Below are 50,782 nucleotides of genomic sequence, written 5' to 3' on the forward strand. Positions count from 1 at the left end.
CACCTGCGCGCTCGGCCCGGGCACGGTCGCCCGGCGCGAGTACAACGCGCCGGAGGTCGCCGAGCGCCACCGGCATCGGTACGAGGTCAACAACGACTACCGCGACCGGCTCGCCGCCGCCGGCCTGACCCAGGCCCGTCCGTCCGCTGGTCAACCACGGGCCACGGGCGCATACCCGATCGCCGGGGAGTCCGGCCGGGAGCGTCCCGTCTCCGCGGGCGCCGGGTTGCCGGGACTCTCACCGCCCGGCATGCCACCGACGCGCCCCGCGGGCGCCGGGGATGTTCCCCCGCGTCCGACCGGCGCGCATCCCCGGATACCGGCCGCCGATCCGGCGGCGGCCGACGGCCGGCGCGGGCATGGCCAGCCCGATCCGGCCATGCCGGCGCCGTCGCTGGACCGCGGCGCGCCGCCCCGGTACCCGGACGGCACGGCGGTGCCCGCGTCCCGGCCGGTGCCGCCGATCTCCGGGCCGGTCGAGCTCGCGGCCCAGGCCGACCTGGCCGCGGTGCGCGCCGGCGAGGGCTGGCCAGGACAGCGGTATCCGGGCGACGCCGCGGCGCGGACCGGCGGCCCCGACGGCCGGGGGATGGGGCCGGGCGGCAGCAGTGCCGACGCCCCGTTCGCGGGCAACGGCGGCCCGCCCGGATGGCCGGGCCGAGGCGGGGCGGGCGACGGCGCCCGTGCCGCCGAGCGAGCTGGCCCGCCCGCCGGGGCGGCGCCGGTGGGAGGCCGGTCACCGTACTCGCCGTCCCAGGCGGAGCGAGCCGCCGCGGCGCCGGACGATCGACGCGGCGGGCACGACCCGCGGACCGGGGCGGCGCACCCCGGGCGTGGTCCGATCGGGACACATGGTTCCGGCGTCCCGAACGCGCCGCGCCGCGCCGCGGACCAGCGTCCGCCCGGCGGCCCGTCCCACGCTGAGCCGGCGCGCCGCCCGGCGCCGCATCCCGACGACCTCACCATGCCCGCGCAGCCCGCCAACAACGGCCTGTCGCCGGCCGCGGCCCGCATCGAGCAGGGACAGGTCGACGAGGTCACCCAGGCATGGCTGGCACGCCGGGGGTCCGTCCTGGACGGCATCGACGTCATCTGACGCACGATGGGCGGCGCGGGGACGCCAGGAGGTCCCCCCGCCCGCGGCGCGTCGCGGCGGCGGACGGCACCGGGCGCGGTATCCAGGGGCGGCACCGGGTCGCGGGGCCGAGCCGCGGCCACAGGCGTACAGGTTTGAGGCGCCGGGCGATGTGGCAGGTACGCGACGCCGGGCACCTCGCCCGGCGTGAGGACGACATCGGACTATCGAGGTCGTCCCGTTCGATCCCACGGAAGGTGAGGCGTGGCCGGAGCACTGACCGCGCGCTTCGACCTGCCCGCCGACCCCCGCGCCGCCGGCTGGGCCCGCCGCCTGGTCGCCGAACTGCTCGCCGCCTGGAACCGCGCCGAGACCATCGAGGTCGCGCAGCTTCTCGTCAGCGAGGTCGTGACGAACGCCGTGCGCTTCATCGGGGATCGCGGCGCCCTGTGCCTGACCGTCGCCCTGCGGATCGATCGGATCCGCATCACGGTCGACGACGGGAGCTCGCTGCGTCCGGCGCTGAGGCCGGCGGGCGAGGACGACGAGTCCGGGCGGGGCATGCATCTTGTCGCCGCGCTGGCCCTGCAGTGGGGTGTGGACGACGTCCAGGACGACCAGCGCCCGGGCAAACAGGTCTGGTTCGACCTGCCCCGCCAGCCCGACCCGCCGCGGCAGGAGGGCTCGTTGGAGGCGGCATGCGGCTCCTGACCGGCGCGGCGCCCGACCAGGCCGGTCGGCGTGCGGCCGCCCCGGGCCTTGTGACCAGCGATTTGACCGGAACGCAGGTCACGGACGGGCAGCGGACAGCTCGCGACCGCGCCCGCTTCAGGCGTTGTTCAGGCAACTCGCGTACCGTGACACGCGTCTCCTTCTCCATGAGCGTGACCACGGCTGCGGTCCAACGGGGGTTGTCATCGAGATCCTGGTCCTGCTCGACGCGGACAGTCCGCCCGCCCCGGCCATGACGGCCCAGGAGTCCCCGGCAGCACAGGTCCCGCGCTCGGCGGCCCTGCGGGCCGCCCCGGTCATCCCGGGTACCGCGGTCGCCGTCGTCGAGGCCGATCAGCATCACCATGTCTTCGCCGAGCCGCTGGCGGTCGCCGGCGGTCGGGGGCGATCCCGGCGGCGCTCCGCCCTGTTCGCCGTCGCCGTCGCGGCCCTGTTCGTCGTCCTGGTGGTGCGTTTTCGCGGGGACGCCGCCTCCCGCCTGTCCGGCGTGCCCGCGCCGCGCTGGCACTGGCTGGCCGCGTGCGCCGGGTGCACCGTGGTGTTCTACATCGCCAACGGGCTCTCGATGCGGGCGGCGAGCGGGCTGCGCCTGGAGTTGCGGACGGTGACGGGCGTCCAGGTGGCGGCCGCCGCGACGAACCGGATCGTGCCGGCCGGCCTCGGCGCGATCGCCATCCACCTGCGGTACCTGCAGAAACAGGGCATGACCCGGCCGGCGGCGCTGGCGGCGATCGCCTCGATCAAGGGCGCAGGGGCGGTGTCCCACCTGCTCGGCCTGGTGATCGTCGCGGGGACGCTCAGCGGCACCGGGATCGGGGCGGCCGTGATCAGCCCGGTGCGTTCCACCATCCACGACGTCGGCGCGGGGCCGTGCGTGATCGTCTGCGTGATCGTCGCGGCGGCGGTCACCGGCACCGTGGCGCATCCGCGGGTGCGGGCCGTGGCGCGGCCAGCGGTCCGGGTCTTCCGCGGCCACCTGTCGGTGCTCGCGCACTCGCCGGGCCGCGCGACGATGCTGCTGCTGTCCCAGGCGGCCACCCGGCTCACCCAGATCCTGGCACTCGCCTGCACCGTGTGGGCGTTCGGCGGCGATGTCACCTTCATGTCCGTGGCCACCGTCTACCTGGTCGGTTCCATGGTGGCGGGGGCCGCGCCGACCGCCGGCGGAGTCGGCGCGCTGGAGCCGGCGCTGGCCTTCGGGCTGGCGGCGGCGGGCGGTACGGCGGCGGTCATGCTCGCCGCGGTCCTCGTCTACCGGGTGATCACCTTCTGGCTGCCGGTCATCCCCGGCGTGGTCGCCCTCGCGGGTCTGCGCCGGTCCGGCAACCTCTGAGCCTTCGCCCAGCGAGCCCGCCGTCCCGGTGCCCGCCGCCGGCGGGCTCGCTCAGGCCGGCAGGTTGAGGGCCTCGACGACGGGCGTCTCATGCTCGTGGCCGAGGACCGACAGGCCGCCGGCCGCCAGCGTCAGACAGGCACCGGCGCGCGGCGGCAGGCCGAGCCAGCGGGCGATGAGCACCCGCAGCATATGGCCGTGCCCGACCAGCGCCACGTCGGCACCGGCCAGCCGGGGGCGCAGCCGGTCGAGTACCGCGTCGGCGCGCGCCGCGACCTGCTGCGCGGTCTCCCCACCGGGAACCGGGGCGTCCCAGACCGTCCAGCCCGGCACCGACTCACGGATCGTCGCGGTCGTGATCCCCTCGTATTCGCCGTAGTCCCACTCGGCCAGCTCGTCCCAGACGACCCGCTCCCCCACCGTCGGCACGACCAGTCCGGCGAGGTCGGCGGTGCGCCGGGCGCGCACGCGCGGGCTCGTCACCACCAGCGGGAACGACCACGACGCCAGCCGCGCCGCCTGCCCGGCCGCCTGCCGCTCGCCCTCCGGCGTCAGCGGCACGTCGGTGCGGCCGGTGTGCCGGCCGTCGCGGCTCCACGCCGTCTGCCCGTGGCGCAGCAGCACCATCCGTCCGCGCGGGACGTCCGCGCCCGTCAACGCCGCGCGGAGCGGCGCCGCCGGCGGCGTACCCCGCCGGCGAACAGCAGCAGGCCGCCGCCGACCAGCGCCACCCGGTCCCAGCGCACGACCCGCACCACCGCCGCGCCCCCGCCCGGCGCCACCCCAGCGGACCCGTACGCGCCGAGGGGCCCCTCGGCTCCGGCGAGCCCGTCCGCTACGGCTGGCAGGGCCGGGGCCCCGGAACCAGGACCGATGCCCAGCGCCGGGCCGTAGCGCGCGCGCAGCTCCGCGGTGCGCACGCGCAGCTGGTCCTGGGCGCGCTCCGCGATCCGGCGCGGGCTGACAATCTCCGCGATGGCGTCGATCGTGTCGGCCAGCTCGGCGCGGGTCTCCTCGATCTGCCGCTGAATCACGGCCGGGTCCTGCGGCACGGATCTCGCCCTCTCGTCCGGTGCGGATGGCGGCCACGCGGTACGCGACACGACGTCGACCACCTCGACGCCGCGCCGCGGACGCCCCACATCGGGTGCGGCCAGCCTGCTCCGATCGTGCCAGACCGACCACCCCCCGGCGAGGTGAAACGTCGCGCGGATCGCGCGGACATACCTCTCAGGGCCACCCGGATCACCGCCCCGCCCAGCTCACGCCGGCCCCCACCGCGGACGGCGACCAGCTCGGCGCGGCCGGAGCGGGCGGTCGGCGTGCCCGGATCGGGCCGGTCGGCACCACCGTGACGGGCCGGTCGCACCGACGGCGGCGGGACGGCGGACATTACGCTGAGGTCCGTGCATGCCAGCCGGTGGAACCCCGAGCGTCGGGCGGCCGTCGCGCGCGCGGCGCTGGCCGGCGTGGCGTTCGCGATCCCGGCCGTAGGGCTCGCGCTGCTGGCCCACGCACCGTTCGCCGGCCCGGCGCCCTCGGCGCGGGTGCTGGCCGCGGTCACGGCGGCGGCCCTGCTGCTCGCCGCCATCGGCGAGGTCGTCCACCTGTCGCTGACCACCCGTCGCTCGCCGGCCACGAGTCGCCACACGTCACACGCGACCCGCCGGACATCGCACCCGGTCCGCCGGCCGCCGCGCGCGGGTCACCACGCGTCGGCGCCCGCGCCGCGGCGGATCGGCGGTCCGCGGTCGTTCGGCGGGCTGCTGGCCGTGCAGGCCCTGCTGCACGGCGCCCTCGCTCTCAGCGCGAGCGGTGGGACCGGGCCGGCCGGGCTCGCGCGCGGCCGGCCGGGCGCGGGTCTGCTCGCCGACATCCTGCTCTGCCACGACCGCATCCCCGCGCCGGGCATGACGGGTGCCGCCGCGGCGGCCCTGCGCCGCGCGGATGCGCCGGCCGCCCTGTCCGCGCGTTTCGACCTGGGCCTGGCGCGGGTCGATCCGGCGCTGCTGGCCGCCGCTCGCCGGCTCGCCGCCCAGCGGGCCACCGGCTCCGTCGGCGGCCACGGCGCGGCGGCCCTGGCGGCCGGGGCCACGCCGGGACCCATCGCGGGGGCCGTGTCCAGGGATGCGACCGGACCGATGCCAGGGCACGCGCCGGCGTCGGCCGTGGCCCTGGCCGCCGCCATGCCGCTGGCCCACGCCGTGGCCGCAGCTCTCACCCTGTGGTGGGTCCGCCGGGGGGCACGGGTGCTCGACGCGGCCAGCCGGCTGCTGACCTGGCGGCCCCGTGGGGCACGGGTGCCGGGCATCATGCCGGTGCCGGCCGCCGGCGTCGTTCGTCCCCGACGGGCCGACCCGATCGCCCGCCCCCGGCTGGGCCTGCTGCGCCACGCCGTCGCCCGCCGCGGGCCGCCCGCCGGCGCGGCGGTTCCAGCGTCACGTCACCGGGCGCCCTCCAGGCCGCTCGTCGCGGCCTGACCCGTCCCGCCGGCCGATCGCCGGCGCGGCAGCCGGGATCGCCCGCGGCGGCCGAGCGGATCGGGCCCCGGCTCCCGAGGCTTGCGCGCCGAGCGTCTCCTTACCGTCGATCGCGTCCCCTGACCGGTCCGTCCCCGGACCGCAGCGGGTTCGGGCGACGTCCCCGAGGCGGTCGGCGATCTTCGCGCGCACCCGTCGCGCCTGCTCCTGGAGCGTCATGTCCCAGATCACAGGCTGCCGCCAGGCAGCCGCCACCCGGCTCCGCCGGACACCCGCCCGCCGCCCGTCGCCCACGTTCCGCCCGTCGCCCGCGGACCGACCCGATCACTCGCCCCGCCGCGCCGGACGCCGCCTCGGCCTGGTCGGTGTCCTCCTCGCCGTCACGTCCATGCTGGTCGGCGCATGCGCCGGGTCCGGCACCGACGACGGCGTCACCATCGTCGACGGCGGGAACACCGGCGACAACGGGCTGCACGGCGTCGTCCCGGCCGACCGCCAGGCCGAGCCCACCCTCAACACGCTGACCGATGTCAACGGTGCCCCGTTCGACCTGCGCGCCCGCACCAAGGGCAAGATCACCATGCTGTTCTTCGGGTACACGAACTGCCCGGACGTCTGCCCGACGACCATGGCCGACCTCGCGGCCGCGCTCAGCGAGGTCAAACCCGACGTCCGGCGGCAAATCGCGGTCGTGTTCGTGACGACCGATCCGGATCGGGATACCGGACCGGTTCTCACTCGTTGGCTTAGACAGTTCGACGCGAGCTTCATCGGAGTCCGTGGGTCGTTCGACCAGATCCAGGCCGACGCCGAGTCCCTCGGCGTTCCGCTGGAGAAGCCGGAGGTCCAGGCCGACGGCTCGATTCAGGTCGCCCACGGGTCCCAGGTGATCGTTTTCTCCCGCGACGATCGGGTCCGTGTGCTGTACCTGGCGGGCACGAGTGTCCAGAACTACATCGACGACCTGCCCACGCTGACCGCCGAGCGGTCCGGACCGGAACCACGGACATGAACACCCTTGCCTATCGCCTCAGCGCGCCGACACAGCCGGCCAGCCGTGCCGTCTCCACGGCGCTACGGCTCGTGCTCGGCGCCGTCTGGCTGGCCGCCGGGCTACTCAAGATCAATGATCCCGAGGGCATGGTGCGCTCGATACGCGCGTTCCGGATCCTCCCCGAGGCGCTGGTGCAGCCCGTCGCGTACGGCGTGCCGTTCCTGGAGATCGCGCTCGGCGTGCTGCTGGTCGCGGGCCTCGCCGTACGGGTGACGGCCCTGGTCTCAGCGCTGATGTTCGCCCTCTACATCGCGGCGATCGCCTCGGCGGCGGCCCGCGGCCTGCGCATCGACTGCGGCTGCTTCTCCTCCGGCGGCGACCTGTCCGCAGGCGCCTCCACCCACTACACCTCCGAGCTCATCCGCGACAGCCTGCTGCTGGCCGTCGCGGCGGTGCTCGCCTGGCGGCCCGTCGGCTACCTCGCCGTGGACCGCCTCCTCGACAGACCGGTCGACGACCGTTTCGGGAGTGACGACGATGACCTCGAAGACTAGGTCCGGCGGCAGGAACGGCGGCCCCACCCGGGGCTCGGCGGGCCAGGCGCGGGCCGGCGCGGACCAGCCCGACACCGACGGATCGGACGTCCTGCGCAAGCCTGACGCGAGCGGCTCAGGCGGCGGATCCGGGTCGAAGGGCGGCTCCGGCTCCGGTGGCGGGCGGCCGGTCGACAAGCGGCGCAGCAGCGCCGACGAGCGGCGGGCGAAGGCGGCGGCGGCGCGGGCGGCCGAGGCGGCGCGGGAGCGGCGGCGGCGCAACTGGATCGTCGCCGGCGTGGTGGTCCTGGCGCTGCTCGTCGCCGGTGGCATCGGGTTCGCCGTGCAGAACTCGCGGGAGGAGTCCAAGCCCGTCGTCCTGCCGGCCGGGTCGACCGGGACCGACCACGGCATCGTCGTGGGCAAGGCCTCGGCCCCCGTCACCGTCGACATGTACGAGGACTTCCAGTGCCCCGCCTGCGAGGCCCTGGAGAAGCAGACCGGCTCGACCTTCCGCGGCCTGCTCGACGAGGGAAAGATCAAGATTGACTATCACATGATGTCGTTCCTGGGCCCCGAGTCGAAGCGGGCGGCGAACGCCTCGGCCGCGGCCGCGAACGAGGGGAAGTTCCGCCAGCTGCATGACGTCCTGTACGCCAACCAGCCCAAGGAGCACACCGGCGGATTCACCAACGCCACGCTCATCGAGCTCGGCGCCAAGGCCGGCCTGACCTCCCAGGCCTACAAGGACGCGGTGAACAACGGCACGTACGACGGCTACGTCGCCAAGGTCGACAGCGACGCGGGCAAGGCCGGCGTCACCGGCACCCCGACCGTGCTCATCAACGGCAGACAGCTCACCGGCGACCAGCTCACCCCAGACGGCTTCCGCGCCGCCGTCTCCGCCGCGAGCTGAGCCCGCCACACGCTGAGCCCGCCACACGCTGAATCCGCCACACCACAGCTCGAATCCGCCACACCACACCTCGCGGGACGGCGGCCGGGTCTCGACCCGGCGGCGCCGTCCCGCGGGGAGGCGGTTTGCCGGGGCGCGCGCGGCCCGGCTAGCTTGTCGGGCCATGACTGAGACCGCCAGCGCCGCCCGTCTCGCCCCCGGCGACCCCGCCCCCGACTTCACCCTGCCCGACGCCGACGGCAAGGAGGTCGCGCTGTCGTCGTACCGGGGCCGGCGCGTCGTCGTCTACTTCTACCCGGCCGCGTCCACCCCCGGCTGCACGAAGCAGGCCTGCGACTTCCGCGACAACCTGGCCCTGCTCGGCGACGCCGGCATCGACGTGCTCGGGATCTCCCCGGACAAGCCGGCGAAGCTCGCGAAGTTCCGCGACAACCAGGCCCTGACGTTCCCGCTGCTGTCCGACCCGGATCGCGCGGTGCTCCAGGCCTACGGCGCCTTCGGCGAGAAGACGATGTACGGCAAGAAGACCGTCGGGGTCATCCGCTCGACGTTCGTGATCGGCGCCGACGGGGCGATCGAGGTCGCGCAGTACAACGTCCGCGCGACGGGCCACGTCGCCAAGCTGCTGCGCGACCTCGACCTCGCCACCGCCTGACTAGCTCGCCGGGCGCAGGTCCCAGCGCAGGAGCACGTTGTCCGGACGGCCCGGATCGACGAGGACGGGGATGCGCCGGGGCCGGCCCGAGGAGGCGACGGCGGCCTCGGCGAGGTCGACGTCCGGCTCCGGCGCGACCGCGCTGCGGGTCACCGGGTACGGCTCCGCCCCCGGCCGGTCGACGAGCAGCCGCACCTCGGCGACGGCCCGCCCGTTGACCCGGGCACCGGTGTCGCGCAGCGTGTCGACGGTCGCGGTGGTCGCCTGACCGCTGTGGATGAGCGTGAGCGCCGCGTTGCGCTCCAGCAGCGCGCGCTCCGCGGTGCTCTCCGCGTCGCCGCCCGTGTCCGTGGCCGTGGGGGTGTCGGGGACCTCCATGGTCGTCATCTGCGTCGTCTCCCAGTCGTCCTCGCGCGAACCGGCGCACGGCCCACCCTGCCGCCCGGCGCCCCGCCGTGCGGGTCGGCCAGGCGACAGCAGCGCCGTCCCACCTGTCGGCTGGGCGACTGTGGGGCGGCTCTGTGGCCGACGGCACGAACCCTGCTGACGTGCGGTTACGTGTCCAGCGAACCGCCTCACAAACCTCGCCGGCGCAGTCAGAACGCATCCGGACCACCCTGGCCGCGCAGCGTGACACCCGATCGACGCTTCGGAGAACCAGCCCGTCAGTGAACCCTCGACGCTCGCTACTCTGGAGCCACGCGGGAGTGGCGGAATGGCAGACGCAGCAGGTTTAGGTCCTGCCGCCCTAGGGCGTGGGGGTTCAAATCCCCCCTCCCGCACTCAGGCTGTCCAGCAGGTGTCGACGGGGCCGCCGGCGTCGACCACCGCCACCCGCCGGCCACGGCAACAGCGGCACCATCACCCTGCGCGTCTACGCCCACCGCCCCAGCGAAGCCGACCGCCGCGCCGTCGCCAGACCTCGACAGGCCGTGCGTGAGCATCTACCGGCGTCCATCATTGCAGGTGACGGGCTCGGCGACGTCCACCGACATCCGTCCTACAACTGCCGTACGGCACTTCCTGCGCCAGGGGTTACAGGACGTCACAGGGGTGGCGTTGTGGCCAGGCGCACTCTGTCAGGACAGGACCCGTTGGACGGCCTCGAGGCTGGCTCCACCGTCGGAGTTGAACGCGATCTTGGCGGTCGGCACGGCGGCGTGCACGAGGTTGACCACGGCCTCGAAGAACTCCAGCAGTGGCTCGGGCTTGCGGATACCTCCGCCAATGACGACGGCATCCCAGGCCTGGCTGACCAACGCTTTCCTGATCTGGTCCAGCGCTGACTCGTCGAGTGGAACCAGAAGTTGCTCGGCGAGGTAACCAGCCTCCTGGACCCGCCCGAGGCCGTACGCGAGACCGCGTTCAATCGCTTGGACATCCACACCCGGCAGCGCATGTGGGTCAAGACCGACGATCAGGACATGAGTCGTAGGCACCTCAGTATGATAATGGGCTCTGCGGCCTGCGGGTCAGCGGTGCTGCGACACCCACCGGAACTCAAGCCCGCTACGCAAGGCCGAGCCACGGCCGAGCCATTGTAAGGGCCGTAGAGCGGCCACAGTTCGGCCGACGGACGTCGCGCTACTCGCGGGTCGTCAACTTTTCGAGGAGGATTGTGCCATTGCAGCCATGGACGCTCCGGGAGACCCCGTGGCCTGTGGCGCTGATGGCCTGATCCTCTCGCCGCCGGTCAGCCCGCGTACAGCTGGTCGAGGCCAATGAGTCGGACATCCCTCGGACCCTCGGATTCCAGGTCCGGGTGGAATCCCGCACCCGAGTAACAGGTGATGACCGTGTCACGGGTGTCAAAGCCCTTGGCTGTCAGCAGGTCGCGGGCGCGGCGCAGGCGCTCGGTGTGACGCCGGTCCATAACTCGGTCCCACTTCGTTTCCCCGAGGGAGAGGATCCTGCGCGGTTGTCCGTGTTCTGCCGGCGCAAGCACGGCGACATCGATCTGGATCTGAGTCTTCTTGGCGGGGTCGGCCACTACTCCCGCTCCGACCTCGGCTGGCAGGCCGCCAAACACCACCGGGTCGGCCATGATCGCATAGTCCCGGCAGACGGTCTCGAAATGCGGGCCAACGATCTGGGAAAGGAATCGCGGCTGCGCGCTGGGCCAGATCGTCGCCGCGTCGCCGCGCTCCAGCCTTGTCCAGTCCCGACTCATCACCGCGTGATAAAAGCTGATCAGCGGCTCGGCTATCCTGTAGACCGCCCTCCCTGGCCTGAACAGGTCGGGCTCCCTGACCAGCAGCCGGGAGTCCTCCAGAACCCGCAGCGGGTGGGCTATCTCGTTGGCCTTCCTGCCGACATAGCTGGCGATGCCCCCACTGGTCGAGTTCCCCCCGGCGACGGCGGACAGCACGGAGTGATACAGCGATGAGTCGCGGATGTCGGTCTCCTCCGTGAGAAGATAGCGGGCTTCTCGGAACAGAGGGGTCTGCGGGTTCAGCACGGTCCTGATCATCCAGGCGTCGAAGTCGCCCAAGCCCGACGGGGCGTCGTCGCGGACGAATTCGCGACGGTAGGCGGGTGTTCCGCCGACCACGGAGTGCACGAGTACCGCGAGTGCCGGATCCGTGATGCCCCAGAACCGCGCGGCGTCCCGGTAGCCGAAGGGATGGACCAGCAGTTCGAGACCCGCGCGTCCGCGCAGCGGCGCCTGTCCGGACAGCAGTCCTCCCATGACGGACATCGCTGAGCCGCACAGCAGCAGGCGCGCGCTGCTGGCACCGCCGCTGCCGCCTGGCCCGAGCTCACGTTGGATGATCGACGGCAGCTCCGGCGACGCCTTGACCAGAAACGGGAACTCGTCGATCACGACTGGTACGGGGCGGCCGCTCGCGGCACGCAGAAGGAACGGGACGGCGTCCAGCCAGTCCCGGAAAGGTGGGACCGGGGCGCCGGTGAATCTGACGAGTTCATCGGCGAACAGCCGCAGCGAGACCGCCTCGGTCAGTTCCAGGGCGGGGAAGTAGATCCCGCCGGCGGCAGTGGCCAGCGCCTGGAGTAGATAGCTCTTGCCCTGCCGGCGCCGCCCGCTCACCACGCCGAGAGTCGCTCCCGGGCGAGCATCGGCCACGAAGGACGTCAGGCCTCGCCACTCGGCATGCCGATCGAACAGGTGAGTGGGCTTCGCAGGCACAGCCATCGTCCGACCCTTCAGATCGAAGTACGGTTGACCGAACTGTACTTGACCGAATCATGGTTCGTCGAAGTACGTTTCACAAATGGTGCAGCCCAGTCCGTCCAGGGCTCTGTGATCCGAGTGACCCTGCCGCCAGACGGACATTCGATGAACCGTGGTTGACCACCGTCCTCCGCAGCGCAACCGACCGAGCACCCGGCTCGTCCGACGGGGCCGGCGGACGAGGTCAAACGCTCAGTGGACCTGACCGAGCCGGACCAGGCGGGCGGAGCCGGGCGCCACGGGGGCGTGGCAGTGGCCGCAGGTCAGTTCCGGGCGCAGCTCGGCGCCACAGTCATGCTCGAACACCGTCGGCGGCGGGCCCGCGGTGACATACCGGTCCCCCCAGGCCATCAGCGCCAGCAGGATCGGCTGCAGCGCGCGGCCGGCGTCGGTCGCGACGTACTCGTAGCGCGGCGGATGCTCCTGGTAGAGCTCCTTCGCCAGCACACCGTGCTCGACGAGGGTGCGCAGCCGGGCGGCGAGGATGTCCCGGCTCGCCCCGGTGTTGCGGGCGATCTGGTCGAAGCGCCGCTCGCCGAGCATCACCTCGCGCAGCGCGAGCAGGCTCCACCGCTCCCCGACCACGCCCAGCGCTCCCGCGAGCGAGCACTCCCGCCCGCCACCCACCATGCCGATCATCCTTCCGCTCCCCGCCCCACCAGCTCCCGGCCCCCACCAGTGCCCGGCCCCACCAGCGCGGGTCAGTCCGGATATCCAACCTAACCGGTTGACCCAGCCGCCAGGCCACCTCGATAGTCAGTTGGAAATTACAACTGACATCTGGGAGGCACCGTGGACGAACGACCCGACCCGTCCTCGACCCTGCCGGCGCGGCTGCGCGACCATCCGTCCGTCCGGGCCGTACGGGCCAGGCAGGCCGCCGCGCGGGCGGACCAGGGCGGCCAGCCGCCGTCACCGCGGGTGATCGACGCCGAGTGGCTGCGGGAGATCGCGCTGCGGGCGGGTGCCGACGACGTGGCCGCGGTCCCGCTGGACCGCCCGGAGCTCGCCGCCGAGCGGCCGCACGTCGAGCGGGCGCTGCCCGGCACCCGCAGCCTCGTCTCCCTCGTCGTCCGGATGGCCCGGGACAACGTCCGGTCTCCCGAGCGCAGCATCGCCAACCAGGAGTTCCACCGCAGCGGCGAGATCATCAACGAGGCCGCCCGCCGGATCGTCCAGGCCCTGGCGGACGCGGGGTACCGGGCGGTGAACCCGTCCGCGACCTTCCCGATGGAGATGGACCGCTACCCGGGGCGGATCTGGGTCGTCGCGCACAAGACGGTCGCCGTCGCCGCGGGGCTCGGCGCCATCGGCATCCACCGCAACGTCATCCATCCCCGCTTCGGCAACTTCGTCCTGCTCACCACCCTGCTGGTCGACGCGGAGGTGAGCGCCTACGGCTCGCCCATCAACTACAACCCCTGCCTGGAGTGCAAGCTCTGCGTGGCCGCGTGCCCGGTCGGGGCGATCGGCAAGGACGGCTCGTTCGACTTCCACACCTGCTTCACCCACAACTACCGGGAGTTCATGGGCGGCTTCACCGACTGGGCGGAGACGGTCGCGGACAGTACGGACGGCGCGGACTTCCGGACCCGGGTGAGTGACACCGAGAACGCCTCGATGTGGCAGAGCCTGTCGTTCCGCGCGAACTACAAGGCCGCGTACTGCATGGCGGTGTGCCCGGCCGGCGAGGACGTCCTCGAGCCGTACCTGGCGGACCGCCGCGATTTCATGGCCCAGGTGCTGCGGCCGCTGCAGGACAAGGTGGAGACGCTGTACGTGACCGCCGATTCGCCGGCGGCGGAGTACGCGCGCCGGCGCTTCCCGCACAAGGAGATCCGCCAGGTCGGCGACGCCGGCCGCTCCCGGCGACGCGAACCCGGTCACTCGCCGGATTCCGGGCACTGAGCCGCCCGCCGCCGCCGAACCTGCGATAAAAGGGAGGCCGGACGAATCCGGCACCGCGCGCATCGAAGGAGCCGCCTTGACGGACGCGGGTGAGGATCGGCGACCGGTGCGGGAGCGCCGCGGGGGCGCGACCCGGCTGACGTTCCTCGGGCCGGCTCCGGACCCGCCGTTCGAGCGGGTGACGAGCGCCGCGGTGGTGGCCCTCACCGGCGACGGCCGGCTCGTCGTGGCCGAGCTGGACCGCGGGCTGGACATCCCCGGCGGCCACGTCCAGCGCGGGGAGACGAGCATCGACCAGACCGTACGGCGCGAGACGTGGGAGGAGGTCCGGGCCCGGCTCGGCGCCCTGCTGCCCGTCGAGGTCGTCGAGTCGGACTACTTCGGCGCCGACGACCTCAGCTACATGGTGATCCGGGCCGCGCGGGTCACCGAGCTCGCGCTGTGGGAGCCCACCCACGAGTCGGCCGGGCGGCGTCTCGTCACGCCGGAGGAGTTCCTGGCCGGCTATCGCGGCCGTCCGGCGTTCATGCGCCATCTGGTGACCCGTGCCCTCGCGATCCTTGCCGCCGACCGTTACCCTGATGGCGATGAGTGTCACAATCGGTAGCCATCCGAGCGAGGAGATGTGCGTATCCCCCGCCCGGCGAGGCATCCGACGGAGGTGTGCGCATGTTCGGTCTGATGGTGCGGTTCGAGGTTCGCCCCGACACCGCGGACGCGTTCGATGCCCTGGTCGCCAGGACCATCCCCCTCGTCGCCGAGCATGAGCCCGGCACGATCGTCTATGCCGCCCACCGCATCGACGGCGAGCCGAACGCACGGCTGTTCTACGAGCTCTACCGCGACCGCGCCGCCTTCGACGAGCACGCCGACCAGCCGCACATCCACCGCTTCGTGGCGGGTTGGCGGGACCTGCTCGCCGGTCCGCCACGGATGAAGTTCCTCGCCCTCAGCGATGCCAGCGGCGTGCCCGTGCCGGCGGACGTCTGACCGGCGGGCGTCTGACCGGCGGACGCCCGGGGGTCCCGACCGCGCCGACGACACGGGTGCGACAGGATTGTGCCTGTCCGGACGCGCGCCCGCGGACCGGCGGTCAGGAGCGTGCGGCATGAGGGTCGGATTCATCGGTCTGGGTGGGATGGGGGCCGCGATGGCCCGAAATCTGCTCGACGCGGGACACACCGTGCTGGTCTGGAACCGCTCCTCCGAGCCCGTCCGACGGCTCGCCGACGCCGGGGCCATCGCGGCGGGCATCGACGAGGCGTTCGCGACCGGCACCGTGCTGAGCATGCTGTCCGACGACGCGGCCGTCGCCGAGCGGCTGCTCGACCCGGCCGTGCTCGACGCCGCGCCGGCCGGCGCGCTGCACGTGAACATGGCGACGGTCAGCACCGCGCTCGCGCAGCGGGCCGCCCGCGAGCACGCCGAACGCGGCCTGCGCTACCTCGCCGCGCCCGTCTTCGGCCGCACCGACGCGGCCGCCGCAGGCAACCTCACCGTCGTGGCCGGCGGTGACCCCGCGGCGATCGCCGAGGTGGCGCCCCTGTTCGACGTCCTCGGCCGGCGCACCTGGCCGGTCGGGGAGGAGCCGGCGCAGGCGAACCTGGTGAAGATCTTCGGCAACTACCTCATCGCATGTTCCATCGAGGCGATGGCCGAGGCGACGGCGGTGATCGAGGCCGGCGGGCTCGACCCGAGCGCGTTCATCGACGTGCTGACCGACACCCTGTTCACCGGTCCCGTCTTCGCCGGGTACGGCGGCATGATCGGAAAGCGGCGGTACGAGCCGGTGAACTTCCGGCTGCCCCTCGGCTTCAAGGACGTCCAGCTCGCCCTCACCTCCGGACAGGAGCGCAACGTCCCGCTGCCGTTCGGCGGGGTGCTGCGGGACGCCTTCCTCGACGCGCTGGCGCACGGCCAGCAGGAGCAGGACTGGGCGGCGGTCGCCGAGACCGCCCGCCGCCGCGCCGGCCTGGCCTGACGCGAGCCCGCCCGCGGCTGTCGCGCGCTGGCCGCCGGCATTGGCGGGCGGGCAAGCGGAAAGCCGTCGCAGGATGCGGTGCCATGCCGCGCGCCGCCGCACAGTGGATCACATGAGCACGCGACTGCCCCGGCGTCCGGTATCGGCGTCATGACCAGGGCCGTGACCTTCGCCGTCCTGATCGTGACCGTCCTGGTGGCGCACCGGCTCGCCGACCATGTGCTCGGGCAGACCGACGCGCAGGCCCGGCTGAAGACCGAGCCGGGCTGGCTCGGATGGGCGGCGCTGGCGCGCCATCTGGCCGCCTACCACGCGGTCGTGATCGTCATGGCCGCCAGCACGCTGGCCGCGCTGCACCTGACGCTGTCGCCGGTGGGTGTCGCGGTCGGGTTGCTGGTGTCCGCGGGCAGCCACGCGCTGTGGGACCGGCGGCGGGCGGTGCGCTGGCTGCTGGTGCGCACCGGGGGCGGGGAGTTCGCCGAGCTCGCCGAGCATGGCCTGAACGGCATGTACCTCGCCGACCAGTCCCTGCACGGCGCGTCCCTGTGGCTCGCGGTGCTGCTGGCGGTGCTGCTGTGAGCGGTGTGCCGCTCGCTCCTAGTCGGCGGCACCGCCCGGTGACCAGCTCGACTGGCGGGAGCGCGGGCCGCCGACGGCGACGCTCCAGGAGACGTTGTCCGCCGCGCCGGGCAGGTACCAGGGCTCGTCCTCGGCGCTGTCCCCGTCGGACTCGTCGGGCCCGGCGTAGTCCCAGCACGACGACCACTCGTCCGCGGCGGGTTCGGCGGCGAGATCGCCCGGCCACTCCGGCCCGATCCGGGGGGCGTCGGCCAGCCCGTCGGGCGGGGTGTGCGCGGACGCGCCGGGCGCCGCGGCGTCGGCGGGTGCGGTGACCGAGGCGACCATGCGCGGGATCACGAGCCAGGCAGTGATGTTAACCCCCACGACGAAGAGGCTGATGATGGCCAGGATCAGGTAGCCGTTACCGGGTGCCGACGCGACCGCCCCGACGGCGCCTCCCGCGGCCAGGACTCCAAGGCCCGGGACGGCGGCGGCGGACAGTCGTGCCATAGGCATCTTCCTATCGCCATCGCCGCGCCGCCGACCTCGATCGACGCCAACCCGACAAGCGGGGAGGGTGGTTTGTGGACGCTCATGGCGCTTACTCCGCCCATCCCACGCGGCGCCGGCCCCGATCACCCACCGCCTCGTACCACCCGCGTTTGATGACCGACGGGCCGCCGTCGCGACGACGACTTCCGCATCAGGTCATCGTAAGGCCACAGGACGACACCAGGGAACCGCTTGCGGCGGCCGAGCCTGTGCGGATCGCGTCCGTACGCCGAGGGTCGAGGACGCACGCCGTTTCCGCGCGGGACGCGGACCAGCCGGACCGCCTCTGGACGCTCGCTGGCCCGACGGTGCCGGTCGGGACATCCAGCAGGGATGCCCCGACCGGGCGCCGCCGAGACCGAGGAGCGACTGGGCATCGCGGGTCGGGGACGGATGGGATCGACCCGGACACCACAGTCGCATCCTCAACCTACCTGCTCGATAGCGTGTAGTCACTGATCGATTACAGGCAGTTCTAGCCTACACCCCGTTTGCCGGTCCTCAACCCGTATGCCGAGGCCCGCCACGCGCCATTCGTCGGCCGAGGGGGACTCGGGCCGTCCGTCCGAGTTCCCACGACATGACCCGAATTCCGTGCTTTGTCCGCGCCTTCGGCACCCCGCCGCCTGTCTTCCCGGCCACACATCGTCCGCGCGCGGCACACCCCCCGCCGTCCGTGGGTAACAGGAGGCCATGAGACCCGACGAACGCGCCCGCCACGCCGGACAGATCCGCCGGACGGGCGACCTGGGCGTAGTGTCCGACATTGGACAAAGGTTTCGTGATGACAGCCACAGGGTGAGCGCCGGGTTTCCGGCTTAGTCTGATCGCTCATGAGCGGGGCGCCGGTCGGAGTGTTCGACAGCGGGGTGGGCGGTCTCACGGTGGCGCGCGCCATTCTCGACCAGCTTCCGCATGAGCCCCTGCTCTATCTCGGCGACACCGCGCGGGCACCGTACGGACCACGACCGATCGCCGACGTGCGCAGCTATGCGCTGGAATGCCTGGATCGCCTGGTGTCGGAGGGGGTGAAACTGCTTGTCATCGCCTGCAACACCGCCAGCGCCGCCTGCCTGCGCGACGCCCGCGAGCGCTACGACGTCCCGGTGGTCGAAGTGATCATGCCTGCGACCAGGCGGGCGGTCGCCGCCACCCGCAGCGGGCGGGTCGGCGTCATCGGCACGGTGGCCACGATCGGCAGCCGGGCGTACGAGGACGCGTTCACCGCCGCGGCCGGGATGGAGCTCACCAGCGTCGCCTGCCCCGCGTTCGTGGACTTCGTCGAGCGGGGTATCACCTCCGGGCGGCAGCTGCTCGGCCTGACCGAGGCGTACCTCGCACCGCTGCAGGAAGCGGACGTCGACACGGTGATACTCGGATGTACACACTATCCGGTGCTGACCGGCGTGATCGGCCTCGTCATGGGCGAGGGGGTGACGCTGGTGAGCAGCGCCGAGGAGACGGCGAAGGACACCTACCGGGTGCTCGCCCGGGAGGGCCTGTTCCGCGACCCCGACCTGCCGCCCCCGGATCACCGCTTCCTGACCACCGGCGATCCGGCGACCTTCGCCCGGGTGGGGCGCCGGTTCCTTGGCCCCGAGCTCGCCAGGGTCTCGGCGGCGCCGCCGGCGTCGCCACCCGCCAGGACCACGACCCCAGTCGTCTGGCCCGCCCACACCGGGGCGGATCAGGATCCCTCCCAGCGAAGCCCGGTGGTGCCACGGTGAAACTGACGATTCTCGGCTGTTCCGGCACGTACCCCGGCCCGGCCTCCGCCTGCTCGTCCTACCTGGTCGAGTCGGACGGCTTCCGGCTCGTCGTCGACGCGGGCAACGGTTCGATGGGCGAGCTGCAGAAGCACTGTGACCTGCGCGACATCGACGCCGTCCTGCTCAGTCACCTGCACGGGGACCACTGCCTCGACCTGGTCGCCAACTCCTACGCGCGGCGCTACCACCCCGAGGGGATGCCGCCGAAGCTGCCCGTCTACGGGCCGATCAACACCCAGGAACGGCTGTGCGGCGCCTTCGAGAAGTGGCCGGAGGACAGCCTCGCCGACATCTACGACTTCCGCACGATCGGCGCCGGCTGCCTGCACGTCGGCCCGTTCCGCATCGACCTCACCCGGGTGGCCCACCCGATCGAGGCCTACGGCGTGCGCGTCACCGCCGGGGACAAGGTGCTGACCTATTCTGGCGACACCGGCGCGTGCGACCGGCTCGTCCGCCTCGCCCGCGACAGCGACCTGTTCCTGTGCGAGGCGTCCTTCCTCGACGACGAGGACAATCCCCCGGACCTGCACCTGACCGGCCGGGAGGCCGGCGAGCACGCCCGGCGCGCCGACGTCGGCCGGCTCGTGCTGACCCACCTCGTGCCCTGGGGCAACGCCGCGCGCACCGAGGAGGAGGCCGCCGGCGCCTACGAGGGCGAGCTGACCCTCGCCACCCCCGGGGCCGTCTTCGAGCTCTGAGGTCGCCCGCCGGTAGTGTCGCGGGGTGACACGAGTCGATGGCAGAAAGCCGGATGAGCTGCGACCGGTGACGATCCAGCGCGGCTGGCAGGAGCAGGCCGAGGGATCCGCCCTGATCACCGCGGGCCGCACCAGGGTGCTGTGCGCCGCGTCGGTGACGACCGGGGTGCCGCGCTGGCGCAAGGGCAGCGGACTGGGCTGGGTGACCGCCGAGTACGCGATGCTGCCGCGGGCCACGAACACCCGCAACGACCGCGAGTCCGTGCGCGGCCGGGTCGGCGGACGCACCCACGAGATCTCCCGGTTGATCGGGCGCAGCCTGCGGGCCTGCATCGACCTCGCCGCTCTCGGCGAGAACACGATCGCCATCGACTGTGACGTCCTGCTCGCCGACGGCGGCACCCGCACCGCCGCGATCACCGGCGCCTACGTCGCCCTCGTCGACGCGGCCCGCTGGCTCGACCGGCCGAAGGCGATCACGACGAGCATCGCCGCGGTGAGCGTCGGCGTCGTCGGCGGCGAGCCGATGCTCGACCTCGCCTACACCGAGGACTCCACCGCCGACACCGACATGAACGTGGTGTGCACCGGCGCGGACGGCTTCGTCGAGGTCCAGGGCACCGCCGAGGGCGCCCCGTTCGACCGTTCGATGCTCGACAGTCTGCTCGACCTGGCGGTACGCGGCTGCGCCCAGCTCACCGCCATCCAGACCGAAGCCCTGCGCGGCCCGGCCCCCGCCGGCCCCGCCCGCCCCGACGGGACCCGCCCCCGATGACGACGAAGATCGTGTTGGCCAGCCGCAACGAGGCCAAGCTCGTGGAGCTTCGGCGCATCCTGGTCGCGAGCGGCCTCGACGTGGAGCTCATCGGCCTGCCTGACGGCGAGGAGGTCGCCGAGACCGGCACCACCTTCGCCGAGAACGCCCTGATCAAGGCGCGGGCGGCGGCCGAGCTGACCGGCCTGCCCGCCGTGGCCGACGACTCCGGCCTCACCGTCGACGAGCTGTCCGGGATGCCCAGCGTGCGCTCCGCCCGCTGGTCCGGCCGCCGCGACGGCACCCGGGTCGAGCGGGACGAGGCGAACAACGCCCTGCTGCTCGCCCAGCTCGACGACGTCCCGCCAGCGCGGCGCGGCGCCGCGTTCGTCTGCGCCGCCGCCCTGGTCACCCCCGGCGGCGTCGAGCGGGTCGCGCACGGCGAGCTGCGCGGTGTCCTGCTCACCGAGCCCCGGGGCGACCACGGCTTCGGCTACGACCCGCTGTTCCTCGCCGACGGCCAGACCCGCACCAACGCCGAGCTCACCGCCGCCGAGAAGGACGCCATCAGCCACCGCGGCCGCGCCTTCCGCGACCTCACCACCGTCATCGCCCAGGTCCTCGCCGACTGAGGCTCACCGATCCTGGGGCGGCGCCGCGACTGACGGCGGGGCGCCGCGGTCCCGCGGGACCGCGGCGCTCACGCCCAGAGCTGGCCTTCGAGGGCGGCCTCGGCCTCCTCGAGGGTGCCGGCGTAGGCGCCGGTGGACAGGTACTTCCAGCCGCCGTCGGCGACGATGAGCGCGATGTCGGCTCGCTGGCCCTCGCGGACCGCCCGCTCGGCCTGGCCGAGGGCGGCGTGCAGGATCGCCCCGGTGGAGATGCCGGCGAAGATGCCCTCCTCCTGGACCAGCTCGCGGGTGCGCCGCAGCGCCTCCCGCGGGCCGACCGAGTAGCGCGAGGTGAGCACGGAGGCGTCATACAGCTCGGGCACGAAGCCCTCGTCGATGTTGCGCAGCCCGTAGACGAGCTCGCCATAGCGCGGCTCGGCGGCGACGATCGTGATCCCCGGCACGTGCTCCCTGAGGTAGCGGCCGGTACCCATCAGCGTGCCGGTGGTGCCGAGGCCGGCGACGAAGTGGGTGATGCCGGGCAGGTCGGCGAGGATCTCCGGGCCGGTCGTCTCGTAGTGCGCCTGGGCGTTCGCCGGGTTGCCGTACTGGTAGAGCATGACCCAGTCCGGGTTTTCGGCGGCGAGGCGCTTGGCGACGGCGACCGCCTCGTTCGAGCCGCCGGCGGCCGGCGAGAACCGGATCTCGGCGCCCCACATCTGCAGCAGCTGCCGGCGCTCGACGGAGGTGTTCTCCGGCATCACGCAGATCAGCCGGTAGCCCTTCTGCCGGCAGGCCATCGCCAGTGAGATGCCCGTGTTGCCGGAGGTCGGCTCGAGGACGGTCGCCCCGGGGGTGAGCAGCCCGCGCTTCTCACCGTCGGCGATCATCCACAGCGCCGCCCGGTCCTTGATCGACCCGGTCGGGTTGTCCTGCTCGAGCTTCGCCCACAGCCGGACCTCCGGCGACGGGGACAGGCGCGGCAGCCCGACGAGCGGGGTCCGGCCGACCGAGTCGGCCAGCGAGTCGAATCGCATGTGTCGGACCTGCCGCTCGCGTCAGATCCGCCGGTGGCCCGGACGGGAGGACGGCACGGGCAGGGCGTCGACGCCACCCCCGGCGACCGCCGGCAGGATCGTCACCTCGTCGCCGTCACCGAGCTTGGCGTCGAGGCCGCCGAGGAAGCGCACGTCCTCGTCGTTGATGTAGATGTTGACGAAGCGGTGCAGCTCGGCACCCTCGTCGCCCGCCACCAGCCGGCCGCGCAGCCCACTGTGGCGGGAGTCGAGGTCGAGGAAGAGCGCGGCGAGCGTGTCGCCCGTGCCCTCGACCAGCTTCGCCCCTCCCGTGTAAGTACGCAGGATCGTCGGCACACGGACCTGGACTGCCATGATGCTCCTTTCGCGAGTGCCCGCGGTCGGGCTCGACCGAGGCGCCGCCCGGCTGGGCGGTGGTGATACGGCAGGCGGAGGCCCGCAGGGTCAGAATGCCCGCCGGATGCGGCGGCTGTCCCCCGATCGGCCCGCGCGGTCCGTCCGCGCTCCCGACCCATCCCCAACGCCGCCGGGGCTCAGACGATTTCCACCGGTTCCTCGGTGACCTGGCCGTCGGCGATCCGGAAGGACCGGAACTCGGTGCTGTCGGGCTCCCGGGTCGACGCCAGCACGTAGTGGGCGCCGGGCTCGGCCGCCAGGGAGATGTCGGTGCGCGACGGGTACGCCTCGGTCGCGGTGTGCGAATGGTAGATCACCACGGGCTCCTCGTCCCGGTCGTCCATCTCCCGCCACACCCGCAGCTGTTCCATCGGGTCGAAGCGGTAGAACGTGGGCGAGCGCTCGGCGTTCTCCATCGGGATGAACCGCTCCGGCCGGTCCGAGCCCACCGGCCCCGCGACGACGCCACACGCCTCGTCGGGATGGTCACGCCGGGCATGGGCGACGATCGCCTCGTAGCAGGCGCGGTCGATACGCAGCACAGGCACACCGTACGTCGCCGACGGGCTGGTCTGGGCGCTCTGGGCGCGGGCGGGCTAGACCAGGGCGCGCAGCAGATCGTCGAGCAGCACGGTGAGGTAGTCGTACACGGCCGCCATCGGCCGGCGCGGGTCGTCCGGGTCGAGCTGCGCCAGCTCCACGGCCGAGTCGTCGTCAGTGAGCTCGAGCTGGGTCCCGAGCACGAGCCGGACGTCGTTCAGGGTGGTCAGCCAGTCCTGCGCGGCGTCCTCGTCGAGGACGAGCGCCTGCCCCGGCCCGGGGATCGCGGCCAGCACCCGGCGGGCCGCGGTCCGCTTGCGGGCGAGCAGGTCGTCGGTGCGCCGGCGCCGGAAGTCCCCGGAGGCCATCGGGTCCTCGGGGTACGGGTCGGGCAGCAGCCGGGCGAGCGCCGGATCGTCCGGCGGCGGGGGCGCGGTGTCGCGCAGGCCCACCAGGGCCTCCAGCGGGTCGTCCACCGGCGGCGGTTCGAGCATCGCCTCGATGTGGCTGACGAGCTCGGACAGCAGGGCCGCCACCGGCTCGGTCAGCCGCAGCTCGATCCCGGCTCGGGTCCGCCGGAAACCGTCAGCGGTCACGTCCTCGCGTCCTCCGTCGCTGCGCGCCTCGCCGTGCCCGGATGTGCGGCCCCGGCTCCTCGGAGGACATCTGACACCTCGGAGGACATCGGTACCGCGGGGGACGGCAGCTGCCAGCCTAGTGCAGCCGTCGGCACCCCGGAGCCGCCGATGGTGACGCTGCGTGGCGTTCGGCCGCGCCGCGCCGGCCGATCCCGGCCGTCGCGGCGGCGGGTCTCCTCCGAACGGGCTACCGCGCACCGGCGTCGCACCAGCCACTACCCCGAACGGGGTAGCTCAGCTGAACTACCCGGAACCCGGCGGATCGTCCGCCCACGGAGGCCAACCAGTCATGAGCCGACCGCGACCGCCCGCATCGCGACCGGCACGCCGTGTCGCCCGCCCCGGCCCGGCGACCGGAAAACCCCGGCCCGGCCGCCGAATTCGGGGCGCCGGCCGGCGCCCACCGGCCGGAAATCCCGCGCCCCCGCCCGGGTCGCCCGGAATCGGCGCCCGGACGCCGTTCCGAAATCCCCCGCGAGCATTGTTCCAACCATTCAACGAGCTGTTTTCGGCCTTCCGTGCGACCTCAGGCCGGTCTGGCCTGCGTGCCGCCCGGGACGGCCATCCGGAATAGCCCACCCGTGCACCTGCGGTGGAATCACCGACCGGCGCCGGCCCCAACCACCAGATCAGGCAGATGAACTGGAGACCATCCGTTGGCCGCCAATTGTTCCGCGTGAGTGTGCCGGGCGGGCGGCCGGGCGGCCGCGGTGGAGGCTCAGTCCTGGGCGATGGTCGCCCACAGCCCGTAGGCATGCAGGCGCTCCGCGTCGGCCTCCATCTCCTCCCGGGTACCGGTGGCGACCGACGCGCGGCCCTTGTGGTGGACGTCGAGCATCAGCTCGTGCGCCCGGTCCCAGCTGTAGCCGAACAGCTTCTGGAAGACGTACGTCACATAGGTCATGAGGTTGACCGGATCGTTCCAGACGATCGCGACCCACGGCCGATCGTCGTCGACGGACTCGTCAACCTCCTCGACGTCGAGAGGCGACACGGCGGTGACAGACACGGGGTCTATTGTTACGCGTTTCCCACGCCCCGACCCGCCGCCAGGCCCGCGTCGGCGACCCGTCGGACCCCGCGGGCCCTCAGACGGACCGGCGCAGCAGCGGCGGATGCAGCGCCGTCGCCATCCCGCGCCGGTACAGCTCGGCGGGCCGCCCACCCCCGCGCGGCGAGGTACGCCGGCCCACCGGGACCACGAACCCCGGCGTCGAGAGCACCTTGCGGCGGAAGTTCGGTGCGTCGAGCCCGACGCCCCAGGCCGCCTCGTAGACGCGGCGCAGGTCGGCCAGGGTGAACTCGTCCTCGCAGAACGCGGCGGCCAGCGGGGTGTACTCGAGCTTCGCCCGGGCCCGCTCGACCCCGTCGATGACGATCCGCCGGTGGTCGACCGCCAGGATCGGGCCGCCGGGCGCCGCCAGCTCCTCCACCGGCCACCAGTGCCCGTCCGGGCGACGCGCCGGCCGCGGCGGGGGCTGCGGCAGGTTGGGCAGCAGCGCCAGGTAGGCGACGCTGACCCCGCAGGTGAGCGGTTCGCGGCGCTGGCCGCCGTACGTGCGCAGCTGCTCCAGATGGCCGGTGCCGGTCACGCCGGTGGCGTCGACGAGGCGGCGGGCGGCCGAGGCGTCGAGGTCCTCGTCGCCGTCGACGAAGCCGCCGGGCAGCGCCCAGTCGGCGGGCCGCCGCGCCCGCTGGATCAGCAGCACGCACAGCCGCCCGGCGCGCAGGGTCAGCAGCACGAGGTCGACGCTCACGGCGACCGCGGGCGGCGTGACGGTGGCGGAACCGTGACGACGGCCGCGGTCGCCGACGGCATCGGCGTCGCGGGAAACCCGGGCCGGGTCCGGCGGTGAGGCGGGCGGCACCCCTCCAGTCTGGCCACCCTTCCCACCGCGGCACGAGCGACCTCCCCCGGCCGGGAGGGCCGGGGGGCGCGGGTCAGGGCCGGGCGGCGTGGACCACGGGGAGGCAGGGCTGGCCGAAGCGCACGTCGCGGGCGGCCGGGCCGAGGGTGGCGAGGGCCAGGGCGTGATGCTCGCGGGCCCGCCGGGTGCCGGCCGGGCCGATCAGGCCCTCGTCGGCCAGCTCACCACCGGTCATGACCCGTACGAGCAGCTCGCGGTCACGGGACGCACCGCCCTCCACGCGGGCGGGATGCGGGTCGCTGGGAACGCCGGCGGGCAGGACGACGTCGGCGACGGCACGGCCGGCGGGGTCGTGCCGGCGCAGGACACGCTTGCGACCGCCCCGGGTCCCCTTGCCCACCGAGCGCTTCGCGACGGGCTCGCCGTCGACCGCGACGAGCTTGTAGACGAAGCCGGCGGTGGGCGCTCCGGACCCGGTGACCAGGCTGGTACCGATCCCGTAGCCGTCCACGGGCGCGCCCGCGAGCCGGGCGACGGCGTGTTCGTCGAGGTCGCCGGTGGCGATGATCCGGGTGTCGGTGGCGCCGAGGGCGTCGAGCTGGGCGCGGCCGGCGAGGGCGAGGGCGCCGAGGTCGCCGCTGTCGATGCGGATGGCACCGAGCTGCGGGCCCGCCGCGGCCACGGCCGCCGCGATGCCGGCGGTGACGTCGTAGGTGTCCACGAGCAGGGTGGTGTCCGCGCCCAGGGCGGCGACCTGGGCGGCGAACGCGTCGGCCTCGCTGGGATGCACGAGGGTGAAGGCGTGGGCGCTGGTGCCGGCGCTGGGCACCGCGTACGCCCGGGCGGCGGCCAGATTGGAACTCGCGGTGAAGCCGGCGAGGTAGGCGGCGCGCGCGGCGGCGATGGCCGCGGCCTCGTGGGTACGCCGGGTGCCCATCTCGATGCAGGGCCGTTCGCCGGCGGCGGCGACCATCCGCGCGGCGGCGGCGGCGATCGCGCTGTCGTGGTTGAGGATTGACAGGACCAGCGTCTCCAGCAGCACCGACTCGGCGAAGGTGCCCTCGACGACGAGCACCGGCGCCCCCGCGAAGAACGGCTCGCCCTCGGCGAACGCGCTGATCTCGCCGCGGAAGCGGTAGTCCGCCAGCCACGCTGCGGTGGCGTCGTCGACGGTTCCGGCCGCGAGCAGCGCGCCGATCTCGTCCGGTCCGAAGCGGAAGTCGGCCAGCGCGGCGAGCAGCCGGCCGGTCCCGGCGAACACGCCGAAGCGCCGCCCGGGCGGCAGGGCGCGGGTGAAGACCTCGAAGACCACGCGTCGGTGCGCGGCGCCGGAACGCAGCGCCGCCCGCAGCATGGTCAACTCATAGTGATCGGTCATAAGTGCCGTGGACATCCGGAACAGAGTAGGGACGACCCAGGCGAGATGCGCGCCGAAGACGAGGACGCGGGTGACCGGTGAGGTGGGGTTCACCATGCCGGGCGCGTGTTGGTCCGGCGGTGGGACGGGGGGGATCCCGCATGATGTCCCTCACACCCGCCGCGGCCTCGCGCCGCCCACGCCACCGACATCCGGGAGCACCTCCACGTGACGACGCTCGCGATCGCCGCCGCCGCGCGGGACGGGCACGCGGGGGCGTGGGCGCGGCCCGTCCGCCGGCGACCGCAATACGACGGGACTCCGTCAGTCGCTTCACAGCGCTATGCGATGGTCTTCTCCGTGGACCACAGCAATGCCGGCATCTTCATCATCGTGGTGGGCGGCGCGTTGCTCGCGCTGCTCGTACTCGGCCGCCGTGCGGGGCGGAGTATCGCGATGGACATCTGGCATCGAATCGGCATCTTCCGCTGGATACTCGTCGCCATCGTCATAGTGATCATTCTTGATCTTTCTGACGGGCTGCCGAACCAGTGAAGGCCGGGAAGTCGGGACCACCGCCGCATAACGCAAGGCACCGAAGATGTTGCAGGACGCCACCAGGCAGCCTCCGGACGGAGCAGTCGATTTGTGTCACTGCGCTCCAAGATGCCCGACTCGTTATGCTCACTTCGCGTAACACGATTGTCGGACGAGAGGACAGCAGGTGACTGGTCACACCTGGCTCTGGACGCCGCCGCGGGCCACTCCAGCCAGCGTCGGCGTCGGCCAGCTCCTGAGGGCGTACCGGCAGGCGCACGGACTGACACAGCAGCAACTAGCCGACCGGCTGGGCTTTGATCAGTCCTATGTGTCGAAGGTCGAGAGCGGTCGGCGCGCCATCCATGACATCTCGACGCTGCGCCACATTGCCCGCAACCTGTCGCTGTCCCCCGAGGACGTGGGTCTCGCGCCGGGAGCGATGGCGGACCGCCGCCGCGACAGCGCCCCCCGCAGCCCCGCGGCTGAGCAGGTCGCGGCCAGCCAGCGCACCTGGCGGCTGACCAGGGACCACCTCAACCACCACCGGATCAGCCTGGCCCGCGCCGCCGTGCGGCTCTACCCGGAGACCGACCGGCTCGGCAGCGGCCTGCTGGCCCGTCCCGGCTGGGTCTGGGACCGCCCGGTGGACATCGACGACGTCGCCCTCGCCTGGCGCGACGACGTCGAGCCGCCGATGATCAGGGGCGACGAGCCGGAGACCGCCGGCAGCCGCCCGCTGCTCGGCGGCGGCAGCCCGCAGAACCGCTACCAGCGCTACACCCGGGCGATGCGTGACCTCGACCGGCCGACCCTGTTCGAGAACCGGCTGAGCTTCCGGCTGCTGGACATCGGCGGCGACGGCACGGCCGCCGCGTCCGCCGGCAACCGCCCGGCGCTGGACTTCGGCCACACGACCTACTTCGACGCGGTCGACGTGTGCGAGACGGTCGCGCACGAGGCCGCGGCCGCGATGGCCGGTTCGGGACTGTCGTGGCCCGCGCTGCCGTTCCGGGCGCGGATCGGCGATCCGTTCGACTTCGGCCGGCGGGTCGCGCTGCCGTCCATCAACACGCTGACGATCCGGCACGACCGCGGCGGCACGGCGAGCTTCTTCCTGCACCGGCGCAGCGCCGGCTCGGTGGCGACCGCCGGCGGGGTGTACCACGTGATCCCGGCGGGCGTCTTCCAGCCGTCCGGCATCACCTCCGTGCACCACGCCGCCGACTTCGACCTGTGGCACAACATCGCCCGTGAGCTCAGCGAGGAGCTGCTTGGCAACCCGGAGCACGACGGCAGTTCGTCCAGCCCGATCGACTACGAGGCGGACGAACCGTTCCAGTCCTTCGAGCAGGCCCGCCGGGCCGGCTCGATGCGGGTGTCGTACTTCGGCGTCGGTGTCGACGCCCTGACGTTGTTCGGCGAGATACTCACCGTCGTGGTCATCGACGCCGACGCCTTCGACAAGATGTTCGGCGGCATGGTGCAGAGCAACACCGAGGGCTCCGTCGTGACCGTCGGCCCGGGCCGGCTGGTGACGGAGGGCATTCCGTTCACCCACACCGCCCTGCGCCGGCTCGTCGACACCGAACCCATCGCACCGTCCGCCGCGGCCTGCCTCGAACTCGCCTGGCGCCACCGGGAGACCCTGCTCCCAGGGCTCCGCGCACGGATGGCGTCCTGACCCGGCACATGCGCGTACTCGTCACCGGCGCCTCCGGGTTCATCGGCAGCGTGGTCGCGGACGCGCTCGCTGCCGCCGGGCACGCCGTGACGGCGATGGTCCGCGACCGCGGCGCCTCGGCCTTCGCGCCGGGCGTCAAGGTCGTGGTCGCGGACCTGCTCGACCCGCCGACGCTGACCGCCGCCGGGGTGGAGCGCGGCTTCGACGGGGTGTGCCACCTGGCCGCCCTCACCCGGGTGCGGGAGTCGCGGACCGCCCCGCTGCGCTACTTCCAGGCCAACCTCACCGGCACGGCGAACCTGCTGGCCGCCCTCGAGGTCGGTACCGAGCGCACCGGTGTCGCGCCGGCCTTCGTGTTCGGCTCCAGCTGCGCCGTCTACGGCGACATCGACCTCACCGGCGTGCCGGAGAGCCGCCGACCGGACCCGTCGAACCCCTACGGCGCCTCCAAGCTCGCCGCCGAGCGGCTGCTGGCCCACCAGGCCGGCACCGGCCTGATCGGCGCCGTGATCCTGCGCTCGTTCAACGTCGCCGGGGCCGTCGAGGGCCGGTTCGACCACGACGACAGCCGGATCATCCCGGCGGCGATCGCCGTGGCCAGCGGGCGGACCGAGGTCTTCCGCGTCAACGGGGACGGGCAGGCGCTGCGTGAGTACGTCCACGTCGGGGACATGGCGACGGCCTACCGGATGGCCCTGGAGGTGGCCGGGCCGGGCCGCTGCTCGGTCTACAACGTGGGCAGCGGCACCGGGGTGAGCGTGATCGACGTGCTCGCCGCCGTCGGCCGGATCAGCGGGCATCCGGTACGTCGCGTGCACTGCCCGCCCGTCGCCGAACCGAAGGCGCTCGTCGGCGACAGCCAGCGCATCCGCACGGAGCTGGGCTGGAGCTCGCCGCGCTCGGGCATCGACCAGATCGTCGCCGACGCCTGGCGCCACGGCCGCGCCGCCGGCGGCACCGGCGTGCCACCGCGCCAGCGCAACGTGCCGATCATCACCTGACGCCAGGATCACGGTGGTCCGGCGGCCGACTGGCCTGCCGTCCCCGTGGCCTACCCGTAACCTATGGCGAAGTGTCACCCCTGGGCGTGGTACCAGCGCATTCGACCGTGGGAGTTTCCGGCCCGCGCAACAATATGATCATGACAGGCTTTCCCGACCCCGAAGGGCTGGCTGTGATGGTGGCGGACCGACACGTGGGCCTACGGCCCTGCCATGTCTACGACTACGACGGCGAGTACCTCGGCTCCTTCAGCAGCTGGACCGCGGCGCACGAGTGGGCGCACCTGCAGGCGGCGATGGGCGGCGTGCCCGGACCGCTGGAGGTCGAGGACCGCCTGCGCGGGCAGCGCCGGCGGGTGTGGGTCGACCGCTGCGCCGACCTGGTCACGGCCGCCGCCGGCGCCGCCGTGGCGCCCACCCCCGCGAACCCGGCCCTGCCGCCCAGCCCAGCCCTGCCCCCCAGCCCAGCCGCCGGCGTGGCACCGCGGGCGAGCGGGCGGCCCACCGCCGCGGAGGGCTCGGCCGTGCTCTGCGACGTGCTGGACGCACCGACCGTCATCCCCGTCCAGCCCCGCCACTCGGACTGAGCCACGCTGAGTGACGCCCCGCCCCGGCGGGCGCGGGCGGATGGCCCGAACCGGGCGGGACCGTCGCCCCCAGGCGGGCCGCGGATCGACCCCCCGGAGGGGGCGGTGCTCCGGCCTGCCCACGGCCGCGGCCCGCACCCCCGGCACGCCCGTGCCGCGCTCCGGCCGCCGCCGGGTCCCAGGCGGGCCGGGCCGCCCCGGCCTGCGTCGATGCCGACGTCGGGACCGGCGTCGTGAGCCGCCGCGGCCACCCACCCCACGCGAGGCGGCACCACCCGGACCCTGGCACGTCGGGGTCAGACGTCCTGGGTCGACATCCACCCGCATAGAGCGCAGACTGTCCGCGAACGGACATAGCACATGGTCGTCCCCGCGGCTTGGCCTATCGTCATATACCGAATGCGACGAAGCTTCCCGTGCCGCCGGAGCTCGCCGAGAACATCCGAGGGCCACCCGACAGAGCACCTGTGCAGCTCCGCACACTAATCTGACGTCTGTCGTGGCCCGGATCATCTTCCGGGACGGGCGCGCTGCGGGGGCACCGCCCGCACGACCGATGACGAGACGCTCCTTGGGGGAGACGAAAGTGGACGAGCAGACCGCCGGGACCGGTAACCCGCGGCCCACCTCGCGGCTGGTAGTCGACGTGGTCCGGGCACTGCGCGGATGGGTGGTGGCGGCGGCGGGTGGCGTTCTCCTCCTCGGCTGCTACCTGGGCGTGTCCAAGGAATCGGACGTCGCGCTGCAACTACCGTACGTGGTTTCAGGCGGTTTCGGCGGACTCGCCCTGGTGCTGATCGGCAGCGCGCTGCTGGTCGCCGACCGCTTCGACGCGGCCCGGGTCGCCCAGGCGCGCACCGTGGGCCAGGTCGACGACCTGCACTCGCTGATCATCGCGGCCGCCACCTCCGGGCTCGGCACGGACGGCGACCCCGCGGCGCCGGGCACGGCCTCCTACCAGCAGCCCCAGCCGACGGCGCAGCACAACGCCTACGCGGGCGCGTCCGGCGCCGCGCAGGGGAACTCGGGCCGGCCCGCCGGGTTCGGCGCGCCCGGCCCGCGCGCCTGACGCCGCGCCGCCCACCGCGTCACGACGGCGAAGGCGAACGACACCGTGATCGAACTTGACCCGGCCGGCGGCGACACGCCCCCTGGAGATGCCCGGTGACCAGCATCGACCTGGCTCTGGCCGGCATCTCCCTGGGCGCGATCGCCGCGTTGTCCGGCATCGGCCTGCTGGTCACCTATCGCACCAACGGCGTGCTGAACCTCGCTCAGGGCGGCATCGCCACCCTGGTGGCGTACGTGTTCCGCGAGATGGTCGTCGAGTGGAGCCTGCCGAAGTGGCTGGCCGCCGTCATCGCCCTGTGCGTGCTCTCGCCCGGCATCGGCCTGCTGCTGGAGCGGCTGGTGTTCCGGCCGTTGGCACGCCGGCGCGCCTCCGCCGCGGAGTCGCTGGTCGCGAGCCTCGGCGTGCTGGTGCTCACCCTCGGCATCACCGCGGGGATCTGGGGGCTCGGCTCGCGCAGTGACGCTCCGAGCATCTTCCCGGCCTCGTCGGTGCGCCTGTTCGGCGACACCCGGATCGGCATCGACGCCCTCGTCGAGCTGCTCATGGTCGTCGTGTTCGCGGTCGCGCTCGGCCTCGTCGCCGCGAAGACCGCGTTCGGCCGCCAGATCCGCGCCGTCGTCGACGACCGCCAGCTCGCCGAGCTGTCCGGCGTGCCGGCCGACAAGGTCGCCGCGGCCGGCTGGGCGGCCGGCACGACGATGGCCGGGCTCACCGGCGTGCTGCTCGCCCCGCGCTTCCAGCTGACGCCCTACGGGCTGACGCTGCTGGTGCTGGAGACGTTCGCCGTGGTCGTGGCGGCGCGGCTGGCGAGCATGCCGGTCGCGGTGCTCACCGCGCTCGGTATCTCCATCCTGCAGAGCGAGCTCAAGCAGTTCACCCTGCACGGCGACGCCGGGCAGGTCCTCACCGTCCTGCAGTCGAACCTGTTCATCGTCGCGCTGCTGGTGCTGCTGCTCGCGGTGCCGAGACTGCGGGAGCTCGGCGGTGGCGACTCGGGCGCGACGGCGAGCTTCTCCAGCCGCGGCGCGCCGCCGTCGGGGCGGGTCGGCGCGGCCCGGACCCGCCAGGACTATCTGGGCAGGCTGGCCGGCGCCGGGCTGCTGCTCGCGCCGCTGACGTTCGCCCCCACCGACCTGCGCTCGGCGTTCATGGTGCCGGCGCTCGGGCTGATCTTCCTGTCCATGGTGATCGTCACCGGCTACAGCGGGCAGCTCTCGCTGGGCGTCGCCGGGTTCGCCGGGCTGGGCGCGCTGCTGTCGATCAAGATGGCCAACGGCGACCTGTTCGGCCTGCCGGCGGTGCCGGGCATCTGGGCGATGTTCATCGGCGCCCTGCTGGTGGCCCCCGTCGGGTTCGTCACCGGCTATCCGGCGATCCGCCGCCGCGGCCTCACGCTGGCACTGACGACGTTCGCCGTCGGCGCGGTCGTGAGCCGCTTCGTCTTCGAGCAGCCGACGTTCGCCAGCGGCCTGTACCTCGACCCGCTGACACTGTTCGGCTGGGAGCTGTCGGACAAGGCCTTCTACGTCTTCGAGCTGTTCTGCCTCGGCCTCGGCCTGCTGGTGGTGCGCAACCTGCACCAAGGCCGGCTCGGCCGGGCCCTGCTCGCCGTGCGGGACCACTCCGGCGGCGCGGCGGCGGTCGGTGTTGACGTGCGCAACCTCAAGCTGCTGGCCTTCACCGTCTCCGGCGTCGTCGCCGGGCTCGGCGGCACGCTGCTGGTGCACAGCAGCTACTCGTTCAACGCCGACGACTTCGCCCCGCTGCAGAGTCTGCTGTGGTTCACCGCGGTCGTCGTGTTCGGCGCGGACAGCGCCGTCGGCGCCATCGTCGCCGCCGCGTTCATCGTGACGATCGACGTGCTCGCCCCGGACGGCACGTCGACGCTCGCGATCGGCATCCTGGCGCTGGCGTTGGGCTGGATGCCGGGCGGTCTCGCCTCCGCCGTACGCGGCATGCTGCGGCTGCTCGCCCAGTACCTCGCCGACAGCTTCGTCGATCCCAACCAGCGCGCGCCCCGGCCGGTGCCGGTGCGCATCTCGGCCGTCGGGCACCTGCCGGCGACCACCGGCATCACCGGCAGCACTGGCATCCCCGGCATCGGCTCGACCCTCGGCGCGGCCCGGGCCGGCCACTACGCCCGCTGGCCACTGTCCGCCGCGCCGGCGACCGTGCCCTTCTCCGACGCCCGGCTGACCCCGTTCGGCGCCGAACTGGTGGCGATGGTCCACCGGTACGCGGCGAGCAGCCGCGCCGTCGGCGTCGAGACCAGCGCGCGCGCTGGCGTGCCGAGCCCCGCGCCGCCACCGGATGGCGGATCGTTCCCGGGAGGTGGGCGATGAGCCGCGGAGTACTGCAGGCCGTGGGCCTGGTGCGCCGCTACGGTGGGCTCACCGCCGTCGACCACGTCGACCTGGTCGCCCCACCCGGCATGATCACCGGCCTGATCGGGCCGAACGGCGCCGGCAAGTCCACCCTGTTCAGCCTGCTCACCGGGGTGGAGCAGCCGGACGAGGGCAAGGTCATGCTCGGCACCACCGACATCTCGAAGATGCGCCCCGACATCCGCTCCCGGCGCGGCCTGGTGCAGACCTTCCAGGTCCCGTCGCTGTTCCCGACCCTGACCGTGGCCGACAACCTCCTCGTCGGCGCCGAGAACCGCCGCCGCGACTACGCCGGCGGCCTGCTCGGCCTGTCCGCGCCGGGCCGCGGCCGGACGAGCCGCCTGGCGGAGGGGGTCCTCGAGAAGCTCGGGCTCGCCCCCAAGGGGCCGGTGACCCAGGTCGTCGAGGAGGTACTCGAGTCCCTCGGCCTGTCCGACGTCCGCGACACGATCGCCGGGACGCTGCCGACCGGCGCGCTGCGCCTGGTGGAGTTCGCCCGCGCGCTGTGCGCTCGCCCGGACATCCTGCTGCTCGACGAGCCGGCCAGCGGCCTGGACGCCGAGGAGACCGCCAAGCTCTCCGAGCTGCTGCGGCGCACGGCGGCCGAAGGCGTCGGCATCCTCATCGTCGACCATGACGTCGACCTGGTGTTCTCCGTCGTCGACCAGGTCTACGCGATGGTCGGCGGCCGGGTCGTCGCCTCGGGCGACCCGCAGGAGGTCCGAGGCGATCCGACCGTGCGGTCGGTCTACCTGGCGCAGGCGCCGCTCGCCGCCGCCGCCAGCCAGCCTGGGGAGGCGTGATGACAACCGCGACCGCGGAACTCCGGCTGGCCGACGCCCGCGCCGGCTACGGCACCGTCGAGGTGCTGCACGGCCTCGACCTCGCGATCCCCGCCGGGAAGGTGACCGCCCTGCTGGGCACCAACGGCGCGGGCAAGTCCACCACCCTGCGGGTGCTCGCGGGCCTGATCCCGCTGCGCTCGGGCACGCTGACCTGGCGCGGCGAGGACATCACCCGGATGTCCACTGTCGACCGGGCCCGGCGCGGGCTCATGCTCGTCCCGGACGAGCGGGCCGTGTTCGCCACCCTGTCGGTGCGGGACAACCTGCAGATCATCGCCGAGACCAGCGGGCATCCCGACATCACGCCCGCGCTGGAGAGCTTCCCCCGGCTGCGGGAACGGCTCGCCCAGCGGGCCGGATCGATGTCCGGCGGTGAGCGCCGGATGCTGGCGCTGGCCCGGGCGCTGCTGGCCCGCCCGTCGGTGCTGATGGTCGACGAGCTGTCCCTGGGCCTGTCCCCCAAGGTCGCCGCGGACCTGTTCGGCTGGCTCGCGACCGTCGCCGCCTCCGGCACCACCGTCCTGCTCGCCGACCAGTACACCGACCAGGCGCTGGCCATGGCCGACCTGGTCTACGTCCTGCACCGCGGCGAGCGCTCCTTCGTCGGAACGCCGGCCGAGTTCACCCACGGCGCGGCCGCAACCCCCGCCTGACCCCACAACGCACTGGGCCCCGGCCCTGGCCACGCCCTCCTCTCGGGAGGCGTGGCCCGGACCGGGGCCTCTGTGCGTGTCCGTCAGCCTGCCGGGTAGGGCACGTTCGGGACGGTGTAGCAGGTGGTGTTCATGTCCCTGACCTGGCTCACCCAGCCGCCCTTGCCGCCGTTCGCCGAGTCCTGCCAGCGGGCGACGTTGAGGCAGTTACGCTCCTCGGCCGGTGCCTGGTTCAGCGCCTTGAAGTTGCGCCCGGTCGGGATGAGCAGGCCGTGGCCGTCGTAGTCCTTGCCGCTGGTCATGTACGCCTCGACGCACTTGCGGGTGACGTCGGCGCCGCAGGAGCGGATCGCGTCGGTCAGCCACTGGGCCGACGCGTAGCCCTCCAGCATCCACTCGTTCTCCTTGGCGACCCGGTCGGGCGCCGCGGCCTGCAGGTCCTTCTGGAACTGCGCGACCGCCGGGATCGAGGTGTCCTGGTAGTTCGCGGAGTTGCTGATCGCGTAGATCGTGTTCCGGCACTTCGGCGACGAGGCGTAGATCTGGCCGATGTTGTTCGCCCAGCCCTGCGACGTGGTCACCTTCGCCTGCACCGGCATCTGCTGGCTCTCGATGGCGTTGCACAGCTGTGCGTTGCCGCCGTCGTCCATGGCGTCGAAGACCACCTGGACACCGCGCCGCTTGAGGTCGAGCACCGCGGAGTCCCAGCTCGGGGCGCCGAGGTTGATCTGCTCCTCGACGACGGTGAAGCCCTCCTTGCGCAGGCCGTCGGCGATCGACTTGGCGTAGCGCTGCGAGGGGGCGACGTTGTAGTAGACGACGCCGGCGGTGGTGGCCTTCAGGTTCTCCTTCAACCACCGGTAGTTCTCGGTGCCCGCGTACAGCGTCCCGTTGAAGCCGGGGCGCCTGCCGTCCCGCGGGTAGTAGCTGCCGTAGATCGAGTACAGGTGCGGGAACTGGTCGTACTCGGTGCCAACCGGCTGGCCGCCGATGTCCGGCACGCCCTTGGAGTTGATGTACTGGGCGCCCGAGTACTGGAATGCCGTGACGCCGGCCAGCGCGAAGACCTTGTCGTCGTCGACGAGCTTGTGGGCACAGGTGACGTTCTGCTGGCCAGAGCCCTTGTCGTCACACTCGACGAGGTTGATGGTGCGGCCGTTGACGCCACCCGCGGCGTTGAGCGCCTTGAAGTAGGCGCGCGCCCCGTACAGCGACGCGGAGAACGTGTCAGGCCCGAAACCGCTGCTCAGGCCAGCGATCGAGCCGACCTTGATCTCGGTGGGCGTGACCCCGACGTCGGACGCGGTGTTGTTCGAGGCGCCCGCCGGAGCGCTGGAGCTCGATGGCGACGTCCCGCTGCTTCCGACCCGGCTGCCGCAGGCGACGAGCGCCAGCGACGACAGCATGAGGACGGCGACGAGCGACTTCGCTCGCATGGACATGCTCTCCCCTGGTAGATCGGTGACGCGCGGCCGATTCGGCCGGATCGATGTCCTCGGCACGCCGGCCCGACGATGGCCACGATGCCACCGCAGACTACGCACAGTTACATCATCCCGCGTTACGCACGAACATGCGGCGCCACCAGCTTCGACGCACCGGCGGTGTGTTGTTGCGCTCCACCGGTGTCTCCTGCGCGGGTGGAACGCTCCTTCCCTGCGTTCCTTCCCCACCCTCGACCTTCTCCCCGTCCCCGGGCTCCCCGACCTCCGCGGCCCCCCCGACGTCACTGTCGGGGATCGATGCCACGGGTGGGTAGGCCTCGGTGGAAGCCTTGTCGGCCCCGACGGGCTCGGCTACCGTACCGCCCGCCGGTGGCGTGACGTCACCCGGTGACGCGGGCGTGCTGGGGGCGATCGTGGTTCCGAGCTTCGCCATCGCCTCGTCGAGCGCGGCCAGCGCCTGCCCGAGCGCCGCCACCGGATCCTCCTCCTCCGTCGGAGCCGCAGGCACGGCGGCCTTCGCCGCCACCGGCACCACCGCCAGCTTCGGCGCCTGGGCCGGTTCCGGGATCACTGCCGGCTCCGGTGCCACTGCCGGCTCCGGGGGCAAGGCGGGTGTCACGGGAGGGTCCGCCACGGCGACGGACACGGCCGCGGGCGCCACCTCCACCGCGGGCTCGGGCTCCACCGCGGGCGCCACCTCCACCGCGGGCTCGGGCTCCACCGCGGGCGCCACCTCCACCGCGGGCTCGGGCTCCACCGCGGGCTCGGGCTCGGTGTCCGGCTCCGCCGGCGGCGCGGACACCTCGGCCCGGACCTCGGACGCCGCGACCGAGATCACCTCGTTGCGCGCAGGCTCGCTGGCGGGTATCGGCTCGGCGGCGACAGCCGGCTCCGGAGCGGGCTCATCCACGGGGTCGGGCTGCTCCGCCGACGGCACGACGGGCGCCGGGTCGGCGACGGGCGCGGGATCCGCGACGGTTTCGGGGGCCGGCGCGCCACCCACGGCGGGCGCCGCCCGATTGATGATCAGACCGCCCGGGCCCGAGGCGCGGTTCAGCTGTCCTGCCTGGGCGAGCCGCCGGCAGACCTGGTTCACCGTTCCCCGGCTCGCCCCGATCGCGGTCGCCAGCCTGCCATCGTCCATTCCCTCGGGAACCTTGGCGAGCTGGTCGAGTATCCGCTCAGCAACAGTAGCCACAAAACGGGACGCTATACGTCATCTGACAATCGGCCGCAAGCGGGGTCGTCCCACGTCGCCATCGTGTCCATACCGCTGCCGTTGGCATCCGCAAATGCCCATCCTCCGCCATCATCGATGACGTTGATGCCATCCCACTGCTTCCATGACCGGCGTCGAGTTCCATGGCCGGCCAGATAGATGATCCGGCGCTCCATCGCCGCATCCACCACGCTGGGCAATCCTTTAAATACTATGAGTCCCAGATCGGGAGCTGACACCTGACCGGTGCGGACCGCCTCACAGTCCGGCATGGCGTACCGCTCGCCATCTTTCCGCGCCGGATCGACGCGAGGTGAGCATGCACGCCGACGGGAGAACGGTTCGCCGGGGACCGGTTGGCGCGGTCACTACTCCTCTCGACGGTTCAGGCCACCCCGCGCCCGGTCTGGCCGGGTCACGCCTCCGTCGGGCCCGAGGACGCGATGCCGTAGGTGAGGACGCCGCCCAGGGGCGCGCCGAGCCCGGTGATGACCTCCGGTCTCTTCTTCGGGCTGATGGTGATCCTGGCCGGGTTGGGCGCGCCCGGACTCGTCTGCCTCGCCGTGGCGCTTGCCGGGTTCACAGTGACTCAGCGGGCGCTGTCCCGGCTCGTGGTCGTCTACGGCGCCATGGTCACGCTCAACATCGCGGTAGCCGGAAGGGTCTTCTCCGCGAACACGATGCTCCCGCCGGGTAGCGCGCCGGCCGAGGACGGGTTTGCCGACACATGCGCGGCGCTGCACCCATCCTCGTGCCGGCCACAGTGCTGCGCACGATGGCGACGTTCATGGCGCTGCTCTGGCTGATTGCCGCCGTCGCGGCGCTGACGCGAAGGCCCGATGGCGGGCTTAGCATGGCCCGTCCGGGGAAGTGCACTATCGAAGCGTGCCGGGGACGGCCGGGACGCACTGATGCCGGTATCGGCCGGATGCCGCCCGCGGCGCTCCGTCTTGGGGCGCCTGTAGGGCGGGTCGTTCCGGGCCGCGCCGGCTGAGGAGGTAACCGTGACGCAGCCGGCCCCGGATCCCGGGTCGTGGGCCAACGAGGACGCGCCACTGGAGTCCACCGAGATGTTGGACAGCGACGATCTCGGCTCGACCGACGCCGGCCGCGACCCGCTCGACGACAGCTGGGACGCGCCGGACCGGCCGAGCTCCGCCACCCGGTATCCGAACACCCCCCGGGAGGAGCGGCAGGGCGCCTCGTTCGACCGGCTGCTGTCCGCGGAACTGCCCGACGCCGACCCCTACGCGGAGGCCGAGCGGCGCGAGTCCGGCGCGGTCCTCGACGCGGACGCCTACGGCGTGGGCAGCACCGGGCTCATGGCCGACGACCAGACCGACGGGGAGGTGTCCGCCCTGGTCGAGCCGGACCGCGTCGCCGGTGAGGACGGCGGTCTGTACGCCCGCGAGACCCGCCGCGCCCGCGGGCGCGGGCGCGAGGACGACGGCTGGTCCCCCACCGCGGAGGAGAGCGCCCTGCACCTCGACTGACCTGCACCTCGACTGACCTGCACCTCGACTGAGCCCAGGACCGCCGCGGACTACGCTCGTCGACGTGACGGTCACCAGGCCTGTGGCACCCGGCGTCGCCCCCGCCAGTGCGGCCGGCGGCTTCTGGTCGCCGCGGGTCTGGTCGCCGCGGGCCCGCCTCACCGGGTTCGCCGCCGTGGGCGCGCTCGCGGTCGCGGCCTGCGTTCGCCTGTACCTCGTCGATCCGGCACGCCCCGGGCACTATCCGCTCTGCCCGTTCCGCTGGGCGACCTCGCTGGACTGCCCCGGGTGCGGCTCGCTGCGCGCGGCGCACCAGCTCCTGCACGGCCATCCGGTCGCGGCGGCGGACTACAACCTGTTCTTCGTCGTGGTGGCGCCGATCCTGGTCGCCGGCTGGGCGCTGGCCCTGGCCCGGCTCGCCGGTTGGCGGCGCCGGCTGCCCCGGGTCCCGCCGCGGCTGCTGCCCGCGATCCCGGTGCTGGTCATCGCGTTCTGGGTGGCGCGCAACCTGCCCCTGCCCGGCTGCACCTGGCTGGCAGCGTGAGCTGACCGCGTGAGCTGGGCTGCCTGAGCAGGCCTCAGCGTCGTCCCAGCAGATAGCAGGCGATGGCCGCGGTGGCCGCGACGTTCAGGGAGTCGACACCGTGCGCCATCGGGATCCGCACCCGGGCACTCGCCGCCGCCTGCGCCACCGCGGACAGCCCGGGTCCCTCACTGCCCAGCAGCAGCGCCACCCGCGCGAGCCCGCCGACGTGAGCGGCGAAGGTCCCGAGGTCCTCGGCGTCGGCGGCGGGCGTCAGCGCCAGCAGCCCGAAGCCGGCGTCGCGCAACTGGCGCAGGGCATCCGGCCACGGGTCGAGACGCGCGTAGGGGACGGCGAACACCTCGCCCATCGACACCCGCACGCAGCGCCGGTACAGCGGGTCGGCGCAGCGCGGGCTGAGCAGCACCGCGTCCATGCCCAGGCCCGCGGCCGACCGGAAGATCGCGCCGAGGTTGGTGTGGCTCACGATGTCCTCGCAGACCAGCAGCCGGCGGGCGGCGGCGAGCAGATCGGCGGCGGGCAGGGGCGGGCGGCGGCACATCGACGCGAGCGCGCCACGGTGCACCTCGAACCCGGTGATCGCGGCGAGCACCTCCGGGCCTGCGACGTAGATCGGCACGCCGGCGGGCAGGTCCGGCGGGACGGCGGTGAGCCGCGCCGGCGACACCAGCACCGAGCGCGGCCGGTAGCCGGCCCGCAGCGCGCGGTCGATGACCCGCTCGCCCTCGGCGATGAACAGGCCGTCCGCCGGCTCCCGGCGCCGGCGCAGCGCCACGTCGGTGAGGGCGACGTAGTCGTCGACCCGCGGGTCGGCCGGATCCTCGATGCTGATCGTCACGCCCGGAACCTCCAGGGGCTGCCCGCGTCACCCGCGTGAAACGCGCGGGTCGCAGAATCTGCGGCCATGACCCTGCCATCCCCCGCCGTTGCCCGTGCCATCACCGCTCCCGTGCACGCTGACCTGCTTGTCTCGGGTGCCGAGCTGGTCGCGACGATGGACGCCGACCGCCGGGAGATCCGCGGCGGCTGGGTCGCGGTGACGGATGGCCTGGTCAGCGCGATCGGCGGCCCGGGCGACCCACCACCCCCCGCCGCCCGCGTGCTGCCCGCCGGCGGCGGCCTCGTCACCCCCGGTCTGGTGAACACCCATCACCACATCTACCAGAACCTCACCCGGGCGTTCGCCCCCGCCCTGGACGGCACCCTGTTCACCTGGCTGTCCACGCTGTATCCATTGTGGTCGAGGCTCGACGAGGAGGCGGTCCACGTCTCCGCGCACGTCGGGCTGACCGAGCTGGCGCTCGGCGGATGCACGACGAGCACCGACCATCTGTACGTGCATCCGCGCGGCGGCGGCGACCTGATCTCGGCGGAGATCGCGGCCGCGGCGGAACTCGGGATGCGGTTCCACCCGACCCGCGGCTCGATGTCGCTGTCGGTGAAGGACGGCGGGCTGCCGCCGGACTCCGTCGTCCAGGATGATGACGAGATCCTCGCCGAGTCGCAGCGGCTCGTCGACCGGCATCACGACCCGTCGTGGGGGGCGATGACGCGGGTGGCGCTCGCGCCGTGCTCGCCGTTCTCGGTGCGCCCGGAGCTGATGCGCGCGACCGCCGAGCTCGCCGAGCGGCTCGACGTGCGACTGCACACCCACCTCGCCGAGGACCCGGAGGAGGACGACTACTGCCTGGCGGTGTTCGGGCGCCGTCCCATCGACCAGTTCGCCGAGGTCGGCTGGGGCGGGGACCGGGCGTGGGTGGCGCACTGCATCTGCCCGAACCCCGAGGAGATCGCCCGGCTCGGCACCTGGGGCACCGGGGTGGCGCACTGCCCCAGCAGCAACATGATCCTCGGCGGTGGGCTCGCGCCGGTCGCCGAGCTGCGCGCCGCCGGGGTGCCGGTGGGGCTGGGCTGCGACGGCTCGTCGTCGGCGGACTCGGCGTCGCTGTGGCTGGAAGCCCGCACCGCGATGCTGCTCGGCCGGCTGCGCCACGGCGCCGCGTCGACGTCGGCCCGCGACGCCCTCGAGATCGCCACCCGCGGCGGCGCGGGCTGCCTCGGCCGGGTCGGGGAGATCGGCGAGCTGTCGGTCGGCGCGGTCGGCGATCTGGTCGTCTGGCCGCTGGACGGGGTCGCCTTCGCCGGAGCGCTGTCGGACCCGATCGACGCCTGGCTGCGCTGCGGCCCGGTCGCCGCCCGGCACACGGTCGTCGCCGGCCGGCCCGTCGTCGAGGACGGGCGGCCCACGCACCCCGACCTGCCGGCGATGCTCGACCGCCACCGCGTCCTCGCCACCGGCATCCAGCAGGCCTTCGACAAGGCTGGCCTTGACCCGTCAGCAGCGCGGCGGTGACCGATACGGCGCTGGCGGCGGCGCTCGACGCGCTGCCCAAGGTGGAGCTGCACTGCCACGTCGAGGGGACGATGCGGCCCGCGACGGTCGTCGAGCTCGCGACCCGGGCCGGCATCCCGCTGCCGACGACGGACGTGACCGAGCTGTACTCCTACCGTTCGCTCGACGAGTTCCTCTCGGTGTTCTGGCTGGTCCAGTCCACGCTGACCGGACGCGATGACTGGGCCCGGCTCGGCTACGAGAGCGTGCTCGACGCGGCGGCCCACGGCCGCGTCTACGCCGAGCTGTTCTTCACCCCGGCGCGCCATCTCACCGCCGGCTCACGCCTGCGCGACATCGTCGCCGGGCTCGACGAGGGATTCGCCGCGGCCGAGGCGGAGACCGGGTCGACGGCGATGCTCATCGCCGACATCGACCGCGCCTTCGGCCCGTCCGCCGGCGTGGCGATGGTCGACGAGCTCGGCGATCTGCGCCGAGGCGGAGCGACGGGCATGCAACGTGTACTCGGCGTCGGCATGGACTCGACCGAGCTCGGCATCGACCCGGCGTCGTTCCGCGACGCCTACCGGCTCGCCGCCCGCCACGGCTTCCGTCTGACCGGGCACCAGGGCGAGAACAGCCCGCCCTCGGCGATCGCCACGTTGGTCGACGTGCTCGGCGCCGAGCGCGTCGACCACGGACTGTCCCTCGTCGCAGATCCCGCGCTCGTCGCCCGCTTCGCCGCCGAGCGGATCCCGCTCACCGTCTGCCCGAACTCCAACATCCGCATCGCGAACGCGTTCGGCTCGCTCGCCGAGCACCCGTTCCCGGCGATGCGCTCCGCCGGCCTGCTCGCCACCCTCAACACCGACGATCCCGCTCTGACCGACCTCGACCTCGGCTACGAGTACGCCTCGGCGGCTGACACGTTCGGCTACTCGTTCGACGACATGGTCACGATCGCCCTGGACGGCATCACCGCCAGCTGGCTGCCCGCCGACGACGCCCGTGCCCTGCGCACCCGCGTCCAGAACGCCGCCAACGCCCTTAGACCGGCGGTGCCCCACCAGGACGCGTGAGGCCGACGTCGAGGGTGGAGACGAGGTCGACGAAGCCGAGCGCGGCCGGGGCGAAGGCCGCGCGGGCGTAGGCGACGACCTCGCGGACCGGCGCGTCGGCCAGATCCACCCGGTGCGCCGCGAGATCGTGCGGCACCGCCGGCTCCGGCACCAGCGCGGCGCCGAGGCCGGCGGCGGCGAGCCGGACCGCCGCGTCCACCTGCCGCGTCTCGACGACACCCCGCGGGGTGAACCCGGCCGCCGCGCACACCTCCCGCACAAGCTGGCACAACCCGTGATCGGGCGCGTAGAGGACCCAGTCCTGGTCGGCGAAGGCGGCGAGCGCGACGCCCGCGAGCCCGGCCCGCGGGTCGGTGCGCGGCACCACCACGACGAACCGCTCGTGGCCCAGCCACCGCACCGGCCCCGACCAGCTCGCCGGGCGCGGCCCGATGCCGACGTCAGCCTCCCCCGCCGCCATGAACGCCTCCAGTGCCCCCCGGTTCGGGAACTCGGTGATCCGCAGGGCGACATCGGTGTGCCTGGGCCGCCAGTGAGCGACGGCCCGCGGCAGCACCCAGGTGGCCAGCGACGTCACGGTCGCGACGTGCAGCGCCCCGCCACCGTGCCCCGCCGCCGCCCGGGTGCGGGCAATCGCCCCCTCCGCCGCGGCGACCGCGGCCCGCGCGCCGTCGAGGAACACCCGCCCGGCCGCGGTCAGCCGCACCCCACGGGTCGTCCGTTCGAGCAGCTCCACCTCCAGCTGCCGCTCGAGGGCACGGATCTGCTGGGACAGCGACGGCTGCGCGATGTGCAGCCGGTCCGCGGCCCGGGTGAACGAGCCGTCCTCGGCGACGGCGATGAAGTAGGCCGCCTGCCGAAGGTTCAGCCATCCCCGCATCCTTCAGTTCTATCCCGCAATCCATAGGCGAACGCCTATGGATTGCGGGCACTCTGGGTCTTGGACGGGCACCCCCACGGCGACGGACGATCGAAGGCGATCGGACCAGTTCGCCGACGACGTGGTCGGCTCGGACGCCCGCCCCGGCCTCGGCGTCCCAGCAGATAGGACACGCACGGTGACCAATGTCATCCTCGCCGGCGGCCGGGTCATCGACCCCGCCCGCGGCCTCGACCTCGTCGCCGACGTCGTCTGCGCCGACGGCCGGATCCGGTCCGTCAAGCCCCCCGACACCGGACCGCACCCCGCCGGCGCGACGGTGATCGACTGCACCGGGCTGCTGGTCACGCCGGGGCTGATCGACCTGCACACCCACGTCTACCCCGGTCTGGGCGACTTCTGCGTGCATCCCGACCGGGCGGGCGTCGACGTCGGCGTGCCGGTCGTCGTCGACGGGGGGACGTCCGGCGTGCGGACGTTCGGACTGGCCCGCGCCTTCACCGAGAGCGAGGCGGTGCGCACCCGGGTGCTCGCCTTCCTCGACCCGTGTCTGCTCTACCTGGCGACGAAGGACTTCATCGCGCACCGCCTGGAGATCGCCAACGACCCGCGCAACCTGGACCTCGACGCCACCGCCGCGACCGTCGACGAGCACCGGGATATGATCGTCGGCTTCAAGGTGCGGGCCACCACCACCGGTGACCCGCGGCACTCGCCGTTCCTGGAGGGCGCGAAGTCGATCGCCGGCGACCTGCCGATCATGGTGCATCTGGGCCGCTACCCGCACACGCCGAGCCTGGCGAACCTCGACGCGATCACCGCGCTGCGCCCCGGCGACATCGTGACCCACGCCTTCCGTGGCCACTCCGGGATCCTGGTCGACAGCGGCATCGGCAGGGCCGTCGACCCGCGCTTCGCCGCCGCCGTCGAGGCGGGCGTACGCCTGGACGTCGGCCATTCCGGCTCCGACTTCCGTTTCGCCGCCGCCCGCGCGCTGCTCGATCTCGGCTATCCGCCGACCACGATCAGCACCGACCTGAACCTGTTCAACATGTCCGGCCCCGTCTGGTCGCTGCCGGAGACGATGTCGAAGATCTGGGCGCTCGGCGTCGACCTCGTCGACGTCATCGCCATGGTGACGGCTAACTCGGCGGCGGCGATCGGCCGCGGTGACGAGCTCGGCACCCTCGACGTCGGCCGGGATGCCGAGGTCAGCGTCCTGCGAGTGGAGACGGGTGACTTCGAACTCACGGACGGTTTCGAAACAGTTCGCCATCCCCGCCGGCTCGCCCCCGTCGGCTGCCTGCGAGCGGGTGTTTGGTACAAATCACGCGAGCAGCTCACATCGCACGAGCAGCTCACGCCGGGCCGCACCGCGGCCCCCCGGGACGCCGCCGTCGGCGCCGCGCATCGACCCCCCCGATCGGTGCGCCACGCGTCGGCGGCGGCTTCGGGGTGATCATGGTTTACATCATCACCGCGGCGTGCCTCGACGTCATGGACCGCTCCTGCGTGGACGAGTGTCCCGTCGACTGCGTCTACGAGGGCCGCCGCAAGCTCTACATCCATCCCGAAGAGTGCATCGACTGCGGAGCCTGCGCACGGGTCTGCCCGGTCGACGCGATCAGTTGGGACCGCGACGCCGACGCGGACCCCACCGCCACCGATCTCACCGCCACCGACGAGATCCGCGCGCACCTCGACGACGCGCACGCCTTCTTCTACCGCCCACTGCCGGGACGCCCCACACCGATCGGCGCCCCGGGCGGCGCCACCGCCCTCGGCCCTCTCGGCGTCGACACCGCCCGGACCGAGTCCCGGCCGGCCTGAGCCCACTACGCTGCCGCCCCATGCCGAGCCGCCGCCCCCTACCGAGCCGCCGCCCCCTGCCGACGCTGCCCGACGACCTGCTCGCCCGCCTGACCGCCCCGCTCGCCGCCGTGGACGCCGATCTCACCGCCCGCCACCCCGCCGCCAGCGCGGACGCCGACGCCCACTCCGACGCCCGCCGTTCCCAGCCCGTCCACACCTGCTACCTGCCGGCGGACCAGATGAGCCCGGACATCGTCCCCGTCTGGGCCGCGCGGGCGACCATGCTGCTGGCCGCACACGGCGGCGATCCCGCGACGCTGGCGGCCGCGACCGGCGGCGACCCGCACCCCGCCACGGCGGCCGCGGTGCACGCCCACGTCACCCGCGTCCTCGCCACCGAGCCGATCCAGGATCTGCGCGTCGATCTGGAGGACGGCTACGGTCCGCGACCCGACGCCGTCGAGGACGCCGACACCGAGCGCGCCGCCGCTGCGCTGCGGGCCGCGTCCGCCACCGGCACCCTCCCCGCTCGCTACGGGCTGCGACCGAAGTCCCTCGACCCGACGGTGCGCGCCCGAGGCCTGCGCAGCCTGGACCTGTTCCTGAGCGCGCTTGTCGCCGACGCCGCACCGCCGCCGCCCGGCCTGGTCCTGACCCTGCCGAAGGTCGGCGACCCACGGCAGCTCACGGTGTTCGTCGCGGTGCTGACCGAACTGGAGCGCCGCCTCGGTCTCGCTCCCATCGGTGTCGAGGTGCAGGTCGAGACGCCCGCGGCGGTGCTCGCCCTGCCCGAGCTGGTGACCGCCGGACTGGCGCTCGGGCCTGGGCGCCTGGTCGGCCTGCACGTCGGCACCTACGACTACTCCGCGTCGCTGGGCATCGGCGCCGCCGACCAGGCGAGTGATCACCCGGCGGTGGAACACGCGACGACGATGATGCAGCTGGCCGCGGCCGGCACCGGCATCGAGGTCGCGGACGGCTCGTCGAACCTGCTGCCCACGGACGAGCAGCCCAGCGACGAGCGGACCGTGCACCGAGCCTGGCGCCGGCACGCGGACCTGGTCCGCCGGGCCTGGCACCGCGGCCTCTACCAGGGCTGGGACCTGCATCCCGGCCAGCTGGTGAGCCGGCACGCGGCCGTCAGCGGTTGCCTGCTGGCCGGCCTCGACGCGGCACTGGCCCGGCTCGGCGCCTATGTCTCTGGGATCGAGGGCGCTGGGATCGAGGGCGCTGGAACCGTGAGCGGTGCGATCGCCGACGAGCCGGCGACCGGGCGGGCGCTGGCCGGTCACGTCCGCCGCGCGCTGGACGCGGGCCTGCTCGACGACGCGGGACTGGCCGCGGCCGGCCTGCACCGAACGGTGGTCGACCGGCTCGCCACCGCCTCCCCGAGCTAAACCCAATGGAACGCGTGCGCAGCATTAACACTGGGTAAATAGATGGGAAAATCGCTGACCATCAGGCTGTGAGTTCTCATGACAGGTCGACATGTCACCCGTCCACGGTTACAACAGTCATCGTGAACGACGGCGTGTTGGTACTGGTGGTCATGACGGCGCTGGCCTTCGACTTCACGAACGGTTTCCATGACACCGGCAACGCGATGGCGACGTCGATCGCGACGGGGGCACTACCGCCGAAGATCGCCGTCGCACTGTCAGGAGCGTTGAATCTCGTCGGCGCCTTCCTGTCGCTGAGCGTGGCCGCGACCATCGCGAGCGGGCTGGTCAACACCCATCTCGTGACCCTCACCGTGGTGTTCGCCGGACTGGTCGGCGGCATTACCTGGAATCTGCTCACCTGGTTCTTCGGAATCCCCTCCAGCTCATCTCACGCGCTCATCGGGGGCGTCATCGGAGCGACCATGGCCGCCGCCGGATCACACGGCGTCAAATGGCATGGAGTTGTCTCGAAAGTCATCATTCCGGCCGGGCTGTCGCCCGTCATCGCGGGTCTGATCGCGACCTGCGGCACCTATCTGGTCTACCGACTGAGCCGCAACGTGCCCGACGGCACCCGCAACCACGGTTTCCGCATCGGCCAGATCGGGTCCGCGTCGCTGGTCTCCCTCGCTCACGGCACGAACGACGCCCAGAAGACGATGGGTGTCATCACCCTGGCCCTCATCGCCAACGGCACCCTGAACTCCGGTGACCAGGCCCCGTTCTGGGTGATCCTGAGCTGCGCGATCGCGATCAGCGCCGGCACCTACCTGGGCGGCTGGCGGGTCATCCGGACCCTGGGCAAGGGCCTGGTGGAGATCGACTCGCCGCAGGGCATGGCCGCCGAGTCCTCCTCGGCCGCGACCATCCTGCTGTCCAGCCACTTCGGCTACTCCCTGTCCACGACGCACGTCGCGACCGGCTCGATCCTCGGCACCGGGCTCGGCCGCAAGGGCGCCGAGGTCCGCTGGGGGGTGGCCGGCCGGATGGCCACCGCGTGGCTGCTGACCCTGCCAGCCGCCGGCCTCGTCGGCGCGATCTGCTATTGGATCGCCGACGGCATCGGCGGCACCGCCGGCGTGGTCGTCGTCTTCGCCATCCTGGTGATCGCCTCGGTGGCGCTGTACCTGCAGGCCCGCAAGACTCCCGTCAGCCACCACAACGTCAACGCCGAGTGGGACGGCACGGTGGTCCCGGCCGACGCCAAGAAGGAGCCGATCGCAGCATGAACTCCTGGATCGACCTGGACGCGCTGTGGCACATCGTGGCGGTCGGCCTGCTGGCCGGCGCCGGTCTGCCGGCGGTGTTCGCGCTCGGACTGCGCGCCGTCAGCCTGCCCGGCCGCGGCGGCGCCCCCGATGCCGAAACCACCCCCGATGCCAGGACCACCCCCGGTGCCGACCGGATCATCGGCACCAACCCGATCGGCATCGCCGCCGGAGCCCTCTGCTTCGCGATCGTGCTGGCCGGCATCGCCTGGGGCATCTACTCCGTCGTCGCCGGGACCTGACCCCTCGCGGATCCACGTAGGCCCAGTCCTCACGTAAGGAAGGTGAACGGCGTGGCGATGCCGCCGTTTCTGGCATCGGTCATCGAGTGGCTGCGCGCCGGGTACCCCGAGGGCGTCCCCGAGCACGACTACCTGCCACTGTTCGCACTACTGCGACGCAAGCTGACCGATGACGAGGTGACCACCATCGCCGACGAGCTGAGCGCCCACGGCGACCCCGCGTCAGTCCTCGCGATCCACACCGCGATCGCCGAGGTCACCCAACAGCCCCCACTGGACGGCGACATCAACCGCGTCAGCGCCCACCTCGCCGCCGGCGGCTGGCCCCTCGCCGACCCAGCCCGCACGACTCCGGACGGCGCCTGACCCCGGAGCTCGTACCGGCGGAGCTCATGACAACGGCTTCTGGCGGGCATCAGCACTGGTACTTGGACTCCACGGCGACCGTTCCCCGACGATGGGCCGGTGCCCGGATCATCCTCGGTGAACGGGTGGGCGCTGCTCACCATCGACGTCCAGAACGACTGGAGCCTGCCGGCCTCCCCGCACGCGGTCCCCGGCACCGACGAGCGGGTACCGACCATGGCCCGGGTCGTGGCCGGCTTCCGCGCCGCCGGGCTGCCGGTCATCCACGTCGTGCGCCTCTACCTCGCCGACGGCTCCAACGCGGAGCTGTGCCGGCGCGACCGCGTGGCCGCCGGGCCTCCCCTCGTCCGACCGGGCGGTCCCGGCAGCCAGGTCCGCGCCGAGCTGCACCCCGACCACCCGTTCGTCCTCGACCATCCCGCCCTGCTGGCCGGCGGCCTCCAGCGGGTCGGCCCCGCGGAGTGGGCGATGTACAAACCCCGATGGGGGGCGTTCTTCGCGACCCCGCTCGAGGATCACCTGCGGGCGATCGGGGCCGAGACGGTGGTCGTGATCGGCACCAACTTCCCGAACTGCCCGCGGACCACCGTCTACGAGGCCAGCGAACGTGACTTCGGGCTGATCGTCGTCCCCGACGCCCTCTCCCAGGGCTATCCCCGGGCCTTCGACGAGTGCGCCGGGATCGGCGCCCGACTCCTCTCCGCGGACGACCTGCTCACCCAGCTATCAACAGCCGCGAACGTGGGCTCGCCGCAACGCTGACCAGCCGCTGACCGCCGTTCCGCCAGCGGCGACCCGCGGCGACCGTCGATCGCGGGACTCGATGGCACCGGTCTTCCCCGATCCACCGTCGGAGCCACGCCAGCGCTCGGTCGTTTTTCACACGCGATCACCAACCGATCGCCATCCGGTAGACCGTGCCGGCGGATCGGCCGACTCCATGCGGTCCCGCCGGACCCGGGTTTCTCGCCCCTACGGTGATCGTCCCGTGCTGGAGGGAGCCTTTACGTCAAGGCAAAAAACTGTCGGAGGCAGGTGCGAGGATCAACCCCGTCCGTTGATCGTCCACTCACCCCTGAACCAGGTGACCGCCATGGCCCCCGACCCCACACCGCCGCCCGACACCGCCCAGCCGGACACGGCCGCACCACCCTCCGGCGCGATACCCGCCGAGCAGGACGCCGAGGACCTCGCGGAACTCGCCGATCTCGCCCTCAACGCCGACAACGTGCCCACCGAGGTACTCGGAGACGCGATCCGCCGCTGGTCCGGACGCCTCACCGCCGGCACCTGCCTATGGCTGTGCCTCATCG

Annotated in this window: 55 protein-coding genes, 1 tRNA gene and 2 pseudogenes; 38 read left to right on the forward strand and 20 right to left on the reverse strand. The window is 73.1% G+C overall.

All coding sequences use genetic code 11. The features are described from left to right. The 3 genes and pseudogenes from AC6EXY_RS25340 to AC6EXY_RS25350 all read left to right on the forward strand — a co-directional run. A pseudogene (locus AC6EXY_RS25340) lies at positions 1–1,096 on the forward strand (hypothetical protein); the annotation flags it as partial. A gap of 243 nt (positions 1,097–1,339) precedes the next feature. Next, entirely contained in the window at positions 1,340–1,786 is a 447-nt protein-coding gene (locus AC6EXY_RS25345) for an ATP-binding protein (RefSeq protein WP_101834190.1), read from the forward strand. A 124-nt stretch (positions 1,787–1,910) separates the two neighbouring features. Further along, complete coding sequence (locus AC6EXY_RS25350) at positions 1,911–3,140, forward strand: lysylphosphatidylglycerol synthase transmembrane domain-containing protein (RefSeq protein ID WP_165818596.1); 1,230 nt, start codon at positions 1,911–1,913, stop codon at positions 3,138–3,140. A 51-nt stretch (positions 3,141–3,191) separates the two neighbouring features. On the opposite strand, the gene AC6EXY_RS25355 is transcribed toward AC6EXY_RS25350, so the two are convergent. Then, positions 3,192–3,767, reverse strand: a complete 576-nt coding sequence (locus AC6EXY_RS25355; protein ID WP_101834192.1) for a histidine phosphatase family protein — start codon at positions 3,765–3,767, stop codon at positions 3,192–3,194. A gap of 26 nt (positions 3,768–3,793) precedes the next feature. Then, on the reverse strand, positions 3,794–4,192 hold the full coding sequence (locus AC6EXY_RS25360; protein WP_101834208.1) for a DUF3618 domain-containing protein: 399 nt from the start codon (positions 4,190–4,192) through the stop codon (positions 3,794–3,796). Between the two features lie 354 nt (positions 4,193–4,546). On the opposite strand from AC6EXY_RS25360, the gene AC6EXY_RS25365 reads away from it, so the two are divergent. From AC6EXY_RS25365 to bcp, 5 genes are all read left to right on the forward strand, one after another. After that, on the forward strand, positions 4,547–5,620 hold the full coding sequence (locus AC6EXY_RS25365; RefSeq protein ID WP_499818313.1) for a hypothetical protein: 1,074 nt from the start codon (positions 4,547–4,549) through the stop codon (positions 5,618–5,620). A 217-nt stretch (positions 5,621–5,837) separates the two neighbouring features. After that, complete coding sequence (locus AC6EXY_RS25370) at positions 5,838–6,632, forward strand: SCO family protein (protein WP_101834195.1); 795 nt, start codon at positions 5,838–5,840, stop codon at positions 6,630–6,632. Beyond that, a complete protein-coding gene (locus tag AC6EXY_RS25375; RefSeq protein WP_499818312.1) occupies positions 6,629–7,168 on the forward strand; it encodes a MauE/DoxX family redox-associated membrane protein in 540 nt (179 codons plus the stop codon). The genes AC6EXY_RS25370 and AC6EXY_RS25375 overlap by 4 nt, the downstream gene beginning before the upstream one ends. Continuing rightward, positions 7,152–8,063, forward strand: coding sequence for a DsbA family protein (locus AC6EXY_RS25380; RefSeq protein WP_243407962.1), 912 nt, complete (start codon positions 7,152–7,154; stop codon positions 8,061–8,063). The genes AC6EXY_RS25375 and AC6EXY_RS25380 overlap by 17 nt, the downstream gene beginning before the upstream one ends. Positions 8,064–8,226: 163 nt before the next feature. After that, positions 8,227–8,718 carry a thioredoxin-dependent thiol peroxidase gene (gene bcp, locus AC6EXY_RS25385; protein ID WP_499818311.1) on the forward strand — a complete coding sequence of 164 codons (492 nt, stop codon included), beginning with the start codon at positions 8,227–8,229 and terminating at the stop codon, positions 8,716–8,718. Here bcp and AC6EXY_RS25390 read toward each other — a convergent pair whose 3' ends face one another. Beyond that, a complete protein-coding gene (locus tag AC6EXY_RS25390) occupies positions 8,719–9,105 on the reverse strand; it encodes a hypothetical protein (protein ID WP_243407963.1) in 387 nt (128 codons plus the stop codon). Between the two features lie 314 nt (positions 9,106–9,419). On the opposite strand from AC6EXY_RS25390, the gene AC6EXY_RS25395 reads away from it, so the two are divergent. Continuing rightward, a tRNA-Leu gene (locus AC6EXY_RS25395) sits at positions 9,420–9,500 on the forward strand. Between the two features lie 297 nt (positions 9,501–9,797). Here AC6EXY_RS25395 and AC6EXY_RS25400 read toward each other — a convergent pair. The 3 genes from AC6EXY_RS25400 to AC6EXY_RS25410 all read right to left on the reverse strand — a co-directional run bounded on the left by AC6EXY_RS25400 (position 9,798) and on the right by AC6EXY_RS25410 (position 12,550). Beyond that, complete coding sequence (locus AC6EXY_RS25400; protein ID WP_499818310.1) at positions 9,798–10,103, reverse strand: hypothetical protein; 306 nt, start codon at positions 10,101–10,103, stop codon at positions 9,798–9,800. A gap of 308 nt (positions 10,104–10,411) precedes the next feature. Further along, a complete protein-coding gene (locus tag AC6EXY_RS25405) occupies positions 10,412–11,872 on the reverse strand; it encodes an AAA family ATPase (RefSeq protein ID WP_499818308.1) in 1,461 nt (486 codons plus the stop codon). A gap of 231 nt (positions 11,873–12,103) precedes the next feature. Then, a complete protein-coding gene (locus tag AC6EXY_RS25410) occupies positions 12,104–12,550 on the reverse strand; it encodes a winged helix-turn-helix transcriptional regulator (protein WP_207770513.1) in 447 nt (148 codons plus the stop codon). Between the two features lie 153 nt (positions 12,551–12,703). Between AC6EXY_RS25410 and AC6EXY_RS25415 the strand changes: the two genes are divergently transcribed. The 5 genes from AC6EXY_RS25415 to AC6EXY_RS25435 all read left to right on the forward strand — a co-directional run bounded on the left by AC6EXY_RS25415 (position 12,704) and on the right by AC6EXY_RS25435 (position 16,379). Beyond that, on the forward strand, positions 12,704–13,819 hold the full coding sequence (locus tag AC6EXY_RS25415; protein ID WP_499818307.1) for an epoxyqueuosine reductase: 1,116 nt from the start codon (positions 12,704–12,706) through the stop codon (positions 13,817–13,819). 76 nt (positions 13,820–13,895) lie between these two features. After that, positions 13,896–14,426 (forward strand): NUDIX domain-containing protein, encoded by a 531-nt coding sequence (locus AC6EXY_RS25420; protein ID WP_101832310.1) that lies wholly within the window; start codon positions 13,896–13,898, stop codon positions 14,424–14,426. A gap of 62 nt (positions 14,427–14,488) precedes the next feature. Continuing rightward, entirely contained in the window at positions 14,489–14,809 is a 321-nt protein-coding gene (locus AC6EXY_RS25425; protein ID WP_101832311.1) for a putative quinol monooxygenase, read from the forward strand. A 118-nt stretch (positions 14,810–14,927) separates the two neighbouring features. Continuing rightward, complete coding sequence (locus AC6EXY_RS25430) at positions 14,928–15,800, forward strand: NAD(P)-dependent oxidoreductase (RefSeq protein ID WP_101832312.1); 873 nt, start codon at positions 14,928–14,930, stop codon at positions 15,798–15,800. 150 nt (positions 15,801–15,950) lie between these two features. Further along, positions 15,951–16,379 carry a DUF3307 domain-containing protein gene (locus AC6EXY_RS25435; RefSeq protein ID WP_499818306.1) on the forward strand — a complete coding sequence of 143 codons (429 nt, stop codon included), beginning with the start codon at positions 15,951–15,953 and terminating at the stop codon, positions 16,377–16,379. An 18-nt stretch (positions 16,380–16,397) separates the two neighbouring features. Here AC6EXY_RS25435 and AC6EXY_RS25440 read toward each other — a convergent pair whose 3' ends face one another. Then, the gene (locus tag AC6EXY_RS25440; protein ID WP_499818305.1) at positions 16,398–16,871 is read right to left on the reverse strand and encodes a hypothetical protein; all 474 of its coding nucleotides are present in this window, start codon (positions 16,869–16,871) and stop codon (positions 16,398–16,400) included. A gap of 875 nt (positions 16,872–17,746) precedes the next feature. On the opposite strand from AC6EXY_RS25440, the gene murI reads away from it, so the two are divergent. The 4 genes from murI to rdgB are packed head-to-tail and all read left to right on the forward strand — an operon-like array spanning position 17,747 to position 20,769. Beyond that, complete coding sequence (gene murI / locus AC6EXY_RS25445; RefSeq protein WP_101832314.1) at positions 17,747–18,640, forward strand: glutamate racemase; 894 nt, start codon at positions 17,747–17,749, stop codon at positions 18,638–18,640. Further along, a complete protein-coding gene (locus tag AC6EXY_RS25450; protein WP_101832315.1) occupies positions 18,637–19,383 on the forward strand; it encodes an MBL fold metallo-hydrolase in 747 nt (248 codons plus the stop codon). Before murI ends, AC6EXY_RS25450 begins: the two co-directional genes overlap by 4 nt. A gap of 25 nt (positions 19,384–19,408) precedes the next feature. Further along, positions 19,409–20,158, forward strand: coding sequence for a ribonuclease PH (gene rph / locus AC6EXY_RS25455; protein WP_499818304.1), 750 nt, complete (start codon positions 19,409–19,411; stop codon positions 20,156–20,158). Continuing rightward, positions 20,155–20,769, forward strand: coding sequence for an RdgB/HAM1 family non-canonical purine NTP pyrophosphatase (rdgB, locus tag AC6EXY_RS25460; protein WP_499818303.1), 615 nt, complete (start codon positions 20,155–20,157; stop codon positions 20,767–20,769). Before rph ends, rdgB begins: the two co-directional genes overlap by 4 nt. A gap of 68 nt (positions 20,770–20,837) precedes the next feature. Here rdgB and AC6EXY_RS25465 read toward each other — a convergent pair whose 3' ends face one another. The 7 genes from AC6EXY_RS25465 to AC6EXY_RS25495 form a co-directional block, all read right to left on the reverse strand. Then, positions 20,838–21,785, reverse strand: coding sequence for a PLP-dependent cysteine synthase family protein (locus AC6EXY_RS25465; RefSeq protein ID WP_101831876.1), 948 nt, complete (start codon positions 21,783–21,785; stop codon positions 20,838–20,840). A 21-nt stretch (positions 21,786–21,806) separates the two neighbouring features. After that, positions 21,807–22,139 carry a MoaD/ThiS family protein gene (locus AC6EXY_RS25470; RefSeq protein WP_101831875.1) on the reverse strand — a complete coding sequence of 111 codons (333 nt, stop codon included), beginning with the start codon at positions 22,137–22,139 and terminating at the stop codon, positions 21,807–21,809. Positions 22,140–22,318: 179 nt separating this feature from the next. Then, positions 22,319–22,723: a M67 family metallopeptidase gene (locus AC6EXY_RS25475; protein WP_499818302.1), complete on the reverse strand. Its 405-nt coding sequence runs from the start codon at positions 22,721–22,723 to the stop codon at positions 22,319–22,321. Positions 22,724–22,777: 54 nt separating this feature from the next. After that, the gene (locus tag AC6EXY_RS25480; protein ID WP_101831873.1) at positions 22,778–23,317 is read right to left on the reverse strand and encodes a DUF2017 domain-containing protein; all 540 of its coding nucleotides are present in this window, start codon (positions 23,315–23,317) and stop codon (positions 22,778–22,780) included. Positions 23,318–24,077: 760 nt separating this feature from the next. Continuing rightward, positions 24,078–24,368, reverse strand: coding sequence for an ATP-dependent Clp protease adapter ClpS (clpS, locus tag AC6EXY_RS25485; RefSeq protein ID WP_101831872.1), 291 nt, complete (start codon positions 24,366–24,368; stop codon positions 24,078–24,080). Between the two features lie 79 nt (positions 24,369–24,447). Next, positions 24,448–25,116: an NUDIX hydrolase gene (locus AC6EXY_RS25490; protein ID WP_243407515.1), complete on the reverse strand. Its 669-nt coding sequence runs from the start codon at positions 25,114–25,116 to the stop codon at positions 24,448–24,450. Positions 25,117–25,300: 184 nt separating this feature from the next. Continuing rightward, a complete protein-coding gene (locus tag AC6EXY_RS25495) occupies positions 25,301–26,701 on the reverse strand; it encodes a nicotinate phosphoribosyltransferase (protein WP_499818301.1) in 1,401 nt (466 codons plus the stop codon). Positions 26,702–26,812: 111 nt separating this feature from the next. Here AC6EXY_RS25495 and AC6EXY_RS25500 point away from each other — a divergent pair, with 111 nt between their 5' ends. The 8 genes from AC6EXY_RS25500 (at position 26,813) to AC6EXY_RS25535 (ending at position 35,347) form a co-directional block, all read left to right on the forward strand. Next, entirely contained in the window at positions 26,813–27,139 is a 327-nt protein-coding gene (locus AC6EXY_RS25500) for a hypothetical protein (protein WP_243407514.1), read from the forward strand. Positions 27,140–27,308: 169 nt separating this feature from the next. After that, positions 27,309–28,805: a helix-turn-helix domain-containing protein gene (locus AC6EXY_RS25505; protein WP_101831870.1), complete on the forward strand. Its 1,497-nt coding sequence runs from the start codon at positions 27,309–27,311 to the stop codon at positions 28,803–28,805. 8 nt (positions 28,806–28,813) lie between these two features. Further along, on the forward strand, positions 28,814–29,806 hold the full coding sequence (locus tag AC6EXY_RS25510; RefSeq protein WP_101831869.1) for an NAD-dependent epimerase/dehydratase family protein: 993 nt from the start codon (positions 28,814–28,816) through the stop codon (positions 29,804–29,806). Between the two features lie 140 nt (positions 29,807–29,946). Further along, entirely contained in the window at positions 29,947–30,393 is a 447-nt protein-coding gene (locus AC6EXY_RS25515) for a hypothetical protein (RefSeq protein WP_499818300.1), read from the forward strand. Positions 30,394–30,979: 586 nt separating this feature from the next. Beyond that, positions 30,980–31,462, forward strand: a complete 483-nt coding sequence (locus AC6EXY_RS25520; RefSeq protein WP_101831224.1) for a transporter — start codon at positions 30,980–30,982, stop codon at positions 31,460–31,462. A 95-nt stretch (positions 31,463–31,557) separates the two neighbouring features. Further along, a complete protein-coding gene (locus AC6EXY_RS25525; RefSeq protein ID WP_499818299.1) occupies positions 31,558–33,807 on the forward strand; it encodes an ABC transporter permease in 2,250 nt (749 codons plus the stop codon). Beyond that, entirely contained in the window at positions 33,804–34,652 is an 849-nt protein-coding gene (locus AC6EXY_RS25530) for an ABC transporter ATP-binding protein (protein WP_101831222.1), read from the forward strand. The genes AC6EXY_RS25525 and AC6EXY_RS25530 overlap by 4 nt, the downstream gene beginning before the upstream one ends. Further along, entirely contained in the window at positions 34,652–35,347 is a 696-nt protein-coding gene (locus AC6EXY_RS25535; RefSeq protein ID WP_101831221.1) for an ABC transporter ATP-binding protein, read from the forward strand. Before AC6EXY_RS25530 ends, AC6EXY_RS25535 begins: the two co-directional genes overlap by 1 nt. Positions 35,348–35,430: 83 nt before the next feature. Here AC6EXY_RS25535 and AC6EXY_RS25540 read toward each other — a convergent pair whose 3' ends face one another. From AC6EXY_RS25540 to AC6EXY_RS25555, 4 genes are all read right to left on the reverse strand, one after another. After that, positions 35,431–36,783, reverse strand: coding sequence for an ABC transporter substrate-binding protein (locus AC6EXY_RS25540; protein ID WP_101831228.1), 1,353 nt, complete (start codon positions 36,781–36,783; stop codon positions 35,431–35,433). A gap of 115 nt (positions 36,784–36,898) precedes the next feature. After that, the gene (locus tag AC6EXY_RS25545; RefSeq protein ID WP_499818298.1) at positions 36,899–37,990 is read right to left on the reverse strand and encodes a MarR family transcriptional regulator; all 1,092 of its coding nucleotides are present in this window, start codon (positions 37,988–37,990) and stop codon (positions 36,899–36,901) included. A gap of 11 nt (positions 37,991–38,001) precedes the next feature. Further along, positions 38,002–38,202 (reverse strand): hypothetical protein, encoded by a 201-nt coding sequence (locus AC6EXY_RS25550; protein ID WP_133150628.1) that lies wholly within the window; start codon positions 38,200–38,202, stop codon positions 38,002–38,004. 224 nt (positions 38,203–38,426) lie between these two features. Further along, a complete protein-coding gene (locus AC6EXY_RS25555; protein WP_165818310.1) occupies positions 38,427–38,594 on the reverse strand; it encodes a hypothetical protein in 168 nt (55 codons plus the stop codon). A gap of 421 nt (positions 38,595–39,015) precedes the next feature. Between AC6EXY_RS25555 and AC6EXY_RS25560 the strand changes: the two genes are divergently transcribed. Then, positions 39,016–39,504 carry a hypothetical protein gene (locus AC6EXY_RS25560; RefSeq protein WP_101831219.1) on the forward strand — a complete coding sequence of 163 codons (489 nt, stop codon included), beginning with the start codon at positions 39,016–39,018 and terminating at the stop codon, positions 39,502–39,504. 64 nt (positions 39,505–39,568) lie between these two features. Next, positions 39,569–40,048 carry a DUF2752 domain-containing protein gene (locus AC6EXY_RS25565; RefSeq protein WP_243407375.1) on the forward strand — a complete coding sequence of 160 codons (480 nt, stop codon included), beginning with the start codon at positions 39,569–39,571 and terminating at the stop codon, positions 40,046–40,048. Between the two features lie 34 nt (positions 40,049–40,082). On the opposite strand, the gene AC6EXY_RS25570 is transcribed toward AC6EXY_RS25565, so the two are convergent. Next, complete coding sequence (locus AC6EXY_RS25570) at positions 40,083–40,880, reverse strand: TrmH family RNA methyltransferase (protein ID WP_101831226.1); 798 nt, start codon at positions 40,878–40,880, stop codon at positions 40,083–40,085. A 72-nt stretch (positions 40,881–40,952) separates the two neighbouring features. On the opposite strand from AC6EXY_RS25570, the gene AC6EXY_RS25575 reads away from it, so the two are divergent. Continuing rightward, positions 40,953–42,401 (forward strand): 8-oxoguanine deaminase, encoded by a 1,449-nt coding sequence (locus tag AC6EXY_RS25575; protein WP_101831218.1) that lies wholly within the window; start codon positions 40,953–40,955, stop codon positions 42,399–42,401. Next, positions 42,398–43,459, forward strand: a complete 1,062-nt coding sequence (gene add, locus AC6EXY_RS25580; RefSeq protein ID WP_243407374.1) for an adenosine deaminase — start codon at positions 42,398–42,400, stop codon at positions 43,457–43,459. Before AC6EXY_RS25575 ends, add begins: the two co-directional genes overlap by 4 nt. Here add and AC6EXY_RS25585 read toward each other — a convergent pair. Next, positions 43,428–44,339: a LysR family transcriptional regulator gene (locus AC6EXY_RS25585; protein ID WP_499818297.1), complete on the reverse strand. Its 912-nt coding sequence runs from the start codon at positions 44,337–44,339 to the stop codon at positions 43,428–43,430. The genes add and AC6EXY_RS25585 overlap by 32 nt on opposite strands. 178 nt (positions 44,340–44,517) lie before the next feature. Here AC6EXY_RS25585 and AC6EXY_RS25590 point away from each other — a divergent pair, with 178 nt between their 5' ends. The 8 genes and pseudogenes from AC6EXY_RS25590 to AC6EXY_RS25625 all read left to right on the forward strand — a co-directional run. Next, entirely contained in the window at positions 44,518–45,798 is a 1,281-nt protein-coding gene (locus AC6EXY_RS25590) for an amidohydrolase/deacetylase family metallohydrolase (RefSeq protein WP_499818296.1), read from the forward strand. A gap of 2 nt (positions 45,799–45,800) precedes the next feature. After that, on the forward strand, positions 45,801–46,169 hold the full coding sequence (locus AC6EXY_RS25595; protein ID WP_499818295.1) for a ferredoxin family protein: 369 nt from the start codon (positions 45,801–45,803) through the stop codon (positions 46,167–46,169). Positions 46,170–46,189: 20 nt separating this feature from the next. After that, on the forward strand, positions 46,190–47,548 hold the full coding sequence (locus AC6EXY_RS25600) for a DUF6986 family protein (protein ID WP_499818294.1): 1,359 nt from the start codon (positions 46,190–46,192) through the stop codon (positions 47,546–47,548). 122 nt (positions 47,549–47,670) lie between these two features. Continuing rightward, on the forward strand, positions 47,671–48,822 hold the full coding sequence (locus AC6EXY_RS25605; protein ID WP_243407626.1) for an inorganic phosphate transporter: 1,152 nt from the start codon (positions 47,671–47,673) through the stop codon (positions 48,820–48,822). Continuing rightward, entirely contained in the window at positions 48,819–49,103 is a 285-nt protein-coding gene (locus AC6EXY_RS25610) for a hypothetical protein (RefSeq protein WP_101832378.1), read from the forward strand. Before AC6EXY_RS25605 ends, AC6EXY_RS25610 begins: the two co-directional genes overlap by 4 nt. Before the next feature lie 57 nt (positions 49,104–49,160). Next, entirely contained in the window at positions 49,161–49,469 is a 309-nt protein-coding gene (locus AC6EXY_RS25615) for a DUF3349 domain-containing protein (RefSeq protein WP_207770337.1), read from the forward strand. Between the two features lie 99 nt (positions 49,470–49,568). Further along, positions 49,569–50,231, forward strand: coding sequence for a cysteine hydrolase family protein (locus AC6EXY_RS25620; protein WP_499818293.1), 663 nt, complete (start codon positions 49,569–49,571; stop codon positions 50,229–50,231). Between the two features lie 331 nt (positions 50,232–50,562). Further along, positions 50,563–50,782, forward strand: a pseudogene (locus AC6EXY_RS25625) (hypothetical protein); the annotation flags it as partial.

The sequence above is a fragment of the Frankia sp. RB5 genome (assembly GCF_059816245.1).

Coding starts and splice junctions, on each gene's coding strand:
- AC6EXY_RS25610 (WP_101832378.1), top strand. CDS start 48,819: ATGAACTCCTGGATCGACCTGGACGCGCTGTGGCACATCGTGGCGGTC.
- AC6EXY_RS25425 (WP_101832311.1), top strand. CDS start 14,489: ATGTTCGGTCTGATGGTGCGGTTCGAGGTTCGCCCCGACACCGCGGAC.
- AC6EXY_RS25435 (WP_499818306.1), top strand. CDS start 15,951: ATGACCAGGGCCGTGACCTTCGCCGTCCTGATCGTGACCGTCCTGGTG.
- AC6EXY_RS25495 (WP_499818301.1), bottom strand. CDS start 26,701: ATGGTGAACCCCACCTCACCGGTCACCCGCGTCCTCGTCTTCGGCGCG.
- AC6EXY_RS25515 (WP_499818300.1), top strand. CDS start 29,947: ATGACAGGCTTTCCCGACCCCGAAGGGCTGGCTGTGATGGTGGCGGAC.
- murI (WP_101832314.1), top strand. CDS start 17,747: ATGAGCGGGGCGCCGGTCGGAGTGTTCGACAGCGGGGTGGGCGGTCTC.
- rdgB (WP_499818303.1), top strand. CDS start 20,155: ATGACGACGAAGATCGTGTTGGCCAGCCGCAACGAGGCCAAGCTCGTG.
- AC6EXY_RS25355 (WP_101834192.1), bottom strand. CDS start 3,767: ATGGTGCTGCTGCGCCACGGGCAGACGGCGTGGAGCCGCGACGGCCGG.
- AC6EXY_RS25380 (WP_243407962.1), top strand. CDS start 7,152: ATGACCTCGAAGACTAGGTCCGGCGGCAGGAACGGCGGCCCCACCCGG.
- AC6EXY_RS25510 (WP_101831869.1), top strand. CDS start 28,814: ATGCGCGTACTCGTCACCGGCGCCTCCGGGTTCATCGGCAGCGTGGTC.
- AC6EXY_RS25440 (WP_499818305.1), bottom strand. CDS start 16,871: ATGGCACGACTGTCCGCCGCCGCCGTCCCGGGCCTTGGAGTCCTGGCC.
- AC6EXY_RS25530 (WP_101831222.1), top strand. CDS start 33,804: ATGAGCCGCGGAGTACTGCAGGCCGTGGGCCTGGTGCGCCGCTACGGT.
- AC6EXY_RS25535 (WP_101831221.1), top strand. CDS start 34,652: ATGACAACCGCGACCGCGGAACTCCGGCTGGCCGACGCCCGCGCCGGC.
- AC6EXY_RS25375 (WP_499818312.1), top strand. CDS start 6,629: ATGAACACCCTTGCCTATCGCCTCAGCGCGCCGACACAGCCGGCCAGC.
- AC6EXY_RS25600 (WP_499818294.1), top strand. CDS start 46,190: ATGCCGAGCCGCCGCCCCCTACCGAGCCGCCGCCCCCTGCCGACGCTG.
- AC6EXY_RS25370 (WP_101834195.1), top strand. CDS start 5,838: ATGTCCCAGATCACAGGCTGCCGCCAGGCAGCCGCCACCCGGCTCCGC.
- AC6EXY_RS25470 (WP_101831875.1), bottom strand. CDS start 22,139: ATGGCAGTCCAGGTCCGTGTGCCGACGATCCTGCGTACTTACACGGGA.
- AC6EXY_RS25615 (WP_207770337.1), top strand. CDS start 49,161: ATGCCGCCGTTTCTGGCATCGGTCATCGAGTGGCTGCGCGCCGGGTAC.
- AC6EXY_RS25575 (WP_101831218.1), top strand. CDS start 40,953: ATGACCCTGCCATCCCCCGCCGTTGCCCGTGCCATCACCGCTCCCGTG.
- AC6EXY_RS25410 (WP_207770513.1), bottom strand. CDS start 12,550: ATGATCGGCATGGTGGGTGGCGGGCGGGAGTGCTCGCTCGCGGGAGCG.
- AC6EXY_RS25405 (WP_499818308.1), bottom strand. CDS start 11,872: ATGGCTGTGCCTGCGAAGCCCACTCACCTGTTCGATCGGCATGCCGAG.
- bcp (WP_499818311.1), top strand. CDS start 8,227: ATGACTGAGACCGCCAGCGCCGCCCGTCTCGCCCCCGGCGACCCCGCC.
- AC6EXY_RS25595 (WP_499818295.1), top strand. CDS start 45,801: ATGGTTTACATCATCACCGCGGCGTGCCTCGACGTCATGGACCGCTCC.
- AC6EXY_RS25430 (WP_101832312.1), top strand. CDS start 14,928: ATGAGGGTCGGATTCATCGGTCTGGGTGGGATGGGGGCCGCGATGGCC.
- AC6EXY_RS25390 (WP_243407963.1), bottom strand. CDS start 9,105: ATGACGACCATGGAGGTCCCCGACACCCCCACGGCCACGGACACGGGC.
- AC6EXY_RS25465 (WP_101831876.1), bottom strand. CDS start 21,785: ATGCGATTCGACTCGCTGGCCGACTCGGTCGGCCGGACCCCGCTCGTC.
- AC6EXY_RS25540 (WP_101831228.1), bottom strand. CDS start 36,783: ATGCGAGCGAAGTCGCTCGTCGCCGTCCTCATGCTGTCGTCGCTGGCG.
- AC6EXY_RS25585 (WP_499818297.1), bottom strand. CDS start 44,339: ATGCGGGGATGGCTGAACCTTCGGCAGGCGGCCTACTTCATCGCCGTC.